The organism is Ruminobacter amylophilus (assembly GCF_900115655.1).
Taxonomy (GTDB): domain Bacteria; phylum Pseudomonadota; class Gammaproteobacteria; order Enterobacterales; family Succinivibrionaceae; genus Ruminobacter; species Ruminobacter amylophilus.
This window is the reverse complement of the sequence record NZ_FOXF01000012.1, coordinates 1-57,671: the sequence shown is the minus strand read 5'-3', so window position 1 is coordinate 57,671 and position 57,671 is coordinate 1. Positions and strand designations below refer to the sequence as shown.

46 protein-coding genes (1 of these 46 running past the window's edge) are annotated in these 57,671 nt (G+C 43.9%); 17 read left to right on the top strand and 29 right to left on the bottom strand.

Annotated features, from left to right (window positions below; all coding sequences use genetic code 11):
• Together BMY80_RS04920 and ppnN are read left to right on the top strand one after the other, a co-directional pair.
• Positions 1–1,128: the 3' portion of a transglutaminase TgpA family protein gene (locus BMY80_RS04920; RefSeq protein WP_093141465.1), read on the top strand. It extends 825 nt beyond the left edge of the window; the window shows 1,128 of its 1,953 coding nt (coding positions 826–1,953); its start codon lies beyond the left edge, outside the window; it ends in the stop codon at positions 1,126–1,128.
• Between the two features lie 262 nt (positions 1,129–1,390).
• Positions 1,391–2,764 carry a nucleotide 5'-monophosphate nucleosidase PpnN gene (ppnN, locus tag BMY80_RS04915; RefSeq protein ID WP_093141463.1) on the top strand — a complete coding sequence of 458 codons (1,374 nt, stop codon included), beginning with the start codon at positions 1,391–1,393 and terminating at the stop codon, positions 2,762–2,764.
• Positions 2,765–2,855: 91 nt separating this feature from the next.
• On the opposite strand, the gene BMY80_RS04910 is transcribed toward ppnN, so the two are convergent.
• From BMY80_RS04910 to tyrS, 3 genes are all read right to left on the bottom strand, one after another.
• The gene (locus tag BMY80_RS04910; RefSeq protein WP_093141460.1) at positions 2,856–5,222 is read right to left on the bottom strand and encodes a heavy metal translocating P-type ATPase; all 2,367 of its coding nucleotides are present in this window, start codon (positions 5,220–5,222) and stop codon (positions 2,856–2,858) included.
• 197 nt (positions 5,223–5,419) lie between these two features.
• The gene (locus BMY80_RS04905; RefSeq protein WP_093141457.1) at positions 5,420–6,121 is read right to left on the bottom strand and encodes an SIMPL domain-containing protein; all 702 of its coding nucleotides are present in this window, start codon (positions 6,119–6,121) and stop codon (positions 5,420–5,422) included.
• A gap of 222 nt (positions 6,122–6,343) precedes the next feature.
• Entirely contained in the window at positions 6,344–7,546 is a 1,203-nt protein-coding gene (tyrS, locus tag BMY80_RS04900) for a tyrosine--tRNA ligase (RefSeq protein ID WP_031578615.1), read from the bottom strand.
• 330 nt (positions 7,547–7,876) lie between these two features.
• On the opposite strand from tyrS, the gene BMY80_RS04895 reads away from it, so the two are divergent.
• Positions 7,877–8,989 (top strand): anhydro-N-acetylmuramic acid kinase, encoded by a 1,113-nt coding sequence (locus BMY80_RS04895; RefSeq protein WP_093141454.1) that lies wholly within the window; start codon positions 7,877–7,879, stop codon positions 8,987–8,989.
• Positions 8,990–9,324: 335 nt separating this feature from the next.
• Positions 9,325–11,061 (top strand): alpha-amylase family glycosyl hydrolase, encoded by a 1,737-nt coding sequence (locus BMY80_RS04890; RefSeq protein ID WP_093141451.1) that lies wholly within the window; start codon positions 9,325–9,327, stop codon positions 11,059–11,061.
• A gap of 434 nt (positions 11,062–11,495) precedes the next feature.
• Here the strand turns inward: BMY80_RS04890 and BMY80_RS04885 are convergent, their stop codons facing one another.
• The 8 genes from BMY80_RS04885 to BMY80_RS04850 all read right to left on the bottom strand — a co-directional run bounded on the left by BMY80_RS04885 (position 11,496) and on the right by BMY80_RS04850 (position 21,980).
• Positions 11,496–12,671 carry a bifunctional chorismate mutase/prephenate dehydratase gene (locus BMY80_RS04885; RefSeq protein WP_031578612.1) on the bottom strand — a complete coding sequence of 392 codons (1,176 nt, stop codon included), beginning with the start codon at positions 12,669–12,671 and terminating at the stop codon, positions 11,496–11,498.
• Between the two features lie 683 nt (positions 12,672–13,354).
• Positions 13,355–13,846 carry a chemotaxis protein CheW gene (locus BMY80_RS04880; protein ID WP_051621757.1) on the bottom strand — a complete coding sequence of 164 codons (492 nt, stop codon included), beginning with the start codon at positions 13,844–13,846 and terminating at the stop codon, positions 13,355–13,357.
• 261 nt (positions 13,847–14,107) lie between these two features.
• Entirely contained in the window at positions 14,108–15,043 is a 936-nt protein-coding gene (locus tag BMY80_RS04875) for a chemotaxis protein CheW (protein ID WP_093141449.1), read from the bottom strand.
• Positions 15,040–15,816, bottom strand: a complete 777-nt coding sequence (locus tag BMY80_RS04870) for a ParA family protein (protein ID WP_031578609.1) — start codon at positions 15,814–15,816, stop codon at positions 15,040–15,042. Before BMY80_RS04870 ends, BMY80_RS04875 begins: the two co-directional genes overlap by 4 nt.
• Before the next feature lie 35 nt (positions 15,817–15,851).
• Positions 15,852–17,600 carry a chemotaxis protein CheB gene (locus BMY80_RS12680; RefSeq protein WP_093141446.1) on the bottom strand — a complete coding sequence of 583 codons (1,749 nt, stop codon included), beginning with the start codon at positions 17,598–17,600 and terminating at the stop codon, positions 15,852–15,854.
• Positions 17,601–17,671: 71 nt separating this feature from the next.
• Positions 17,672–20,179, bottom strand: a complete 2,508-nt coding sequence (locus BMY80_RS04860; protein WP_093141443.1) for a chemotaxis protein CheA — start codon at positions 20,177–20,179, stop codon at positions 17,672–17,674.
• A gap of 38 nt (positions 20,180–20,217) precedes the next feature.
• Complete coding sequence (locus BMY80_RS04855) at positions 20,218–20,604, bottom strand: response regulator (RefSeq protein WP_037318568.1); 387 nt, start codon at positions 20,602–20,604, stop codon at positions 20,218–20,220.
• A 263-nt stretch (positions 20,605–20,867) separates the two neighbouring features.
• Positions 20,868–21,980, bottom strand: a complete 1,113-nt coding sequence (locus BMY80_RS04850; RefSeq protein ID WP_093141441.1) for a MalM family protein — start codon at positions 21,978–21,980, stop codon at positions 20,868–20,870.
• Positions 21,981–22,194: 214 nt separating this feature from the next.
• Here BMY80_RS04850 and BMY80_RS04845 point away from each other — a divergent pair, with 214 nt between their 5' ends.
• On the top strand, positions 22,195–23,532 hold the full coding sequence (locus BMY80_RS04845; RefSeq protein ID WP_093141473.1) for a carbohydrate porin: 1,338 nt from the start codon (positions 22,195–22,197) through the stop codon (positions 23,530–23,532).
• Positions 23,533–23,695: 163 nt separating this feature from the next.
• Here BMY80_RS04845 and BMY80_RS04840 read toward each other — a convergent pair whose 3' ends face one another.
• The 8 genes from BMY80_RS04840 to BMY80_RS04805 form a co-directional block, all read right to left on the bottom strand.
• Positions 23,696–24,589 carry a transposase gene (locus BMY80_RS04840; RefSeq protein WP_177178493.1) on the bottom strand — a complete coding sequence of 298 codons (894 nt, stop codon included), beginning with the start codon at positions 24,587–24,589 and terminating at the stop codon, positions 23,696–23,698.
• An 807-nt stretch (positions 24,590–25,396) separates the two neighbouring features.
• Positions 25,397–26,734, bottom strand: coding sequence for a carbohydrate porin (locus BMY80_RS04835; protein ID WP_093141435.1), 1,338 nt, complete (start codon positions 26,732–26,734; stop codon positions 25,397–25,399).
• A gap of 356 nt (positions 26,735–27,090) precedes the next feature.
• The gene (locus tag BMY80_RS04830; RefSeq protein WP_031578602.1) at positions 27,091–27,411 is read right to left on the bottom strand and encodes a YqcC family protein; all 321 of its coding nucleotides are present in this window, start codon (positions 27,409–27,411) and stop codon (positions 27,091–27,093) included.
• Between the two features lie 287 nt (positions 27,412–27,698).
• Positions 27,699–29,630, bottom strand: coding sequence for an LTA synthase family protein (locus tag BMY80_RS04825; RefSeq protein ID WP_177178492.1), 1,932 nt, complete (start codon positions 29,628–29,630; stop codon positions 27,699–27,701).
• Positions 29,631–30,100: 470 nt separating this feature from the next.
• Positions 30,101–30,319, bottom strand: a complete 219-nt coding sequence (locus BMY80_RS04820; RefSeq protein ID WP_031578600.1) for a DUF3545 family protein — start codon at positions 30,317–30,319, stop codon at positions 30,101–30,103.
• A gap of 349 nt (positions 30,320–30,668) precedes the next feature.
• Entirely contained in the window at positions 30,669–31,106 is a 438-nt protein-coding gene (gene ruvX / locus BMY80_RS04815; protein ID WP_031578599.1) for a Holliday junction resolvase RuvX, read from the bottom strand.
• 68 nt (positions 31,107–31,174) lie between these two features.
• Positions 31,175–32,074 carry a P-loop NTPase family protein gene (locus BMY80_RS04810; protein ID WP_051621748.1) on the bottom strand — a complete coding sequence of 300 codons (900 nt, stop codon included), beginning with the start codon at positions 32,072–32,074 and terminating at the stop codon, positions 31,175–31,177.
• 242 nt (positions 32,075–32,316) lie between these two features.
• A complete protein-coding gene (locus BMY80_RS04805) occupies positions 32,317–32,853 on the bottom strand; it encodes a BUD32 family EKC/KEOPS complex subunit (protein ID WP_031578597.1) in 537 nt (178 codons plus the stop codon).
• A 368-nt stretch (positions 32,854–33,221) separates the two neighbouring features.
• On the opposite strand from BMY80_RS04805, the gene BMY80_RS04800 reads away from it, so the two are divergent.
• From BMY80_RS04800 to BMY80_RS04785, 4 genes are all read left to right on the top strand, one after another.
• Positions 33,222–33,998, top strand: coding sequence for a glycosyltransferase family 2 protein (locus BMY80_RS04800; RefSeq protein ID WP_093141431.1), 777 nt, complete (start codon positions 33,222–33,224; stop codon positions 33,996–33,998).
• An 87-nt stretch (positions 33,999–34,085) separates the two neighbouring features.
• Complete coding sequence (locus tag BMY80_RS04795; protein WP_245730044.1) at positions 34,086–35,213, top strand: glycosyltransferase family 4 protein; 1,128 nt, start codon at positions 34,086–34,088, stop codon at positions 35,211–35,213.
• A complete protein-coding gene (gene lpxL, locus BMY80_RS04790) occupies positions 35,210–36,217 on the top strand; it encodes an LpxL/LpxP family Kdo(2)-lipid IV(A) lauroyl/palmitoleoyl acyltransferase (RefSeq protein ID WP_232218274.1) in 1,008 nt (335 codons plus the stop codon). Before BMY80_RS04795 ends, lpxL begins: the two co-directional genes overlap by 4 nt.
• A 120-nt stretch (positions 36,218–36,337) precedes the next feature.
• The gene (locus BMY80_RS04785; protein ID WP_031578593.1) at positions 36,338–37,507 is read left to right on the top strand and encodes a glycosyltransferase family 9 protein; all 1,170 of its coding nucleotides are present in this window, start codon (positions 36,338–36,340) and stop codon (positions 37,505–37,507) included.
• Between the two features lie 104 nt (positions 37,508–37,611).
• Here the strand turns inward: BMY80_RS04785 and glnE are convergent, their stop codons facing one another.
• Positions 37,612–40,482, bottom strand: a complete 2,871-nt coding sequence (gene glnE / locus BMY80_RS04780; protein ID WP_245730043.1) for a bifunctional [glutamate--ammonia ligase]-adenylyl-L-tyrosine phosphorylase/[glutamate--ammonia-ligase] adenylyltransferase — start codon at positions 40,480–40,482, stop codon at positions 37,612–37,614.
• Positions 40,479–41,633 carry a CYTH domain-containing protein gene (locus BMY80_RS04775; RefSeq protein WP_093141425.1) on the bottom strand — a complete coding sequence of 385 codons (1,155 nt, stop codon included), beginning with the start codon at positions 41,631–41,633 and terminating at the stop codon, positions 40,479–40,481. The genes glnE and BMY80_RS04775 overlap by 4 nt, the downstream gene beginning before the upstream one ends.
• 345 nt (positions 41,634–41,978) lie before the next feature.
• Here BMY80_RS04775 and BMY80_RS04770 point away from each other — a divergent pair, with 345 nt between their 5' ends.
• From BMY80_RS04770 to BMY80_RS04760, 3 genes are all read left to right on the top strand, one after another.
• Positions 41,979–42,656, top strand: a complete 678-nt coding sequence (locus BMY80_RS04770) for a TIGR00153 family protein (RefSeq protein ID WP_093141422.1) — start codon at positions 41,979–41,981, stop codon at positions 42,654–42,656.
• Positions 42,657–42,665: 9 nt separating this feature from the next.
• Positions 42,666–43,937, top strand: coding sequence for an inorganic phosphate transporter (locus BMY80_RS04765; RefSeq protein ID WP_093141420.1), 1,272 nt, complete (start codon positions 42,666–42,668; stop codon positions 43,935–43,937).
• Between the two features lie 232 nt (positions 43,938–44,169).
• Positions 44,170–45,015 carry a TIGR04211 family SH3 domain-containing protein gene (locus tag BMY80_RS04760; protein WP_031578588.1) on the top strand — a complete coding sequence of 282 codons (846 nt, stop codon included), beginning with the start codon at positions 44,170–44,172 and terminating at the stop codon, positions 45,013–45,015.
• Between the two features lie 93 nt (positions 45,016–45,108).
• Here BMY80_RS04760 and BMY80_RS04755 read toward each other — a convergent pair whose 3' ends face one another.
• Together BMY80_RS04755 and BMY80_RS04750 are read right to left on the bottom strand one after the other, a co-directional pair.
• Positions 45,109–45,957: a general secretion pathway protein GspB gene (locus tag BMY80_RS04755; RefSeq protein ID WP_093141417.1), complete on the bottom strand. Its 849-nt coding sequence runs from the start codon at positions 45,955–45,957 to the stop codon at positions 45,109–45,111.
• Between the two features lie 2 nt (positions 45,958–45,959).
• Positions 45,960–47,921, bottom strand: a complete 1,962-nt coding sequence (locus BMY80_RS04750; protein ID WP_093141413.1) for an ExeA family protein — start codon at positions 47,919–47,921, stop codon at positions 45,960–45,962.
• A gap of 277 nt (positions 47,922–48,198) precedes the next feature.
• Between BMY80_RS04750 and BMY80_RS04745 the strand changes: the two genes are divergently transcribed.
• The gene (locus tag BMY80_RS04745; protein ID WP_093141411.1) at positions 48,199–49,446 is read left to right on the top strand and encodes a multifunctional CCA addition/repair protein; all 1,248 of its coding nucleotides are present in this window, start codon (positions 48,199–48,201) and stop codon (positions 49,444–49,446) included.
• Positions 49,447–49,541: 95 nt separating this feature from the next.
• On the opposite strand, the gene BMY80_RS04740 is transcribed toward BMY80_RS04745, so the two are convergent.
• From BMY80_RS04740 to tsaD, 4 genes are all read right to left on the bottom strand, one after another.
• The gene (locus BMY80_RS04740; protein WP_093141408.1) at positions 49,542–50,438 is read right to left on the bottom strand and encodes an undecaprenyl-diphosphate phosphatase; all 897 of its coding nucleotides are present in this window, start codon (positions 50,436–50,438) and stop codon (positions 49,542–49,544) included.
• 155 nt (positions 50,439–50,593) lie between these two features.
• A complete protein-coding gene (gene folK / locus BMY80_RS04735; protein ID WP_093141406.1) occupies positions 50,594–51,100 on the bottom strand; it encodes a 2-amino-4-hydroxy-6-hydroxymethyldihydropteridine diphosphokinase in 507 nt (168 codons plus the stop codon).
• Position 51,101: 1 nt separating this feature from the next.
• Positions 51,102–51,497: a dihydroneopterin aldolase gene (locus BMY80_RS04730; RefSeq protein ID WP_093141403.1), complete on the bottom strand. Its 396-nt coding sequence runs from the start codon at positions 51,495–51,497 to the stop codon at positions 51,102–51,104.
• 121 nt (positions 51,498–51,618) lie between these two features.
• Positions 51,619–52,638 (bottom strand): tRNA (adenosine(37)-N6)-threonylcarbamoyltransferase complex transferase subunit TsaD, encoded by a 1,020-nt coding sequence (tsaD, locus tag BMY80_RS04725; RefSeq protein WP_093141401.1) that lies wholly within the window; start codon positions 52,636–52,638, stop codon positions 51,619–51,621.
• Between the two features lie 268 nt (positions 52,639–52,906).
• On the opposite strand from tsaD, the gene BMY80_RS04720 reads away from it, so the two are divergent.
• The gene (locus BMY80_RS04720) at positions 52,907–53,776 is read left to right on the top strand and encodes a DUF5131 family protein (RefSeq protein ID WP_093141398.1); all 870 of its coding nucleotides are present in this window, start codon (positions 52,907–52,909) and stop codon (positions 53,774–53,776) included.
• Positions 53,777–53,977: 201 nt separating this feature from the next.
• Here the strand turns inward: BMY80_RS04720 and BMY80_RS04715 are convergent, their stop codons facing one another.
• Entirely contained in the window at positions 53,978–54,775 is a 798-nt protein-coding gene (locus BMY80_RS04715; protein WP_093141396.1) for a M48 metallopeptidase family protein, read from the bottom strand.
• Between the two features lie 665 nt (positions 54,776–55,440).
• Between BMY80_RS04715 and rpsU the strand changes: the two genes are divergently transcribed.
• The 3 genes from rpsU (at position 55,441) to BMY80_RS04695 (ending at position 57,139) form a co-directional block, all read left to right on the top strand.
• Positions 55,441–55,656, top strand: coding sequence for a 30S ribosomal protein S21 (gene rpsU, locus BMY80_RS04705; protein ID WP_031578577.1), 216 nt, complete (start codon positions 55,441–55,443; stop codon positions 55,654–55,656).
• Between the two features lie 39 nt (positions 55,657–55,695).
• Positions 55,696–56,142, top strand: coding sequence for a GatB/YqeY domain-containing protein (locus BMY80_RS04700; RefSeq protein ID WP_031578576.1), 447 nt, complete (start codon positions 55,696–55,698; stop codon positions 56,140–56,142).
• 466 nt (positions 56,143–56,608) lie between these two features.
• Complete coding sequence (locus BMY80_RS04695) at positions 56,609–57,139, top strand: V4R domain-containing protein (RefSeq protein WP_093141389.1); 531 nt, start codon at positions 56,609–56,611, stop codon at positions 57,137–57,139.
• 125 nt (positions 57,140–57,264) lie between these two features.
• Here the strand turns inward: BMY80_RS04695 and BMY80_RS04690 are convergent, their stop codons facing one another.
• Positions 57,265–57,498, bottom strand: a complete 234-nt coding sequence (locus BMY80_RS04690) for a hypothetical protein (RefSeq protein ID WP_031578573.1) — start codon at positions 57,496–57,498, stop codon at positions 57,265–57,267.
• Between the last annotated feature and the right edge of the window lie 173 nt (positions 57,499–57,671).

Sequence of the window (57,671 nt, the reverse complement as noted above, 5' to 3'; positions counted from 1 at the left end):
GATTATGACGTTATTCTGGAAAATACCGGAACACCATATATACCCACTCTGAAATATTCAAATACGAATATGAAAAGAGTATTTAATCTATCCACCGACGTATTCTCAGCAAATAATTCAGGAGCCGGCAGACAGTACTTCCATTTCACCTATCTCCCAGACCTGAAAGAAAGGATTGAAAGTATTGATCGTCATCAGCTTGAAGATGTTCTGTCATTCAATACACTCACCAACAGGCAAACTCAGGCTCTGGTAAAGGAACTTACCCAGGGAATGGACAGCGACGAAGAAAAAGCGAAAGCAATCCTTAAGTTCTTCGCCAGTAACAATTTCAGATACACACTGTCCCCCGGCAGTTATCAGACCACGGACTATCTTGATGAGCTGATTTTTTCCAGAAAACTCGGGTACTGCGTACATTACGCCAATGCAATGGCCTTAATGCTGAGAATGGCAGGAATTCCCTCCCGCATAGTGGGAGGTTACATGGGGGGCGAACTCAACAGTAGTGAAAACTATGTCATTCTTCGTGAATATGACGCTCATGCCTGGGTTGAAGCATTCATAAACAACCGCTGGGTAGAGCTTGATCCGACGGCGTTGGTAGCAGATTGGAACAGTAACGGCAACAGTGGAGAATCCGTTATCGGGGCCTCAAACGGCGCCACCGCTGAAAGTGGCATGCTGTCCGGTCTGTACGTTTTTAAGGAGTACGTGGACATGCAGTGGACCATGTTTGTACTTAACTTCGACTCCGAAAGACAGCAGAGTATATTTAAAGGCAGTATCATTGCCGTTCTCGGCCTGGTGGTGCTGTCATTCATTACTTATATTGCCATAATTCTGTTTACATCCAGAGAAAAAAGCGAAAAAACGATATCTCCTGAACTTGCGGTAATGCGAAAGGCCGTAATGATAATTCAGAACAAGGAAAACGTACAAATGGTAGAATGGCATACCTACGGCCGTTTCTGCAGTATGCTGGCAGAGAAAAACAGTCACTATGCAGAACTTTTTGCACAGATGTACCGTCTCTACCACAGTATTCACTATCAGCCTGAAAAACCGGACAAATCATCAAAAATCAAAGAGCTCCGACAGAAACTCAGGGAACTGAAGAAACTGTAGCACCCGAGCTTAAAAGTCTGAGACCGCCAATAGTCAGTCTCAGGCTTTTTTAAATCAGCCTGTGCCTAATTAATAACAATCATGCAGATTTATTAGCATGTCAGTCAAAAATCAGCCATAAAATTCTCAAATCATCTGATAAATTACATAGAATTAGAAGTATATGCCCATATAACCGATGTCCGCTGACGTCATCCGGAAATTTCAGCCGGATTCACGTGACATCATTACTTCGTTTTAACTTATTAAAGGCAGGTAAAATATGATTTCCGTAATTCAGCCTCCTGAAGCGATGGCGCTGTTATCTCAGATAGAAGCGGAAAGTCTTTCCGACACCGCCTACGGTGAACTCTACGATCTGTACCGCAACTGTTCTCTTGCTGTTTTAAACAGCGGGGTTCAGACTGACAATGCCAAGGAACTTCTGGATAAATTTTCAGATTTTGACATAAAGGTGGTCCGCAACGAACGCGGTGTGAAGCTTGAACTTATCAATCCTCCAAAATCAGCCTTTGTTGATGGAGAAATCATTACATCCATCCAGATTAACCTCTATGCCGTACTCAGAGACATCATCAGAATGAGTACCTTGTCCCCACGTCATATTCTGCCTACGGGAATGGATGAAAATTCCCTGAGTCACGGGAAAATGATTACCAATATCATTTTCAGCATTCTCCGCTCGGCACAGATTCTGGTTGCAGGGAAAAACCCGAACACAGTTGTCTGCTGGGGAGGACATTCCATCAGCAAGGCGGAATATGACTACGCATACAGTGTCGGCGTACAGCTTGGTTTACGTAAATTTGACATCTGCACAGGCTGCGGTCCGGGAGTTATGGAAGCCCCGATGGTCGGAGCAAATTTCGGTCAGTCAAAGCAGAATTCCAGCACCTGCCGGTTCGTAGGTCTGACTGAACCTTCAATCATTGCCGCAGAACCGCCTAATGCCATGGTAAGCAATCTGGTTATTCTGCCTGACATTGAAAAGCGACTTGAAGCATTTGTCCGCTTCGGCAATGCCATTATCGTTTTTCCGGGAGGACCGGGGACCGTGGAGGAACTGCTGTATATTCTTTCCATCAAGCTGCTGCCGGCAAACAGACACGAACAGATTCCGCTGATTCTTACCGGTGGCAGGGAAAGTGAAGAATATTTCAATACCATCAACAGATTCATTATGGACACTTTAGGTGAAAAAGCCTCCAGAGCGTACAAAATAATCATTGATGATCCGGAAGAAGTGGCCGTACAGATTAAAAAGTCCATGGAAATGGTAAAGGATCACCGTACCCTTATAGGTGATTCCTACTGCTTCAACTGGACAGTACAGATTCCGGAAGAACTGCAGATTCCTTTTGTACCTACTCACGAAAACATGTACAACCTGAATATCGTCAAAGACATGGAACCATACAAGCTGGCAGCCACCATGCGTCAGGCGTTTTCAGGCATAGTATGCGGTAACGTAAAGGAATTCGGCATCAGGCAGATTAACGAAAAAGGTCCTTACGTCATACGCGGTGATACCGGCATCATGCAGTCCATGGACAGACTTCTTGCCGATTTCGTGGCTCAGGGCAGATTCAAACTGCAGACTCACGAATACAAGCCTTGCTACAAAATTGAAATGTAGCCTGAAAAATCCATAAAAAAGAAGACTCTCTGAAACCAGGCAGAGAGTCTTTTCTTTTCGTCAAATTAAACCTTCCCGGAAACAGGTAAGGTTATGCAGACCTGCGGTTGAAAATCATTCTCATAGAATTAAGTACCGCCAGAATCATAACTCCCACGTCTCCGAAAACCGCGAACCACATTCCCACAATTCCCATTGCCCCCAGAATCATCAGCAGAAACTTCACCGCAAGAGCCAGCACTATATTCTGTCTGACAATAGTACCGGTCTTACGGGCTATTCCGATACCGGTAACAAGTTTACGGGGCTCGTCACTCATAATAACGGCATCAGCAGCCTCTATGGCGGCATCAGATCCCATTGCCCCCATGGCTATGCCCACATCAGCGAGAGCAAGAGCCGGAGCATCATTGATACCGTCGCCCACAAAAACTGCAGTCCTGTTTTTCTCATGAATTTTCTTAAGAGACTTTTCGACAAGAGACACCTTGTCAGCAGGGAAAAGAGACGCATGATACTCACTTATTCCCACATGTCCGGCAACCGAAGCTGCTATGCTGTCGTTATCTCCGGTAAGCATTACGCATGAAATTCCCATCTTACTCAGTTTATCTACGGCCGCGGCACTGTCTTCCCTGATTTCATCCGCTACCACCAGAGTTCCGGCATAAACTCCGTCCGCAGCCACATGAATAACCGTTCCCACTGCTGAAATGTCTGGGACAGAAATATTTTCATCCTTAAGAAGCCTGTCGTTACCGGCAAGTACCGTTTTTCCGTCTGCCACGGCTCTGATTCCCCGGCCGGAAATCTCCTGAAAATCAGAAATATTCAGTAAGGAAAGGCCTCTTTTTTCAGCTGCTTCGGTAACTGACCTGGCAATCGGATGAGCCGAACCATTCTCGGCTGAAGCCACCAGTCTGAGAAGCTCATCATCACTCATGATTCCGCTGCCCGTAATACTGCTCAGTCTGAAGGTTCCTCTGGTAAGTGTTCCTGTTTTATCAAAGAACACCACACCTGCCTTTCCCAGAGCATCCAGATAATTACTGCCCTTCACCATAATACCGCGTCCCGAGGCCGCGCCTATACCGCTGAAATAGGTAAGAGGAATGGATATCACCAGAGCACACGGACATGAAACCACCAGAAATATAAGAGCCCTCTCTATCCACACCGACCACATTTCTCCGAAAAGCAGAGGAGGAATCAGAGCCGTAAGTACCGCAAGGGCTACCACTGAAGGTGTATAATATTTTGCGAACACTGATATGAAATTTTCAGTTCTGGACTTTCTTTCCCCCGCCTTTTCAACCATTCTGATAATTTCCGACGCGGCGGAATCGTCAGCTTTCTTTCGAACCTCCACCTCAATCACACCGTCGCGGGAAATAAAACCTGAATATACCTCACTGCCCTCTGATACTGAACGGGGAACGGATTCCCCCGTAAGATTGGATGTATCCATCCCGGCATGACCGCTTATGACCACTCCGTCACATGGAACCTTCTCTCCCGGTCTTACCACCACCCTGTCTCCGATTCTTACATCAGAAGCTCTGACTTCGACAATTCCATCGTCTGTCTGCAGACTGGCTTTGTCGGGACAGATATCGAGCAGAGCCCTTATGGATGCCCTGGAATGATTAACAGCCCTGTCCTGAAAATATTCTCCAACCTGGTAAAATATCATTACGGCAGCGGCTTCCGGGTATTCACCGATGGCTACCGCACCAAGAGATGCCACGGTCATGAGCATCTGTTCACTGAAAGGACTGGTTTTAATCTTTCTGACCGCATCAAGAAGAACATCGGCGCCGGCAGCAAGGTAAGAAACCAGAAGCAGTATGCAGGCGGTAATTCTCACGCCTGACAACTCTGCAAATCCGTAATAGAGACCAAGCCCCAAAGCAAAAACCGCAAGCCCTATTATCAGTCTGATTTTAAGGGAAACGCCGAAAATTGTGTCCTCTTTTTCGTCCGTACTGATGGATTCATGTCCGTCTGACAACGGAACAACGGTTACATCAGGTTCATACCTGTGAATGATTTCGCTAACCGTACTCTCAATATCGTCCGGTATGCTTTTAGGGGATTTCGGCTTTAAGACCAGAGTTCTGGTAAGAAGATTATATGAGGCATCGGCCAGATACGGCAGACTCTGCAGATCCGCAACAATTAAGGATGAGCAGTGAGGACAGTCCAATTCCCTGGCCAGAAAATAGAGGGAACCGTCATCCGGAGGTATCTGCCGGTAATTACGCAAATTCACATCTTCAAATTCAGAAACCGGTGATGAGCCGTCTGAATCATGACTGCAGGGAGAACAGACACTGATGCCTGCATGACTCTGAGTTTCCTTTCTGCCTATAATCCGTACAATGCCTAGTCCCTGAGAACCGCCGTTAACATTCCCGGAACGGCTGTTATATCCATATTCCTCTTCGTTATTCTTCATAATTTTCAATCAAAAAAAAACATACACTCATGTATATAATTATGCCTTTTTCAGTTTTCCGTTACCAAGTTTTTAAATGGGAATAAATACCATTTTACTCTGGAGCTCTCCTCATCAGCGAATATCAGAGACAACAAACGGCTTTACGCGAACGTAAAACCGTTTAATAAAATCATGATTACGACAGACGGAAGGTACTAATCATTCAGGTAGAACTGAACAGTGGAAACAACTCTGACAAGTTTGTTCGGATCCTTATCATCACCGTTAATGGAGAAAACTCCCTGATTGGCGGTTTTGATTTTACCGAGTGACGAACCTGAATCCCTGGCGAACTTTTCCGCAACCTCTCTGGCATTTCGTGTGGCTTCCTCGACCATCGCAGGTTTTATGTCATTAAGTCCGTTATAGGTATACCTGATATCCCATGACTGGTCAGTCAGAGGAATACCGGCATTCATAAGCTCATAAAAACTGTTTTTAAGTTTTTCTGCGGCTTCCATGTTATCCGTGGATACATAAACACCTGCACTGATGCTGTACACCTGTCTGCCGGTTCCGTTACTGCCTTCACTGAAGGTATACATCGAAGGCATGGAAAAGCCGATGTCATTATCCCTGATACCATATCTTTTGATATGTTCAAGCACCTGGGCCCTGTAGGCATCAATCATCTGCAGACCGTCAGAATGGCTGTATGATTTTACGGAATATCCGATGGGAATATACACGTGATCGGCTTTTACCCTGCGTTCAGCAAGCCCTTTAACCGTAACCAGTCTTTCCGATTCAATCAGATGCTTTGCCGTCATTTCCAGAGTAGGAGCCAGTGTGTACATGCCGGCTATGAAGCAGGCTCCGAGAAGCAGAGAGGAAACAATCAGAGATTTACCATCCATACAATCATTCCTTAAACAGTTAATCCTCAAAAAGAATCATTAACATAAACTTATCACTTTTACGTGACCGTGTAAAAAAAGAATACGTCAGACTTAGTGATTCCTTTAACCTTCACGCAAAATACGGAGGATGACCGATGAATTAAGGCTAAAAAAAATGCAGAACGTCTCCGTTCTGCATTATCTTTTACACTTTCCGTGAAAGTCCGTTTTTATTCCGGATTACGCGAGAGTAACCTTTGCGAACTTTCTCTTGCCGACCTGCCATACGGCTTCACCGGCACTTACAGGAAGCTTGGTATCGGTAACAGCTTCGCCGTCACGCTTTACAGCCCCCTGCCTGATCATGCGGATGGCGTCAGAGGTTGATGCAACGAGGCCTGCTTCCTTGAGCAGATTGCCTACAGGAAGAGTATCGTTACCGTTTAAAGATACGGTTACTTCTGGGATATCGTCAGGAATTGCATTCTTTGAGAATCTGGTTACGAAATCCTGATGAGCGGCTTCTGCAGCTTCGGCTCCGTGATAACGGGTAATGATTTCCTTTGCAAGGGTAATCTTCACGTCTCTAGGATTTACAGTACCTGCAGCAATTCCGGACTTGAACTCTTCAATTTCCTTCAGTGAACGTTCACTGAGAAGTTCATAGTAGTTCCACATCAGGTCATCACTGATGCTCATGATCTTGCCGAACATGTCATTAGGAGCATCATGAACACCGATGTAGTTGCCGGCACTCTTACTCATCTTCTTGACCCCGTCAAGACCTACGAGCAGAGGCATCATGATGGCAACCTGCTGACTTAATCCTTCTTCCTTCTGCAGTTCACGCCCCATTAAAAGGTTGAAGCGCTGGTCGGTACCGCCAAGTTCAACGTCAGCCTTCAAATGAACTGAATCGTATGCCTGAAGCAGAGGATAAATGAATTCGTGAATGGCAATGGACTGACCTGCTGCATATCTCTTCTTGAAATCATCTCGTTCAAGCATTCTGGCAACGGTCTGACGTGATGCAAGCTTGATCATGCCGGAAGCTCCGAGCTTTTCAAGCCATTCAGAGTTGTACACGATTCTGGTCTTGCTTTCATCAAGAATCTTAAAAGCCTGTTCCGCATAGGTCTTGGCATTTTCCAGAATCTTTTCTCTTGAAAGAGGGGGTCTGGTGGCATTCTTGCCTGTAGGGTCACCTACCGCTGCGGTAAAGTCACCGATAATCAGAATGATTTCATGACCAAGCTTCTGAAAAACTCTCAGCTTGTTTAAGATTACGGTGTGACCTAAATGAATGTCCGGAGCTGTAGGATCCATGCCGAGCTTAATTCTCAATGGTCTGCCTTCTTCAAGCTTTGCCTTTAATCCTTCAACCGAAATTACAGAATCGGCACCACGAACAATCTCTGACAACGCCTCATCAACTGAAATCATCACCTATACTCCATCTATAAAGGGCAACAGTTCCGCCGCTGGTTTTAACCATTAAAAACGGCAGAATCCGTTTAACCGATTTAAATAAAAAAATACAAAAAAATTTCCGTCTTGCATTATAGAGGTAAAAGCAAAAATTTACCACAGACTATAAGCAAAATAAGGTATAAAATTATCGATATCTCAGACATCTCATGCTAAAGTATTATAACCAGAGACGGAACCGCTGAATGTTTCTTCCCAAAAAGACAACAGTTATCTTCAATCCCGGTTTTCGACAGACACATAATTTACGGAGGCTCTGACAGACCTCAGCCTCACGGAGTAACAATGGCTTTATACATAGGACTTATGTCAGGAACCAGCGCTGACGCGATTGACGTGGCATTGGTGGATTTTCAGAAAGGCGGCAGAATAAGACTGGTGGCCGCACTTGAAAAGAAATGGTCTGAAGAGGACAGAAAAGCGATAAATGCCCTGTGCACTCCCGGAGAAAATGAAATTCACAGGGCGGGAATGTTCGGATGCCGTTATGCACAGGCTGCTGCGGAAGGAATCAGGGAACTGCTCATCAGGCAGAAGCTGACTCCCGAGGACATCACCGCCATAGCCTCTCACGGTCAGACCGTCCGTCATGAACCTGAAAACGGGTTTTCGGTTCAGCTGGGCAATCACGCCCTGCTGGCGGCACTTACCGGAATTGACGTGACCTGCGACTTCAGATCCATGGATCTTGCTCTCGGCGGTCAGGGGGCTCCGCTGGTGCCTGCTTTTCATCAGGAAATATGTGCCAGTCCGGACACTCCAAGATACATCGTAAACATAGGCGGCATATCCAACGTATCCGTACTGATTCCAGGACGTAATGTATCCGGATTCGACACAGGCCCCGGCAACACCATGATTGATCTGCTTGCGCGAAAATACCTGAATCAGCCGAGCGATTTCAGCGGAGAACATGCTTCCAGCGGTACCGTCAGTGCTGAAGCCCTTGAAGAACTTCTCGATGAACCTTACTTTAAGGCTGAGCCTCCGAAATCCACCGGACGCGAGCTTTTCAACGGTGATTATCTCAATCGAAGCTCAATACTTCAGAACCTGTGTCCTGACGACATGCTGGCAACAGTAACTGAACTCACTGCCGTAACGATTGTTCAGGGCATTGATTTATTCGGAGAAAAAGGTGAAATATATGTCTGCGGCGGCGGTTGTCACAACAGCCATCTCATGGAACGAATAGCATTCCATGCTGGCAGAAGCGGTCATCTTAAAGTCGCCGGCATCAGAGAAATCGGAGTGGATCCTGATTATCTTGAAGCCATGGCATTTGCCTGGCTGGGATACAAATTCATAAACAGGGAAAAAATCGACATGACAGGAATAACAGGTTCCTCCGAACCTGAAATAATGGGAGCTCTGTACCCGGCTCCCAAGTCTTCGTAGGTCATATTTTCCGTACTGCGCCAATCCTTATAAAGGCGGACGCATTCCGCCTTTTCATAACATGTCATTAATCACATAATTATCTAATAATTTGAACTGTAACAACCTAAAATTTTTCATAAACAGTTACAATCTGAACGTTTTTATATGCATAAAAAAAATTACCTGTTCCACAGGTAATTTTTTGTTTATAAATACACTGTCATTTATTCGCATGTATCATTTTCTTCGGTTCATCCATAAGACAATAAAGAACAGAAGGAAACATTCATGCACTATGTGCAAGAACACGTGAAAATGAAAAATATAATAATGGACATAAAAGGAATACGCTAATGATAAAACAATCAATAATCGCTACCGCCGTTCTCGGGGCACTTCTTGTTGCAGGATGTAATTCAACCTCAGGAGCTCCAAAAAAATTCGCATGGCAGCAGGAAGATAATCCTGATACCATAAACTGTACCAGAAGCGGTTCAACACAGCCGGTGGAAATTTCTGCCAAAAATCTGAACCTGACTACCAATGACAATAAGGGCTGCTTCAACGGGGACAGCAGATTCTGCGATCTCAGAATCTATCAGATCATGGTTGAAAGCTTCATGCACGGTAAAAAAGGAGCTCAAGGCGTAGGCGTATCCTATGGTCCAAGCAGTCATCAGGGTAACCTCAAAGGCATTATCGACAACCTCGACTACATCAAGTCAACCGGTGCAAATGCCATCTGGTTAACCCCTATTTTCACCACAACCAAGATGGAGAATCAGCAGACTTCAGACGATTTCCTTGACGGAACCGGCTACTTTACCTCCGATTACTTCTCAATTGATCCTAGATTCGGTACCAAGGCCGATTTAAAGAAACTCGTTAATGCTGCCCATTCCAAGGGAATGTACGTATTCCTCGACGGTGTATTCGGTCATGCAAAAGTTAACGTAAAGACCGAAAGTCCAAACGGCAACAAACTGGTTCTCAGCAGAATGTGCCGCGACATTACAGGACATGATGACAAAATGACATTGAAGGCAGGCACCTGCTTCAAGGTTGATGAATCAATGGATTTTCTTAAGGAAGTAGCCACCTACTGGATCAGGGAAGCAAAGATCGACGGCTGGAGACTTGACCAGGCATATCAGCTCACCCCTGAACAGTGGAAGCAGATTCGCGAAGCCGTTGAAGAAGAATCAGCAAAGAAGAGTAATACCTATGTACTCGGTTCAAAGAGAACCCTGCCTCTCGGCTATACTCTTGCAGAAATCTGGACAGACAATCCAAAGGAAATCGAAAAGAACGTATTCGTAAACGATGGTGTAAGCAGTGCCTTTAACTTCCCGCTCCGCAGTCAGCTTACCAAGGTTCTGGCTACAAGAGAAGATCCGTTCACTTCAGGCAACTGCCGTGTTCCAGCTCAGTCTCTTAACGATGAAATCCTCAGCAAGATGAGAGGATACAACAAGGCGTCAATTTTAAACAACTTCATCACCAACCATGACACCGTCCGTTTCGGTGATCTTCTCCAGAGAGCAAAACTTGAAGAAGACGGAAAGAACGGACAGAGCTACTATGACGCCCATCTGGCTGCCATAAGCTTCCTCTCCGCCATGTCCGGTCCTTTAACCATATACTACGGCGATGAAACCGGTGATGATCTCAAGGGGTTCAGTCAGAAGCCTAAGAACTGTATCGAAAAACATCAGTGCGATGACCACGTTTCAAGAACCGACGGACATGTTAACAAGCTTTCAGCAGACGAAAAGAAGCTCAAGAATTCCGTTGCGGCAGTACTGAAACTCAGAGACTCACACCCAGCCCTGTCTCACGGCAAGAGAGTACATCTGTTCAGTGATCACTCAATCTACGCAGATTTCAAGCAGTACAAGAACGACAAGGTAATCTATGTGATGAATACCGGTACCGGTGAACGTCAGGTTACCATCGATGATAACGTATGGGCCAAGCTTGGTCTCAGCTCTGGCTGTACCATGAAATCCCTGTTCGGCGGTTCAGTTAAAAAGAATGTGATTACCGCTCCGGCTCTTTCAGGTACCTTTGTAAACGTTACCTGCAAGTAATAACTTTTCCGAACGGATACTGTCAAAGGGACTCATCAGAGTCCCTTTTTCATTCAGTAAAACGTATACAACCACTGTTGTTTTCCTTTTCATATGTATTCAGATATCTGAAATGCTCATTATTTCAACAATCAGAACAACTCTGAATAAATAACATACAGCTCATTCATTATTTTGTGACAGCTAATGCAAAAAACATGTAGTCTTATTTGCAATTGGTTATGAAAAGGTTATCATACCTGTGTTTTCTCCATTAAGTTTCCTATGGAGTCATGTGTTTCTTCATTAATTTCAACCATCACATTTTGTAATGTGATGGTTTTTTTTATATTTCAGAAAAATTCAGTCAAATCTCCAGATAACTGAAAAAATGCAGACAAAAAAATTCCGGCAACAGCCGGAATTATTCATGGTTCCTGTATGATCCCGAAAGTTTATCTTCCTGTGGCATCACTTGCGGCATAACAGCCGAGAACTCTTATTGAACCGGTAACCTGTCTCAGTTCAGCCATGAGACCTGTCATCAGAGGTGTATTGACGTTAATCAGGATATCGGCATAGAAGGTTTCATCCCACACGCCTCTGGGTTCATTATCGAGATTGTTCTGAATTCTAGGTCTTGACTGCAGTTTAACCACGTTGATATTGTGACTGCTGAACACGTTGAGAACTCTCACCAGAGAACCCGGAGTATTTTCAGTGGTAAAGGTAATTGAAGTCTTGGCCTCGATATCAGGAGGAACGATAATATTGCTCATGCTGATAACGATAAAACGGGTTATGTTGCGTTTCTGGTTGGCTATATTGCCGTGAATAGCCTTTAATGAATATAAGGCTCCGGCTTCTCTGCATCCTATTGCGGCGCAGTCATCACGATCCAGCTTTCTGACGGTATCCATCGCCTCAGATGAGGAAGAACATGCTTTTAATTCAACATCAGGCAGATTGGCATGCAGCCAGTCGGAACACTGACTGAAAGGCTGCGGATGCGCATACAGGGTCTTTATTTTTGATAAATCGGTATCCTGCTTCACCAGAATAGTGTGTTCAATCGGATAAGTCAGCTCTCCTATGATTTTAACGTTTGATTTCTGCAGCAGGTCATAAACTTCATTGATGCATCCGGAAGAAGTGTTTTCAATAGGCAGAACGCCACAGTCACATTCACCGGTTTCCACGGCACTGATGATATCATCAAAGGTGGTACAGTTCTTCGGCTGAATGTAGTCACAGATGGAATTGAAATACTTGTAGGTTGCGAGATATGAATAAGTACCTACATTACCTAAAAAAGAAACTTTCAGTTTTCTGTTGAGCTGATGATTTATCCCCACAATTCCCTGGATGTATGAAATCTGCTGAGATAATGAATTGGCAAAAACCGTTCTGAAAACACTGTCTACAAAATCCGGAGAAAGATTCAGCTCCATGCCGGCATCCATCAGCTTCTGCATGCTCTGTTCGTTTTCTCTGGTTTCGCGTACCGGAAGCCCCTGACTGTATTTGAGATCTGCCATCTTTATATCAAGTTCTTTGCGTTTAGCCAGCAGACGTAAAATTTCGGAATCTATTTCGTTAATTGAACAGCGTACTTCAGATATAGTATTCATTTATTAAGGAATCCCTTTAATACCTTCACGGATTGAAATCTTATCGTATTATGGAATTATAACAGTGTTTACAGAACACTGCATATTATTTTGCTTCAGCAGAAAACCTTGCGGACCGACTCAACACAACCGTCATGAAAATCAGCCTTCCTTTTCATAATGAATTGTGTTTTGTCTGAAATTTTTCTCTTTATGATTTTTTTTGAAAGCACCCGCCATTACTTGAGTTATCACGAATATTAATAAAATGAGGGATTCCGTAATAATTTATAAAATAAAAGAAGAAGTACTTAAGTATAAAAAACAAATTATTTAAGATATAATATTGATATATTTTTATATATCATTTTTATTTTAGGCAAATAAAAAGCGGATATAATGGTGGTCTTTATATCCGCTGGTAATTTCATAAACTCTCAATTTATATTACCAAATATCATATTATTATGAAGAGATAAACCGTTACCACGTAATTGATAACGATTTCATAGTAATATAGTAACGTAAAATCACGAACTTATCCACATATATTTAAAAAAATGTGAAAAAAGTACAAAAAAAAGACAATATATATAATTTATCATTTTTATGTAATAAATACTATACTGTTTTAACTCCAGACAAATATATTATTTATATCTGTCTGTATTAACCAATATCTATTTATTACACCTTTTCTCTAATCAGCTGATATTGCTGATTTCCTGCCATTCATCATCAGTGAGCAGTTTTTCAAGATCAATGAGAATCATCAGGCAGTCGTTTCTGTAACATACGCCCTTGATGAATTTTGAATTGGCATCGGTACCGACATTCGGAGCCGGATCTATTTCGTGCTGATACAAATCAACGACTTCAGATACCTTATCGACCAGAATGCCTACAACCTGCTTATCTACCTCTATGATAATTATTCTTGTATTATCCGTTACTTCAGCCGGACTGAGACCGAAACGAAGTCTGGTATCGATAATGGTTACCACATTGCCGCGAAGATTTATTATACCCAGGACATAAGCAGGAGCACCGGGAACAGGAGCGATGTCTGTGTAACGTAGAACTTCCTGCACCTGCATTACGTTCACGCCATATACTTCCTTATCCAGCTGAAAAGTAACCCAGCGCAATACTTCATCAACCTTTTTCTTTTCCTGCTGCTTAACTTCGTTCTCCATCATAATGGCTGTCTCCTGTTAAATCATCATGATTTAAACATAACATAAAGAAATCAATTCACCATGCAATTTTTAAAAAGAAAACATCAGTCTATGACTGATTCAACAAAAAAAAGGGAATGCGGGCGGACTTCAGTCTCTGATAAGGTGAATTTTACAAACAAAGCGTACGTCAGCGGTGTTTTATACTCAGCTGACATAATCTGTTCCAAAAGAGATTAACACCTCACGATGTCCGGTTTTTCAGACGAATCGGACGATTTAATGACGTTCAAAGTTTTTCTGTGGCTGATTCATGTATATATCCAGCCCTTTTGACAGCATCTTTTCCAGTTCGGTAACATGGAGAAGAGCGCACATTTCCTTTTTCAGAATTCCGGCAAGCCAAGGTCTGTCGCCGTGCAGCCCCCTCCACTTCACGTCTTCTCTTTTTATCGTTTTGGTACCTACGAGTTCATCGCACTGCAGACACCATTCCTTGCTCTTCAGAAGAATGACGAAATTATATTCGTGAGCCACTATTTCCTTTCCTGGAAGCATCCACTTCGCCGTATCAACTACAGATACGTTCTGTTTCTGAATACAGGTCATTCCGGCATACCATTCAGGCTTGCCGAACAGTTTGTCGATTTTCACGGGCTTGAATATGCCTCCGAGTGAAAAAAGAGGAACGGCAAGCAGAATACCAGCCACCTTGAACAGGAGTGCCGAAAATTCACTGTCGGTTTCAATATTGCACCAGCGTTCGCTCTTCAGCTCCTGTTCCCCGGTCTGCAGAACTGACTCCTGCGTCTCCTCGGTATCAGTAGCCTCCTCATGCACGGGTGCTGTTTCCTGTACGGTATCTGTCTTTACGGCTTGTTCATTCTCCACGGCCGTCTGAATTACATTTTCAGGTTCAGAAACTTCATTCTCAACTGCAGTTTCAGTCTTTTCACTGACTGCTTCAGTAACGGCCTCAGTCACCTTCGCGGCCGGTTCAGAATTTTCGGAAACCGGAGCGGCAAGAACCTCGGATGTGATATTCTCCAGCATTCTGGACAGACTTTCACTGTTGAAGGTTTTTTCCAGCACCTCCTTCTGTGACGAGCTTTCCCTGACCTTCTCAGCTTTTTTAGGCTGGGCCTGTTCTGATGGATCTGTCAGCAGTGAATTAAAATAATTCACCATTGCCTCATGCTGATCTAATCGACTCATTTACCTCTACCGCCTCCGGCAAGCAAATCAGCGATCAGCATCCTGTATGCTTCAACACCTCTCGAATGAGGATAAAGTTTTGATGCCGGCAGATGTCTTTCACTGGCATCACGGAATCTTGTATCAATAGGAATAACTCCACGCCATACTCTCTCGGCATAATTATGTCTGATGGACTCAAGGCTCTGGTTTGAAGCCTTGGTTCGTCTGTCATACATGGTAGGAACGATTACGTAATTCATTTCGTCAGCCTTGGTGCCTCTGAGTATTTCAAAGGTCTTCATCATTCTCTCAAGACCTTTGAGTGCCAAAAATTCTGTCTGGGTAGGCACAAGTATCATTGAACTGGCAGCCAGAGCGTTAACCATCATGACGCCGAGAACCGGAGGACAGTCAATCAGGGCCACGTCAAAATCCTTATCCAGCTGCTGCAGTGATTTTTTAAGAATAAGCCCCACACCGTCCCTGTTCAGTGTTTTATCAAGGGTGGCCAGAGCTATGGAACCGCCGATAATACTTATGTTTTCCACGTCAGTGCTTATTATAGTTTCTTTTATGCCGGCATAGGAATAATCATTATCGGTAAACAGATCAAGCATCGTATGTTCAAGTTCGTCCGAATCATACCCGAAACACGCGGTAAGGGACGCATGAGGGTCGGTATCAAGAAGAAGAACTCTTTTGCCTTCTGATGCCAGAATACCGGCAATGGTTATTGCTGATGTGGTTTTTCCCACACCACCTTTCTGATTTGCAATAGTCCAAACAATCATATCAACTAAAACACTCTCTGCTTATAATCCATAGTCTATCTGCCGCAGACTTCTTCAATTATTTCTCTGGACATATCATCCAGTTCCACAATTCTGTCAGCATACCCGGCCTCTATAACTGATTTAGGCATACCGTATATCACGCATGAATTCTCACTCTGAGCCCATACTGATGCTCCTACGGAACGAAGTATTCCGGAACCTCTGGTTCCGTCAGCTCCCATACCTGTCATGACCACGCTGAGAACCCTGTTGCTGTAGCATTTGGCGACACTGCCGAGAGTTACGTCTATACATGGTCTGTAATACAGTTCTGAAGGACTTTTCTTTATCATCAGGATATGTTTGCCGTTGTTATTCTTTGCCACCAGGGTCTGCATTCCTCCGGGCGCCACAAAAACACAGCCGGCCACAAGCTCCTGATTATCATGTGCTTCACAAACTTTGATTTTACTCATTTTATTAAGTCTTTCAGCAAAGGCCTTGGTAAAGTTCTGAGGCATATGCTGAACAATGAGAATCGGCACCGGAAAATCGGCCGGAAACTTTCCAATCATTTCAAACAGTGCAGCCGGACCTCCGGTTGATGCCCCTATGACGACAATTGAATATTCTTCTGATTTACTGCCGTTTTCCCCGGACTTCTTTCCGTCATCAAATATTCTCTGACTGACAAACGGCTGATCATCATTCACACCGATGATGGAAGATATTTCATCACCGGAACTCTCACCGGAACCACCACTGCTCACGACTGCTTTCTTTGCATCCGAAAAGCTTGGAGCAATCTTTGATGTAAATGAGCTTACATGTGCCTGCCCCTTGGTCTTACCGTCTTCATTAAAGGATCTCTGGAAATTATGAAAGTCACTCTGACTCTTCTTAAAACTTTCCTGCTGACGAATATCCTTGTCGATAACCTGAGAAGAAACATCACGCCATTTCATATCGGAAACAGCTCTGTTCTCGCGCTGCCCGACATCTCCAGCAACATTTTTGGTTTCCTTGTCATAAAGATCCCTGTCAGCTGACACTTTTTTTCTTAGGCTGATATTTTCAGACAGGTCATTGATGTTACGCGTAATCTGTTTGGTCAGAGTTTTAAAGTCGTTTGAATAAGGTTTTCGGGTCACTACCGTCCTGCCGTCGTCACGAACGGAGCCGGTAACCGAATGTGCTTTTTCCGTATCTCCGTAAACGGAGTTTCTTGTACCGGCCACGGTTGTTCTTGAACGAGGCACGGAGTCGTTATGCTTTGACACGTCTGCACGGTATTTACCTGAAGCTGACGGAGAATCTGACAGCAGCCCGGCGTCACTGCCGAATTTCACGGACTTTGATGATGAAGCTATACCGTGAGAAACAGACTTTATCATCGCCAGATGCTGAGCTCTGCTAAGAGCAAGTATCTTATTGGTTACAATTTCAAGAACATCAGTCTTGCGATCGGCAAGATCATTGAAATTTTTAGGCAGAAAATCAAGGGCTCCGTATTCCAGGGCACTGATTGTCGCCTTTGTTCCGGAAGCAGTCAGAGATGAAAACATAAGCACCGGAACCGGATCCTTTTTCATTATTGTTTTTAAGGCATCCAGTCCGTTGACTTCAGGCATTTCCACATCCAGAGTTACCACGTCCGGGCGGAGTTTTTCCACAAGCTCAATGGCCTCTCGACCATTGGAGGCAAAACCGACTACCTCTATCCCCTTTTTACCGTCGATAGCTTCCGAAAGTCGCTTTCTGAAAAAGAATGAATCATCTACTATTAAAACTTTTACACTCATACCTCAACGCATAAATCACAACAGAATGAATTATACGTCCTCTCAATATTTATTAAATTATTCTACTTATACTATGCCAGTTTTGCCCGGTACATGTTGTTCACGAACTTGCCGGCGTATGAACGCAGCAGTCCCGGAATATCTATAATCAGAGAAATGCCGCCCTGCGAAGTAATGGCAGAGCCTGCAATCCCCGGAACGCCTCTCAGCAGGACATCCAGAGGCTTGATTACCACTTCTTCCTGTCCAATCAGGTCATCAACCACGAATGCCACAAGATTATCAGCACCTCCGGCACTGTGAACCATGATTACCGGAGCTTCTGAAGGATGAGTTACCTTAGACTTGTCTCTTATCAGCCAGTCCTGCAGATAGAAAAGCGGATAGGCTTTTTCTCTGATTACAATAGTCTTCTGTCCGTCAAGGTTATTCACATCATCAAGCTTCAGATAAAAAATTTCATTGATGGAACTCAGAGGCAGGGCAAAATTCTGATTTCCAACCATGACCATCATGGTTGGCAGAATAGCCAGAGTCAGAGGAACCTTGATCTCAATGGTAGTACCGCTACCCTTTCGTGAATATATGGTAAAGGAACCGTTAAGTTTGGCAATATTGGTCTTTACCACATCCATGCCCACACCGCGACCGGATATGTCGGAAACGGAGGATTTTGTGGAGAATCCCGGAGCAAAAATCAGATTGTACGACTCTTCCGCCGTCATGGTTTTAGCTCTTTCAGGATCAAGAATTCCCTGTTTTATTGCCGTCTTCTTGATAACCTCAGGATCCATGCCGTAACCGTCGTCGATGACTTTAAGCAGTACATGATCACCCTGCTGGGAAGCACTTAACGTAATCCTGCCGAGTCTTGGCTTACCTGCCTTGACGCGAACGTCCGGAGGCTCAATACCGTGGTCACAGGAATTTCTTACGAGGTGTATCATCAGATCGGCAAGAGAATCAACAAGATTCTTATCCAGATCGGTCTCCTCACCTTCGGTAACCAGTTCGATTTCCTTATTCAGGTTTCTGGCAAGATCTCTTACAACCCTCGGGAATCTGCTGAACACACGCTTAATCGGCTGCATGCGTGTTTTCATAACAAGTCCCTGAATATCACCTGTTATCAGATTCAGATTGGCAATGGCCTTCTGAACTTCCTCATAATGAGCAAGAAGATTATCGTGAGCTCCGCCGAGACTAAGCAGACGGTTTCTCACAAGCACGAGTTCACCGACCATATTCATGATGTCATCCATGATCTTTACGTCAACTCGAACAGTTGTGTCCGCTACAGCTCCGCTGCCGCCAACCGCATGAGGTTCATGATTCTTGTCTTCTGCTGTCTTGCTCTGTTCCGTCTTAACTGCTGATGAAGTGGATTTCACCGGTGTTCCTGACGAACCCTTTTTCTCTTCTGGTTTTAAAACCGGAGTCGAAGCAGCTTTGATTTCAGCCTTTGACTTCTGTTCTGAAGCAGGTGCGGCAGGTTTCACGGCCGGAGCTGAAACTGAAGATGTTTTTTCGGTTCCCTGTCCAGCTGATGGATCTCCGTTCTTTCCGTATAGAGAATCCAGCAGATTTTCAAAATCGTCATCTGAAAAATCCGTGGATGCCCCGCTGTCCGCTGATTCTTTTTTTGAAACCGGAGCAGACTCGTTTTTACTGTCTCCGTTCTGAGCCTTTGGCGCTTCTTTTGCGGAAACCGTCATAGGCTCCCTGTCCAGATTTCTGAGTTCAGGAATTGATATCGGTTTGGCTTCGGCCGATGCCAGCATGGCCTCAAAGTCGTCATCCACCGGATCCTTGACTTCATGACCGTTTCCGGAAGCTTTGACAGCATCCTGAGCATCATTACCCAGCGGAGCCTCTCCTCCGTTAAGAGAATCCAGAAGAGCCTCAAAATCATCATCGGTGAATTCGTGAGATGAACTGTCGGCAGCCTGTACGGTGGTTTCAGTCGGTTTATTTTCTGTTTTTGTGGTGTCTGATGAACCGGATGACGGAACCTCTGTGTCGCCGCCCTGGAGAGAATTGAGCAGATTTTCGAAATCGTCATCAGAAAACTCATGATCCTTTGCAGAAGGATTTTCAGCCAGTATTATTTCAGGCTGTGCCGGCTCTGAGGTTGCCTCAGGTGTTTTGTTTTCAGATGATGCCTGAGATGAAGCAGTCTCTGCGTTTCCGCCTTCTACTATTCCATGAAGTCTGTCTATGATGTCAGGATAAGGAATTACAGGCATATTGCCTTCCTTAAGCTGGGTAAACATATTGCATATGCAGTCATAAGCCTGCAGTACGACATCCATCAGAGCAGGAGATACTTTACAGGTGTCCTTGCGCAGAGCATCAAACACGCTTTCAGCTCCGTGACATACGTTAACCAGATCAGTCAGTCCCAAAAAACCGGCGCCACCCTTGACCGTATGAAATCCTCTGAAAATGGAATTCAATAAATCCTTATCCTCGGGAGTCTTTTCAAGATCAACAAGCTGAGTAGCTAAATTGTCAATGATTTCTCCGGCTTCTACTAGAAAATCCTCAAGGATTTCCTGATCAACTCCATCTAAAGCCATACCCACACCTTTATGAAGTTACCTAAACTCAAATGTAACTATTTACCGATTCTTTCAAAAATTCTCTGCATCTTTGCCTGCAATGCTTCGGCGGTAAACGGTTTAACTATAAAACCGTTCAATCCCGCTTTGGCAGCCTTTACGAGTTCTTCCTGTTCGACTTTGGCCGTAACCATCATAACCGGTATTCTGCTAAGTTTCGGATTCTGTCTGATAGCCACCAGTAAATCATATCCCTGCATGTCCTGCATGTACCAGTCGGTTATTACGAAATCAAAATCACCGTTCTCCAGCAGAGGCAGCGCTGTACTGCCGTCATCGGCTTCGGCCACGTTTTCAAACCCCAGTTCATTTAGAATCTTTCTTTCAATTTTTCTCATCGTGGAAAAGTCATCCACAATGAGAATTTTCATGGATTTATCCATAAATGCATCTCTAAAAAAACAAAACACTCTAGATTATTATGACAACAGCAGAATATTTTTCAGCGATCTATACAGCAAATAATACAAGCTGTACGGGGATGATTAATAAAATGTGATACATACTGATATAAAACAAAAACACTTTATAACGAAGCTTAAACACCTTGAGATACAGCTATTGTTCAGTACCTGACACACACAAAAAAAACAGGTTCCCGCTTTTCCGTCGGGAACCTGTTTAACCTAAAAATCAGAAAACCTGATTATTTTTTAGCTTTTATCGCATCAATAAAGGTCTGTTTTGCAGATGAAGAACCGGCTCTCTGTGCTTCGGCGACAAGAGACATGGCCTTTTCGTAATCGCCGGACTGTACTGCTTTCTTTATCATACCGTTATACAGATCTTCCGTTTCCTTCATCATGACAACCTGAGTGCCGCCACTTGAATTTGCACCGGTGTTTTCGAGAGACTTTCCGGCACTCTCAAGATTTGTTCCTGCTATGTCATTTGAATAAACAAGATTATGTCCCTTGCTGTCAGTGGATATAACGGCTGTAGTCCCCTCTCTCTGAGATGAAACGGAATACACTTCACCTGAAGCAAGAACCACGTTTTCCTGACGATTGTTTTCATCAGAATCCTTACCGCCGATTAACGGACCATCCAGATAACTTATCAGCTCATCCATTGCTGACTGGTCTTCCTGACGGAATTTGAATGTGATGTTCACGGTTCCGATTGGTGAATGAGGAATCTTAACATCATCAAACTTAGGTGGAGTCAGATTTCTGGCAATGGCACGCTTAACTTCAGGATGCATCATTGAAGTGGTTTCGGCAAGTTCATTCCTGGTGGTGTATATGACCATATAGGCAAACTCGCGACCAGGCTTGGCACTTGCATTGTTAACAACTATCTTGGTGGATAAAAATCCGTCTGTAATGGCGCTGTCCCTGTATTTAAACGCATTAGGCTTAATGGTGCTCACCAGCTGCTTGTTCGCATTATAAAAATCAATCTTCGGCTTGAAGGTTGTATTTATTATTTCAGACTCGAAGTTAATTGACAGATGAGTTGCATTTATAGGGAGCTGAAAAATTCTGAAAAAACTCTTACCGGTTGGAAAATCAAAAGCCTGAGCATTCTCAAGATCAAATTTGTAATTTTCGGAAGATGTCTTGGTAACGTTAATTATCTGACCGTTAAAAATATCTTTTTCACAGCACACTTTGGCTTCAGCAAGCTCTTTGTTGGCATCTTCCAGAGACAGAAAAGATGGAGCAGGCTTGAAAAAAACATCAGAAAGATTTGAACACCCCACTACAGATAAAAATACAGTTGCAGCAAGACCAACTGAAAAAATAGACTTTAACATGCGTCCTCCAAACAAGAATGGCAATATTTTAACTCATAAGACAGTTTTTTTCATAAATAGTTTAACTGCATATTTGTTTTAACAGCTAAACAGGTATTATTTTTGACAAAACCGCAAACATCAACGACAACACAGATACCAAAAAACCTCAGACACATTGATACTCAAGGGGTTGTAAAGATTTTCATGATAAGAAGGATTTATCATGAAGGTTATGAAGATTAATTGGCTTCCTTTAGCAGCTGCAGTTGCTTTTGCTGCTGGCTCAGTATCAGCTTCAGCTGTTGATTTCCACGGTTACTTCCGTTCTGGAATGCAGGCTAGTGCTCGTGGCGGTGATGTTTTCTGTGGTGGTGACGGTACCGCAGGTCACAAGGTTGGTCGTTTAGGTGATGAATGCGACACTTATGCTGAAATGGCTTTAGGTCAGGAAGTTTATAACAAGAACAGCAGAAAGTTCAATGTTAACACTCGTCTTGCTTATGGTACTGTACAGTCAGACGATGGTCATGACTCTCAGTGGAATGACTGGCAGTCATACGGAAACAAAGGTGATGGCTCAGCAGATGGCTGGGGTGGCGGACGTACAGCAATTCGTGAATTCTGGGGTAATTATGTAACTGATGATTACACCCTTTGGGCTGGTAAGAGATTCTATCAGCGTAAAGATATTCATATTTGGGATATCTACACTTTATCAACAGCAGGTTATGGTGCCGGTATTGAAGGCATTGATGTAGGTAATGGTAACCTTAATTTTGCAGTAATGAAGAACACCTCTGATAATAAAGGCACTTCCTACAGAAATAACTACAATCTTGATTTACGTTGGAATGCTATCAGTTTAGGTTCATTCGGTTCTTTAGATGCTGTAGCCATCTACGGTATCCCTATGGTATCTGATTATCAGGCTGACAACTATGGATTCAGCAAGAACTCTGGTGTTCTCTTAACCTTAGATCATACTCTCAATGTTGACACTCTGATGAACCACTTCATTGTTCAGTGGGGAAATAATGGATTCTCTGACGTTGGAGCATTTGGTAGCAATGGTACCAATATTTACACTTCAGGTAAGGATATTAATGGTGTAAGACTTGTAGACTGGGGTACTTACGATATTAATGACTTTACTCTTGCTTACGGCTTATTCTGGGGCTACATTGCTCAGGGTAATAAAGCTGAAGGTTCATGGAGCAGATCAAACAGCGGTTGGGAATACAGCTTAACCGTGCGTCCAGAATACAAGTGGACTGAATACACCCGTACTACTTTAGAATTGGGCTATTCACAGAAGAAGAATGGTACAAATAAACTGGATGATAAAGGTAAGCCAGCATGGGACAGGTACGATAACGGTAACCCAGACATTTACAAGGTTACTCTTGCTCAGCAGTTTACTCCAGGTAAGGGCTTCTGGTCTCGTCCTGCTATCCGCTTCTATGCATCATATCAGGGTGGCGATCAGTTCAAACATAAGGTTGGTGATGCTAAGCTTGACAACCATAACTTCCAGTTCAGCTTCGGTACTCAGGTTGAAGCCTGGTGGTAATCAGTTTGCATAAATCAATAAGATTTATTGTGTGAAATAAAAGAGAGAGACATACTATTTGTCTCTCTCTTTTTATTGGCAAGCATTCATATATGCAGATATTTCTAAAACAAACAGTATTAAAAAATGGCTCTTCTGGGGTAATGGTGGGTAAAAAATGCCATTAACCCCAGTGTTTATGCTGATCATGCACCTCGAGGTTTTCTGTTAGGAAGTGCCCCCTCAAATCAGAGCATACCAGACAGACCATATCGAGCATGTTTTGAATATTTCGAAAACCGTATGCCTTGCGGACGATCAGCTTGATTTTGTTATTAGTTGCCTCAATTCGTGCGTTGCTCATGCCGAGCCGTATTGCATTCAGTATGTGATCCCTCCTGTGACGCTTGAGCTTGAGGTATTGTTCCTTGAAAGCATCAATCCTACTGTGGCTTGCCCACCAGAGCCATCGTTTGAGGGCATCCCCTGCTTCGTCCCCATCCTTGATCTTCAGGAGAAGGCGAAGCATTTCCTTCATCCGGTAAGCTCGGTACAGGCGGTTATTGTCTTCAGCGATCATGGCTACTCGATTCTGCTGGTTCTCCGTCAGGTTTTCCGGAGCCTTGCCAAGAGCGTATGCAGAGTTTTTAATCTCGTCTGCTTTGGCTTTGGCAGCGTTCAGAATCGCTGTATTCGGATCTCCATCCTTGGTGCGTCCATTCTTGAGCGGATGCTCTTTGGATAACCTGGTAAACTCGGCACAGGCTTCACGCCATACTTCGCGGCGAACCTCGTTGAGAGCATCCATAGCCCACTGTACGACGTGGAACGGGGCAACACATCGTTCACAGTCTGGTGTGAACTCATTTACGCATTCCGTGATCCACTTTGCTCCATCTCCGGTAACGACCTTGATGGAGGAAAGCAGCTCCGGAGTCAGCTGCTTGTAGAACTGTGTCAGCACGCCTTTGCCGTGCTCCTGTGATGCCCAGACGACAGTGTTAGTATCACGGTTGACGATGACCGTAATGTATTTATGCCCCTTCTTGTAGCTGGTTTCGTCAATGCCGATGTTCACGAGGTTATCAAGTCTTCTGGAGCATTCAGGTTCGATGTCGTTCTGAGTTCTGTTAACGCAGCGCCCGACCGTCAGATTAAAGTCACGGGTGAATCCGCTTCCCGGATATGCTCAGGGAACATAGGCTGTTACGACACCATGCTGAGGACACTCTATGCGATGTGTCCAGCCTTCAACCTCTACAAGGGTAGCTCCGAAGTCAAGACTTCTCCAGGTGCGAGGGTGTTCGATCCTCTGATCATAACGAGGACATCGCCTGTGACAGAAAGGACAGTCATCCTGATGCCATTTATCAGTCCGTGCATGAATCCTGAGGTGACTTACACCATCCTGCTCAAGGTAAAAGTTTGCATCTTCTATAACTGAGGCCTGACAGTGAGAAGTTTTTTACATAGTGTATTAGCAGAAAACATCTGTGGGTACCTCCGGTACTTTGTATGTTTAGTTTGGTCGCTAATACAATACAAAAACACAGATGGTTTTTCAATTATAAAAGTACATCAGAGGGCTGGTATATTACCCACCATTATGCCAGAAGCCTCTAAAAAATCAGCAAATCAAATAATAGTACTCAGAAATAGTAATGAATTTATACCTTTAATCAAAGCTTAACAATTTCTGATTAAACGTATAAACACAGGAAATACAAAAAAGAAAATTATTTCAGAAAGAAGCACTGTAATAAGCTTACAGAATACATATTAAGTTCAAATTTAAACAAATCATAAAGAAATAAAAAAAGGGAAGTTTTTCAACTTCCCTTTCTGTTTATAGTTCTAATTTAGTACTTAGACAGTTACTAAACTATTACCACCAAGCTTCAACCTGAGTACCGAAGGTGAACTGGTAACCGTGGTTGCCGTGGTTCTTGTTCTTGTACTGTACTGCCCAACCGTCAGCGAACTGGTCGCCACCGATGTAAGAAGCGTAGAAGCGGATTGCTGGACGTGACCAGAAGCCCTTACCTGGGGTGAACTGCTGAGCAAGGGTAACCTTGTAAACGTCTGGGTTACCATACTTTTCATCAACTACCCAACCGGTCTTCTTCATTTCTGAGTAACCTAATTCTAAAGTAGTACGGGTGTATTCAGTCCACTTGTATTCTGGACGTAATACGATGCTGTATTCCCAGCCTGAACGAGTGTAAGTCCAGGTTTCACCAGTGTGCTTGTTACCACTGTGTAAGTGAGCCCATAAGAAGCTATAGCCTAAATCGAAGTTAGAACCCCAATCTAAAGTACCCCAGTCGATTAAACGAACACCGTTAGCATCAACGTCTGGAGTGTAGTTATCACCAGCGTGGTTCTTGTAAGCACCTACGTAAGCGAAACCGTTTGAACCCCACTGAGCAACAGCGTGGTTGTTAACAATGATATCTGAACCGAAGTTAGAACCTAAATCTAAGGTGATTAAAGCACCTGAGTTACCCTGATTTCCGCGAGAATCACCTTCGTTAACGTCCCTCTGCTGCTTAGAGATCACAGGGATTGCATAAATTACGGAAGCGTCTAATGCACCAACTGAACCGAGGTTGATACCATCCCAACGAGCATCTAACTTGTAAACGTTACGGTTGTAATCTGCAGAAGCGCCATCGTTAGCCCACTTGATTACAGCGAAGTTTAAGTTACCGTTACCAGCATTGATACCTTCGATACCAGCACCGTAACCAGAGTTGTTCAAATAGTAGAAGTCCATGATATGGATATCTTTACGTCTGTAGAATCTCTTACCAGACCAAATTGAGTAACCGCCATCGGTATCGTACTTAGCATATACTTCACGGAATGAAATACGCTGACCACCCCATGGACCGTCACCGCCAACACCCTGCCAAGAGTTACCCTGGAGGTCTCTGTTACCTTCAGTGGTACCGTAAGCTAATAAGGTGTGAATTGAGAACTTGCTACCAGCCTTGTCATATACGTTCTGGCCAAGAGCAATTTCACCGTAGGTATCGCATTCATCACCTAAACGACCAACCTTGTGACCGTCAGCACCAGTACCTAAGCAGTAAACTTCACCGCGGTCTGCGTTAACCTGAGCACCAGCGCGGAAGTAACCGTTAAAATCAACAGCTGAAGCAGATACTGAACCAGCAGCAAAAGCAACTGCAGCTGCTAAAGGAAGCCAATTAATCTTCATAATAAATCCTTCTTAACATTATTAAACTTAATTCTTCAACTCACATACGGCTAAACCACCTAACCCGTAAGTTGATTGGATACATTATACTTTTCAAAAAGACAAAATAAAACTGATTTAGATCACAAAACATTAATTTCTTATTAACTCATTGAACTTTTTAAAAAACTCTCATACATAATAAACTTCTGTTATCTGATATTTATTCAGTACAAAATTCTGTTTTTGGTTTAAAAAACAAAATTTTACAGAATTTTATACATATATCTATAAATGTTTATTTATCATTTTTTACACAAAAATAACTATTAAAAAAGTTCCAATAAATATTCGGTTTTGTGACTTATGGTGCATTATCAAGATTCAAAAACCTTGTCAAAATTGTAAATTGCCTGCAGCAATTCACGATATTCGGTTATTTTATTTCTGTAGACTTCAGTGGCATACGGAAAAATTTTCACATTCTCCGGCAAAGGCGCTCTGTTTTCTATAACCGCATCAAAAGTTTCCACAAGAACAAACCTGAGCCATTCATGAAATTCCATGGTATTCATATTAAAAGGAATATCCGTGGTAAAAGCCTCATCTTCCGGTCTTTCCACATCCCATAATCCGAGTTTTTCGAGTTCAAGTCTGATCTCTCTAAGTTTTTCAGATACCTGTTGATATTTATCCATATTTGCAAACCTGTAAGTTAAAGTCGTGAACCGTTAAAATGCTGATAACGGGAGTATCCGCCACTTCGCATTAAAAATCACCAGCCGTTGCAGTGAATGTCTGCATGCACTTTTAAACAGTGTCTTATTCAGTTTATTGGTTGTTTTAATCACTGTTTTACGATTGTACTCTATTTGAGAATAAACTTTTCAATTATATCCTCATCACATATAAAACAATTCGGGGATTGAAAGCGGAACCTGTCTGCCTTCAATCCCCGAAAACTCAGTTTTTTGTTATTCTGTCTTTACTTCATTAGAAAAAACCCCCTCCTGTATGCAATTTCCCCGAGAAGTGCATAGGCAAGTGCCGTCTTTTCAAGTTTTTCATTTACCATACCGTCGGAAACACTGCGATTTTCAAAATCATATTTGCAGAAAGAAACCTTCTCATCAGGCAGGACCATAACCAGCGTTCCGTCATCCTTTAAATAAGCAAAATTATTATAGAACTGTAAAATCGCCCTTCCGTCGAAACCAGATGGAAGATTTGTCAGATCATAACCGACGGTAGGCACTGTAGCTGAAATTCCCGCAAGAGAAAGGAGAGTCTTCGGCACATCAATCTGACTTACCACATGAAACTCGCTCTTATGTTCTATTCCACCGCCGAAAAACACTGCCGGAATATGGAAATGCTTCACTGGAATAAGCTCATTCCCCCATGCTCTTGAATCATGATCCGCAATAACAAGAAAAACGGTATCCTTAAAATAAGGACGGCTCTTCACTTCCTCGTAAAACTTTCCGAGAGCATAATCCGCATATCTCACTGCCGTTTCTCTGTTTCTCACTTTTCCTGCAAATGATTCAACGATGTCAAAAGGGTCGTGATTGGAGGAAGTAAACACCAGAGAATAAAACGGCTGTCCCTTACTGTTCATTTCATCAAAGTGCTCAAGAGCCTTATTAAACAGATCTTCGTCAGAAGCTCCCCAGGAGCCTACATACATCGGATTGGAAAAATCATTAAGATCTATCACCTGAGTGTAATCATTTCCAAGGAAGAATGCTCGCATATTATCAAAATGAGATTCTCCACCGTAGATAAAAGAACTGTGATAACCGTTTTTCTTCAGAACCGAAGCCACGTTGAAGAAATTTTTCTGAGCCTTTTCTCTTTTTACGGTTGAAGTATTCACTGTCGGAGTAAACCCTGCGGTAACTGCTTCAATTCCTCGAACAGAACGGGTTCCGGTTGAATACATATTGATAAATCCCCAGCCCTCACTGTAAATCTTATCAAGATTCGGAGTCAGATTACTTCCGTTGAGATAACCTACATACTCAGCCCCGAGACTTTCCTCAAGAATAATGACAATATTCTTTCTTGCCCCTTTCTCTGAAGCGACAAGGCTGTTAAGCGTCGGCTGTTTATCAGTGGCTACAGAGTAATCAAAACCGGTATCATCTCTGATAATGCTGATGATTTCATCTTCCTGAAGCATTTTGTAGGAAACAGATTTCTCTGCAAGCATGGATTTTACGGACGAAGCCAGAGAATAACCTGAATTGGCAACCAGAGCGTTTACAATCTGATTTGTGGAAAAACTTGCCTTGGCAAGGTTGAACGGTCTGTGATCAAATGATGAACGTGCTGCGACAAAGGTAAGACCGCCGACAAGAATAAATACCGCAAACACTGTGGATTTTACGGGAACTTTTACATATTCAATCTTTTTAAGACAGCGCAGCAGAAAGATGAACACGAATATCATCAGCAGATTCACGACAACGACAGCTGCCAAATGCCCCTTCAGCAGAAGACCGGTAACTTCCGAAGGATACAGAAGATATTCCAGAAAAATCCGGTTCGGTCTGCAAGCATACTCTTCCATAAAAGGAAGAGTACAGAGTTCCATAAAAATCACCAGTATCCCAAGCAGAAGAAGATAAAGCCTTTCCGCAATGAGAACAGGAATACCGACTGATTTGGGAGAAACACAGCGAATGAAAGCAAGAAGAACAGGCAGAGCCAGAATATACCCGAGCCCTGATATATCGACACGCATCCCGTTGAAAAACAGTCTTGGAACCTCAGCCATGTCTATGACATCATGATAAACAGCCACACCGAGAATTCTTATAAAAGCATAAAAAGCAAGGAGAGAAACAGCATATACCGCAAGATGCCCGTACGGCTTCAGATATGAAGCAACGTTACTAAAAGTCCGTTTCAATATTGACGACGTTTTCCTGTTATATAAGTTCTTATTGTCCAGCATATTTATTTATCAGTTCCCCGGGCTACCTTATCAAGGGAGCATTAATTATTATTTGTATAACCGCTTTGTCACGGATGCGGATAACAGCGGTTTAAATACAGAGTAAACAAGAAAAGTAGCGGTTGCAACATATTTATTGTACAAAAACAGCAAATCTGTTAAATATTTGTTTGCGTTACTAAAGTTTAACCGTTTCTGTTCTGACAGACACACAGTGTTCCTGAGCTCATCCACCGTGTTTCATCAGTTCAGACCGCTGCCGGCAAATCCATGTGTATTTTGACCTGTGATACCTCAATTTAGTTCATGAAATTCTGTTTTCGACAACATCCCGTCCGGAACAAAAAAAAGCCCCGAAAAAAAATCCGGGGCATCAGGTATTATTAAAATCCAATAATTCAGGAAAAAGTTCCGAAACAGGTGTTCTAGAACTGCATGAATTCATCAGATGAGTAAGGATCGAATTCAGGGTTGATTTCTCTTAAATCACGAAGAAGTCTTAACTTACGGGTGATACGTTCAATGTCACGCCAGCGGCTCTTCTTTTCCTTGCCTGCCTTACCCTTGGATGCCGGAGCGTTACTATCAACAGACTCAACTGAATTCATATCAGCGGTTACTACTTCACTAGGAATATTACTCATAATAGAACTCCTTTATGTTCCGGATTAGATTTAAGGATATAATGCCCCAGAGAAACTTTTTTAGCAATTATGTTGTTATGGATATGAAAACCTTTTCACACTTTTCAGTCAAATACGCTAAAAGCAGTATTTAAAATGTCTACAGCCGTCACAAATTGTATAAATCGACATTTCGTTATAAACTGTATAATTCTTTGATCGCGATTACAGTTTTAACCTATATACCTAGGGCTTTTACACCAAAAAGCAGCGTTCAGTAAAAACAAACATTCAAAATATTAATGTTTATTTTTATTATTGGTTAAAATTTCACCGTTTATGAAACAGACTTTCATTTTTGACAGGAATTCTAAGAAAAACATTCTTCAAAATAACCTTCGAGGATCACCACGGCTGACATTGAATCAACTTTTCCCTTGGACAGGCCTCGGTATCCATGCTGACCGAATATGTGTTCCCTCGCTGTTTTGGTAGAAAGACGTTCGTCCTTGAAAACAACCTGAAGATTGTATCTGGCGGCTGTTCTGTTACCGAATTTCTTGGCTTTGTATGTCACATCCTGATAGGTTCCGTCCATGTTAAGAGGGAGCCCTACTACAATTATATCAGGTTTCCACTCGGCAAAAAGACGATCAAGTTCTTCGGCATTAGGAATTCCGTCAACCGCCTTCAGTGCCGGCAGCATGCTGGCGGTTCCGGTCAGTTCGGTTCCTACGGCCACGCCGATACTTATCGTACCAAAATCAAATGCCAGTACCGTTCTTTCTCCTTTTGCTTTTTTCGCCATCTGAAAATCCTTAAATTATTCCCGGTTGTCCGTATGTCATGAAGAGTTTTTCGGCTTACGCCCGCGTTTTACTTTCTGCCCTTAGGAATAAAGGTAAAGCTTTTGGTAGCATCATTGAACCCGTTGATATTGGATGAACGTCTGTTCGGCCCGACCATTTTAAGGGGGATTACAGGGGAGTAGTTCTTGATTGACTCATAGCAGAATTTACCGACAAGATCATACAGCTTCTCAGGAGAAGCATTGGAAATCATAATGGTATTGAGCTTGTTGTTTTTTCTCCATCTGAGAAGTTCACCCAGTCTTATTCCCTGTGTTTCCGTAAGTTTTCTTTCAGCCACGGCCACTTCATCAATGATCAGAAGTCTGTTGGTCTGAAGCTGCTGACAGAATTCACTGTATTCCCTGTTGGAATCAAACCCGCTCAGAAGCTGCAGTTTATTGTTTATGGTATCCCACTGCATGAACATGAAATCAATCAGGTAGGTTCGCATGATTCTGTGGGCAATACTGCCGGCAAGCATTGACTTGCCCACACCGTAATCTCCGTAAATCCAGACAAGTGAACCTCCGGTATATACAACTCCGCTGTTCTGATCCTTGAATCCTTTTTCCTGGATTTCAAAGGTATCACACCATCTCTTGCAGTACTCGACGTTGGATCTGTACTCGGGACTGAAAGTCAAATCCATGTTTTCAAATTCCCAGGTAGAGCTGATTTCACAGTTTTTGGTCAGATAATCAATACGGTTTTTACGTTCCCTGTCCTGAAGCTCCTTGAGTTCCTTCATGGCATTATCGGCATACATCTTCTGAATGTCTTCATAGGAATTGATCTTTGAGCCGGTGGCACTTTCTATTTCCGCGGTAATCGCATGAAGCTTATCCTGATCTATTTTCTTTCCGCTCAGGGTATCGGACACCATTTCAAATATTTGGTCTATAAGTTGATCTTTTGCGCCAGCCATAACGTCATTCCTTCGACAGGGCAAACGGGAGAGAATCATCCGCTGTCCGTCAGTTTAAAACACATTTTCCACTAACAGTATACCACACGGGACAAAATAGTTATTTAACCGATTAATGTCTATTTTGACATAAACACAAAACCTGAAGACTGCAGACAAAAATCCTCCCGTAAATACTTAACAACCTACGGAAGGATACTGCAGTAAACCAGTTTACCTAAAACAGTCCTACGGAAAGAAAATTACTGTCTGTGATCATTCCAGTACTGCATGAATTCCGGGGTTTTTGACCAGTATTTGATTCCCCAGTTTTCAAAATTCCATTCATCCATGTAATTGTTGCATTCAAAATCGATGTAATAGATCTGGCCGTTACACACAACGAAATTTGTAGGAAAGTAATCGATATTGGTGTTGGCAGGATACAGAAGGCTGCACATTTCTCTTACCTGACTGATGTAATCTTCTGTCATCATATCCCGGCATACGAGATCATAGATGGTATCACCATCTATATATTCCTTGAGAATCCTTTCGTTTTTCACATCAACGTCAATCATCTTCGGAATTCGGATACCGATATCAGAAAGTCTTTTGTAATCATTGATTTCGGACTGGATTTTGTCCCCAAACTGATAATATGAACACGGTTCATGATGGATCTGCTTGAGAACATACTCCTTGCCGTCCTTTATGGCCAGATAAGAATAACCGCCTTTTCCCTTTCCAAGCAGTCTGACGATTTCATAACCGACATTGTTTACACTGATAATATCCATAACATTCTCCTCTGCATGAAACAGCTACTGAGCATTTTCCCAAAATCAGCAGTTCATGTCCATGCGCTGAACATGTCGCAGAAGTAATCGAAACAGTATTCCACGTAACGGTATTCCGACCTCATGAAACAAATTCTTCCGACCTGCTTAAGAAAATCAGCTAACAGAGCAGTACGCAAATTCCGTTAAATTGATATAATGAATCAATTGTCGGATACGGCTGACCTTTCCGACACGGTATTTATGCTGATGCACGGAAACTTAACTGAATACGATCATTAATACACACGGTGTCTGAAAAAGCACCGAAAGGCTCGGTTACGGATTCCGTCCGCATACCCAATCATCAATTAATTAAGAAGGACTATATGGCATCATTATCAGCTCTTGTAATCGCCAGAAACGAAAGTGCGAACATTGCCGAATGCATCAAATCAATGCAGGACATCGCTGACGAAATCATCGTACTGGACGGAGGCAGTACCGATGACACCGTAAAAATTGCGGAAGGTCTCGGGGCAAGAGTGGTACATCACCCTGAATGGGAAGGCTACGGCAAACAGAGACAGAAACTGCAGAACTACGCCACCTGTGACTGGTGTCTGTGGCTTGATGCCGATGAACGTCTTACGGACGAACTTCGTCATGAAATCAGGGAATTCATTAAAAAAGCCAGACAGAACGAAGTACTTAATATTTCCAGAGCAAATCACGTGTTCGGCGTAAGAATTCATCACTGCGGTTATTTCCCGGATCGTGTGTACCGCGTTCATTACCGTACCTATACAAAATACAATGACAGTCTGGTTCACGAAAAGCTGGATCTTCCTTCCGATGCCGTAACGGTGAATTCCAAAAACAGCATGATTCACTACACTTATGCCACCTATCAGAACCTGCTTTTCAAGCAGACAAAATATGCGGATGAATGGGCTAAAAACAGATACCAGAAAAAACATAAGGGATGCTGTTTTATCACACCTTTCGTCAAAGCCGCGTTTGCTTTTTTCAGAATGTATTTTCTGCAGCTGGGATTCCTTGACGGCAGAATGGGTTTTTTAATTTCAGCCTGTGCCAGCAGCTACACTTTCAATAAATATCTGTGTCTGTACCAGATTGCTCTGGAACACAGCAGAAAAAAATAAGTCTAACTGACAGAAAGACATGACTCAGCACGTCATGTCATGACACAAATTCAAACAAAAAATCCCCTTATGCCACGGCGGATAAAAATGATGACAAACTTTAACAGCAATACCAACAACATACAGACCAAACCAGAATTCAAATCAATCTGCCATGTTAACCTGGCAGCAGGGTTCCGTGGAGGAGAACGGCAGACTGTTATTCTTATCCGGACACTGCAGAAGGAATATCCGGAATTAACACAGTTTCTGGTCTGTCGGAAAAACGGCGAACTGCCGGAATACGTGAAGGATATTCCCAATCTGACGGTTATCCAGGTACGGAATGAACTGTTCGGACACGTAGTTCTCAATACAAGAGCTGAAATAATCCATGCCCATGAAGCCAAAGCCGTTCATTTTGCTGCAATACACCACGCCCTGTACAAAACTCCGTACATTATCACCAGACGTGTTCCTCAGCTGATAAAAAACAGTACCTTCAACAGATACGGATATGATCATGCGTCTTTCATATCCTCCGTATCCAACGCCATACGTTCCAGTGTAATAAAAAGCTTTGGCAGCGACCTTAATTTAAGTGGTAAACTGACGGTTATCCATGATGCGTTCACACCCGACCGGGGCAATCAGGAGGAAACTGACAGAATCAGAAAAAATCTTGGGCAAGGGCCTGTTTTCGGTCACATAGGAGCTTATGTGGACAGGCATAAGGGACAGAAGGTTTTTATTGAAGCCATCAGAAAACTTGTAAAAGATCTTCCGAATGCAGTATTTATATTTCTGGGAAGCGGACGTGACGAAACAGAACTGAAGGAACTGACAAAGGATCTTCCTCAGGTAAAATGGCTGGGCTTCAAAAACAACGTGGCAGATTACATAAATGCCATGGATTATTTCGTTTTTCCGTCAAGAAACGAAGGACTAGGATCCATTCTGCTGGACGTAATGTATAATCACGTTCCGGTTGTAGCCTCAGCAACTGACGGCATAACTGAAGTCATCATGCATGAACAGAACGGTCTGCTTTTTGAAAACGGCAACAGCGAGGATCTTTATCAGAAAATTACGGAACTGGTAAAGGATGACGATTTAAAAAACCGTATGAAAAAGAATGCCGACGAAATCATCAGTAAATACGCTCCGGAATTATATGCCCGGAAGCATGCCGCTCTCTACACAGACATTATCATGAAGGTTAATCAGGAAAAATGACAGACAACCAGAAAGACTCTCACAAGTCAACAGTTGAAAGATCAAAGGATGTATATCATTCCAAAGCCCAGAGCAACCCCAGAATAACTCTGGCCATGATGCACCCGCGCTACTGGCCTCAGTGGTTTGCTTCATGGATATTGAGACTTATCATTCTGTTGCCGTATCCGGTTTTCATGACCATTGGAAGACTTTTAGGATACATTGCCATGGCCATTCTGCCGAGACGCAGGCACATAAGCGAACAGAATTTCAAACTGGCTTTTCCCGACATGCCCGACGAGGAAATACACCGTCTGACCAAAGAACACTTTGCCAACTGCGGCATGGGCATTTTTGAAACCGGCATGGCATGGTACTGGCCTGAATGGCGTCTTAAAAGACTGGTGCACATAGATCCGGAAGAACTCAGAAAAGCCAGGGAGCTTGCCGAATCAGGAAAGGGAATCGTGGTACTCACCTGTCATTTCGTGACTCTTGAGCTTATGGCCAGAATCTACGGAACCAACATCAAGAAAGGTGTCGGAGTATACCGTCCCAATGACAATCCTGTTATCGAATACATGCAGGTAAAGGGGCGCACCAGATCAAATCTGTATCTTGTGGATCGCAAGGAACCGAGACCTATAGTGAAGGCTCTCATGAAAGGACTTCCTATATGGTACGCTCCCGATCAGGATTACGGTAAAAGACTTCCTCACGTCTTTGCTCCGTTCTTTGCGGTAAAGGATGCGGCAACAGTTACCGGTACGGCCGGATTTGCCAAAATCAGAAATACCGTGGTACAGCCTTCCTACAGTATCAGACTTCCAAAGTTTAAAGGTTACAGACTTGTGGTAAAGGACATCATCCGTGATTTTCCTACGGGTGATGACTATCAGGATGCCACCACCTGCAATCACGCGGTTGAGAGCATGATTATGGAGGCTCTGCCTCAGTATATGTGGCTGCACCGTCGTTTCAAAACCACTCCCGACGGTTCCGACAGATACCATAACCTGTAGTTTTATCTGCAGTTTAAGCACCGGCACCGGAAAAATATTTTCATTTTTCCGTGTCGGGATTCAATCAGACATAGAGTCAGCCGATATCGACCGGCCACAGATAAAAGGAATCAATAAGACATGTCTTTTCATAATCTAAAAAAAGCACTCATACACTCCAAAGATTCTTTAAGACACCTTATCAGCCGCTTGAGATATGACTTTGAGACATCAGAAGAGAAGCTGAACATAAAGGAGCTTAAACAGGCCGTCATCCACAGAGCCGACGGAAAACTCGGCGACGCAATCTGTTTCATGCCCTTCATCAGGGAACTCAAAAGATTTGCCCCGGACTGCCGAATCATCATTCTTTCCAATAAGAGTACCGCTGAAATCTATCAGTCTGCAGATTTCATTGATGAGGTTATTCTGTTTCCCAAAAAGCCGAAAAACAATGAAACCGATGCCTTTGCAGACAGGCTTAAGGGAACGGATCTGTACATTCATCTTTTTGATACTCTTAAGGGACGGCACTTACGACTCATCAGCCGCATGCATCCGAAATGGGTGGCAACGCTCGACAGATCGCTTAAGTGTGACAATCTGAAAATACATCAGTACACCGCCTGTATCGACGATTCCGGAAATTCAGATGAAAAATACTCAGACTGTCTCCACATGACCGATCTGCTGTTTAAAATTCTGGAAAACGGCGGCATTTCACCGGAGCTTATCAATCGCGGCTACTGCCGACTTTTTGCCGACAGGATTCCTGGACGGGGAGAAAAGTACGCGTTTCTGAAATCTCCGGCCGCCCCGGATAAAATAAATGACGTTACTGAAGAAAAGACTGTAATCTTCAATCCTTTCGGAGCCTCCTCATCAAGAAGATTCAGCGAAAGAATCATTACTGAAATAATAGACATGCTGCTGAAGCTGACCTCAGCCCATATTGTTCTCTGGACAGGTCCCGGTGACAGGGAATACGGAGAAAAAATCATTGGAAACATCTTTGCCGGGAACAGTCGTGTTTCCACCACCGGAGTTCTTTCTTCCGCATCGGAAATCATTATCGCCATGGCCTCATGTGACGCAATGATAGGAGTTGACACCGGAAGTGCACATGCCGCGGCATGCTTTGACATTCCGGAACTCACCTTCTACAGCAGCAACATGGTAAATTACAGCCGCTGGTACGCCAGGGCACCTGGAGCCGTTAACGTCATCCTTGATACCGGACATTTCGGGAATGCCGATGAAAACGCCGTATCCCAGGCTGTAAAAAGCTTTGTTCAGAAAATAAAACTTTAGACGGTTCAAATTCCTAAAACATGCCGAACAGAATAAACGGCCGGTTTCCTTACGGAAGCCAGCCGTTTAAACACACAGTTTTAAAGGTTATACAGTCCGGAGTTTCAGACTTCTTCCTTAAGCATAATCTTACGCCATAGTCTCTTCACGCCTTCACGCTGCTCGTCAAGCTTGTGTCCGTCATACACTCTGCTGATTCCCAGAAGTGAATGATGATGATACATGGCTCTGATGTCCAGGTAGGCATTGATAAGACATTTAGCCTCGTCTTCAGTTATAAATCCCAGTCTGGCGCATTCCTCAAAAATACGGACATTGTCAGACCACAGAACCAGATCCGGATTAGTCGGAGCATTGGCAAGAGTCAGATACTGCGCCATAAACTCGATATCAGTCATTCCGCCCTCGCCCTGCTTGGTATCGAAGGCTTCCTTAGGTCCCCTGATCAGACTGGCTCTCATCTTGCAGCGCATGCTGACTACTTCCTCTCGAAGCTTTTCCACATCACGAGGCTTGCGTAAAACACTGTTACGAATGTCATTGAACTTTTTCACAAGTCTGTCCGGTCCGAGTACCGCTCTGGCTCTGACCAGCGCCTGCAGCTCCCAGGTCCAAGCCTTGTTGTTAAGATAGGACTCATAACCGGAAATGGAGCAAATAAGCGGTCCTGCCTCTCCTTCCGGTCTCAGTCTGGCATCAACCTCATACAGCACTCCCGATGAAAGTCTGGTGCTGAACAGATGCATGAGACGCTGGGCAAAACGACCGTAAAACATACGGTCTGAGATAGGATGTTCCGGATGATCGGTTTCCTTTTCCAGATCACTGTCGCACAGGAATACCAGATCAAGATCCGAACCGTAGCTCAGCTCTATGCCCCCCATCTTGCCGTAGGCAACCACACAGATCCCCTTGTCTCCGTGCTTATGGGCATTATAAGGAAGACCGTATTTTGCCACCAGCTGATTCCAGGTAAGATTAACCACCTCGTTCAGAATGGCCTGAGCAAGATAAGTAAGATAATCACTCACCTTCATAAGCGGCAGCGCACCGACAAGATCCGCCGCACAGATACGCAGCAGCTGAATCTGCTTAAACTGTCTGAGACTCTCCATCTGATGTTCAAGATCAGAACTTTCCACGCGCATCAGAAATTCGTGCAGGTCATGTGAATAATCATCAGGGCTGGTCGGCTTGTACAGGCTGTTAGGCATCAGCAGTTCATCAAGAAGCACCGGATGTTCGGTAAGCTGTGCGGTAATCAGTTCACTGCCGGAGCACAGCTTCAGCAGCTGATCGCAGGCCTGAGGATTTTCCTGAAGGAGCTGCAGATACGTGGTACGCAGACTGATGGTCAGAATCAGCTTTGACACACGCTTGAATGTGGTTGCCGCTCCGTGCTTCATATTGGCAAAGCTGTTGAAAAGATAAGGCACCAGTCTGTTCAGAATCGCTCTGCCCTTCGGCCCCATCGGCTTGCTGGAGCATTCATCCTTAAAAAGCTTTATCTCGTCGGCCAGCAGATCAGGCTGACTGAGATCCTTGAACTGATTCATGACGATTTCTCTGATTTCGTCACGATTCAGATTAAGCAGCCACAGATCAGAAAATACCGGATCCTCTTCCACCGTTTCTGATTCAGGATCACTGATAAGCAGAGCGAACTCTTCATGAACCGTGGACATGATTCCGTCAATGTGTTCGCAGAAGGCCGCGAAGTTTTCAAACCCCATGGCCGCTGCCAGACGCTCCTGATTAAGTTCGCCCGAAGGAAGAGTCTGAGTCTGTTCATCATTGATTTCCTGCAGCACGTTTTCAGTCTGACGCAGAAACACGTAACACGGCATCAGACAGTTGTATACGTCTTCCGTGATACAGCTGTTATGCTTGAGATTTTCCAGCACGCGCATAAGATTTCGTTCCTGAAGGGAAACCATGCGGCCGCCTCTCATAAGCTGAAAAACCTGAGCAATGAATTCTATTTCCCTGATACCTCCGGCACCGAGCTTGAAATTGTCTCTCAGCTGGCGACGGCGGACTTCGGCTTCAATCATGGCCTTCATCTTGCGCAGGGACTCAATGGCTCCGAAATCAAGATACCTTCTGTAGACAAAAGGTCTGAGCATATTGTCAAGTTCAACGGATTCAGGAGTTTTCTCTCCGAGAACACGTCCCTTGACCATGGCATAGCGTTCCCATGATCTGCCGTGTTTGAGATAGTAATCCTCCAGTGCGGCAAAAGAGCTTACGAGAGGACCGCTGTCACCGAACGGACGCAGACGCATGTCCACTCTGTAGACGATGCCGTCTGCAGTCTGCTGATCCAGTATCTGAATGAGCTGCTGACCGAGTCTGGTGAAAAACACCTGATTGTCCAGAGATCGTCTTGCCCCCTGAGTCTCTCCGCGATGCGGATAGCAGAAAATAAGATCAATGTCTGAGGAGAAATTAAGCTCACGTCCGCCAAGCTTTCCCATGCCGATAACCAGCATTTTCTGCTGTTCACCGTCTGCTGAATACGGAGTGCCGAAAGCCTGACAGCATCTTTTATAAAGGTAGTCCAGAGTTTTTACGATTATCTTTTCGGCCAGTTCACTAAGGTGCCTGAACTCCTCCTGAAGATCGGAAAGATGATTCAGCTGTCTGTGGGCGATTACCGCCAGCTTTTCATTTCTGAAGAGACGCAGCTTCTTTTTCAGGGTATTGTCATCATAGACGGATGACAGCATTTCATCCAGCTCCTGACCGTAACGCTCAACCCTGTCGTTCATGCCGAATTCACCTGAATCTATAAGTCTGCACAGAACATCAGGTCTCTGTGAAAAGAAACGTCCGGCAAAATCACTCAGACAGAAGGTCTGATACAGTTCATCCTTTATGGTCTCGATTCTGGCAAACTGTTCATCGGAAGCTTTTTCCCTGAGCACCGAAAAATATCTGTCAGCCTCTTTTTTCATCATTTCACTGTATTTCATACTGACTCCTCCTCAAGCCCCGCAAAATTGATTTCAAGCAGCACTCTGATGAAATCCGCGCCGGTAAGAAGTCTGTCGAGAGCCCATGCTCTCTTTACAAAGATTCTTTCGGAGCTTTCATTCGACGGCTCACAGACATCAAGTTCCGGATTATGCCTTATGAATCCGGCAAGAAGCGACTGCATCGGTGCGTACCTGCCGGAATAAACGAAATCCGCGTCATTGCCGGTGTCGATGACTTTTCTTAAGGCAAGCATAATTATCCCCATGGTCTTTTCAGCGCATTCAGATGTTCTTCCGGCATCTCCGAGATAGAGAATGCTTGCCGAACGGCTCAGGACACTCATAAGCCCTGCCAGGTTCTTTTCAGTCTGTTCTGAAGATGAGTGACCGGCTCCCCCGGAAATACCGGTGTCATCCACGGCAGGCGGATCCAGACGGGAGATTCCGGCATAGATGGCGGCCCTGTGCATCTTGCTGAGGCTTTCTGGTCTGAAAACCGCCAGTCCGGCTCCGTAAACGGATTCAATAAGACCCTCGGCAAATTCCCTTAATGCGCGTGCACTGCCCTTTTTCAGTTCGAGCTCGACTTCCTGTCCCGACACACGTCCTTCGTCAGCGGTTTTATAGCTGACCCGGTCGTAGCTTATCTCTATCTCCGTTCTCCTGTATGAAACAAGCCATATATGACGTCTGCAGTTCTGAGCCATGTTTTCAAAAACAGCCTTCTGCAGTGCTTCGACGTCGAGCCCGGTAAAAATATGTTCCGGGAAAATTTTCAGGTCGGGAACCTCCGGTTTTTCAACAAGAGGAATGTTATACTCGGGATGAACGTGAATGCCGCCCTGACTCATGCGGCGGGTTTTGATCGTTGCCTCGATGTCACTGCCGGTTTTACGGACTCTGAGTGCTATTCCCACTTTGTATAGGGCCAGATCCGCAGTGTCATAGTAACTGTTTTCCAGATCGAGATCGCAGGAGCTTATAACCGTAGCTTCGGAATCATTCAGAAGTCTGTTCATACCCGCAATAAATGACTGACCGTCCACGCCGCTTTCAGCATACGGAGTCTGAATTTTTTCCTTCGGACCGTTACCGTCCGCTGCCATATACGGCTGAACCATAAGCTTTATTTCAATTTCATTACTCAAAACCGTCTTCCTCTTATGTGTCAATCTGTATGAACCTGAGATGAACAGACCTTTACGTATAATCAAGCCGTTGTCCCGGCTCCTCAATAAGCTAAAGATTTTAGCACAGTTGGGCTTTTTCCTTTACGAAATCACATCACAAAATCCGGGAACATTCCTGAAAAAACTCCCGTTTTCCACCACGTATGAATACCTGACATCCTTAAGCCCCAGGATGATTTTTTAAGTTTTTCTCTTCTTCCCGTCACGCCGGACGTACAGGATGGTAATAAATGATTTATTGATTATTTAGGCTCTTCAAAGTAAAATATGTATCACATTTCAATTAAATTAAGAGTAATCTTTATGCAAGTAAATTTTCTGAATCTTTTTGCTAAATCTCCTCTTAAACCTCTTTACGAACACATCAACAACATCTATGAATGCTGTTCCCACCTTCCTCCTTTTTTCGATGGTGTTTTCAATGATGACTGGGACAAGGCTTCCAGTGAGCAGCGGATGATCTGTCAGTTCGAAAGAGCAGCAGATGTAATCAAAAAGGACATTCGCATCAATCTTCCAAATTCACTTTTCATGCCTGTGGACAGAACCTATCTGCTCGAACTGGTAACTCAGGAAGATAAAATCGCCAATATTGCCCGAGACATCTCCGGTCTTATGCTGGGAAGACAGCTCACCATCCCTGCAGACATCAAGAAAGACTTCCTCACTTATCTGAACCGCAGCATCGAAGCTGTGGAGCTCACAAAAAAAGTTATCAATGAACTTGAAGATCTGCTTGAAAGCGGCTTCAGAGGCAAAGAGCTTTCACTTGTTCAGAGCATGGTTAAGGAAATAGACCTTATCGAGGACGACACCGATCACATGCAGATTAACCTCAGAAGACAGGTATTTATCAGGGAAAAGGATCTGAATCCTATCGATGCCATGTTTATCTACAAGATTCTTGAAAAAATCGGGGACCTTGCCGATCAGGCTTTAAGAGTGGGCTCCAGACTCGAACTGATGATCACCAAATCATAAGGATACATGATGGATTTTCTTCTGGCACACAGCTCCGTTATCATTTTCTTTGCGGGAGCTGTGGCATTCTTAATGGCCTGGGGTATCGGGGCTAATGACGTTTCCAATGCGATGGGAACGTCCGTAGGTACCAAAACACTTACCGTAAGAAACGCTATCATCATAGCGATTATTTTTGAATTTCTCGGTTCATACTTTGCAGGCGGAGAGGTTGTATCAACCATAAAGGACAGGGTTATAGACAGCTCTGCGAATATAGCGGCAGTGGATATGATTCTGGGGATGGTAAGCTCCATGCTGGCAGCAGGCATCTGGCTTGTTCTGGCTTCCTACTTCAGCTGGCCGGTATCAACAACACACTCAATCATCGGAGCCATTGTCGGTTTCGGCATAGTAAGCTCAGGACTTTCTGCAATTCACTGGGACATGTTCACCGGCATTGTGGGTTCCTGGATTATCACTCCGGTCATAGCCGGTATTCTGGCCTTCGTTCTGTTCCTGCACATTCAGAGATTCATTTTCTGGCGCTATCATCCTTTAAAGCATGCCAAGCGCTTTGCTCCGTATTACGTGTTTCTCACCATTCTTCTTATCAGTGTGGTTACCATTGAGAAAGGCTTAAAACACGTAAATCTCAATCTGACCACCGAAGAAAGCTGGGGCTTCGGTCTCATCATCGCTCTTGTAAGTGCGGTGATATCAGCCGTCATTCTCAGATACAAGAAGTTTGATAAGACCCTGGATGTCAAAGAGCATTACGCCAATGTGGAAAAGGTGTTTTCAATTCTCATGCTGATGACAGCATGCGCAATGGCCTTTGCACACGGTTCAAATGACGTGGCCAATGCCATCGGACCTCTGGCATCCGTTGCCACCATTCTTACCAACAACGGAGACATGTCCGCCAGTGCGGAAATGCCATGGTGGATACTTCCTTTAGGTGCCGTCGGCATGGTTGTCGGTCTCGGTACCTTCGGTTACAAGGTTATGAGCACCGTCGGTTCCGGCATTACGGCCCTGACCCCGAGCCGCGGCTTTGCCGCACAGCTTGCCACTGCAAGCACCGTGGTTATCGCTTCAGGAACCGGTCTGCCTATTTCCACCACTCAGACTCTCGTTGGAGCCATCATGGGGGTTGGTCTCGCCCGAGGTATAGCCGCCATCAACCTGACCATCGTACGTAACATCATAGTTTCCTGGGTGGTTACCCTTCCTGCCGGAGCGTTTTTCTCCATACTCTTCTACTATATCTTCAAGCTGATTCTGTTTTATGCAGGCTGATTGAGGACGTAATCAGAATAGAAGGCAGAAATCCCGCAGGTTGAAGTGACCCGCGGGATTTCTTTATGTTCCTCAGAACAATGAAAACACAGCAGTTTTTTCAGGATTTACCGGTATTTTAAAAACACGTCTCCCCGGTGATAAATACACCATGTGTAGATTTTTTTCACATTTAGGGTAAAATAACAGGTACTTTAATTTTTTATGAAAAGACTATAAGCAAGGATAAAACATGCGTAAGTTTACTAAAGCATTTATCGGCAGCACCCTGTTGTCTTTATCTGTTGTATCAAATGCAGTTGCTCTTGAATTAACCGAAGTAAGTGCGGAACGTATTGAAAAACCGGAAGTAAAACAGGCTGAAAAGCAGACCGCCGCTCCGGTAAAAGCTGTAAAGACCGAAGCTCCTGAAGTTCGCAGGGAATCAGTTCCTCAGGCTGAATCAGCACAGGTATCAGGTAATGAAGAAAAGGCCAAACCTGCCGCGGCACCTGAAGCTGCTGCTGAGAAGACTCCTTCACGCAAGGTTTCTTACGTTGCTTATGTTTCTGACGAAAGCAGTGTCTGGGCAACCCGAGGTCCGGGCAAGCAGTATAAGCTTAGCGGTCAGATTAAAATCGGGGAAAGAGTTGAAGTTCTTTCAGAAAAGAATGATTACGTGGAAGTACGCACTCCGAAAGACACCATTGTATGGATTCCGAAGAGAGAAATTCAGCGTGAGGAAAGCAACCGTTACAAGGTATCCAAGCTGGAAGAGGAAAACAGCAGCTTAAAGTACAAGCTTGATAACATTGACAGTGAATCAATGAGAGAACTCAAGAAAGCCACTGAAGAACTCACCAGACTCAAAAAGGCCTATACCGAGCTGAAGCAGGTTCACGAGGAAATGGAAGTGAAGATGAAGGAAACAGCCGAAGAAAACGAAGAGCTTTCATCCAAACTGGAAACAAAGGATCAGGATATGCAGCTCAGATGGTGGAAACAGGGCGGACTCATTGCTCTTATCGGTGCCATCGTAGGTGTTATTCTTGTTTATCTCCCAAGACCTCGCCGTCGTAAAGATGACTATTATTACTAACAGGTTTCGCAGTTAACCCGGAGATGAAATCCAAACATCTTCCGGTTAATCCATTAAATAGAAAATGCACCTTCCGGTGCATTTTCTGTCAGATTACTGTCTGTAATCTTCCATTGCCCTGATGGAAAAGCTCTTGCCGTTCACCCTCATAATCACGTGATTTTCGGCTATTTTAAGAATCTCAAGATTCTTGTAGGTTCCACCTTCCTTAATAACGCTGCCGTTTAGGGTGATACTGCGTTTTGATGCATCGGTGGAATAGTTATGTGATGAATAGACAAACGGAGGAATGGCGTTTCTCAGATTCGATGACAGCATGCTGATATCCGTGGCATCACGGGTGGCTGAATCATTTACGGAACTGTAGGAGGAGGTATCCGGTATGCTGAAGTTGAGATCTCCGGTATTGGTTGAGTTGACGGCCTCGTCAAAAACCGCCTTCAGATCCTTTTTGACCACTCTGCGTTTTGCATCAGCGGAAGTACCGTTCTGACCGCTTTCTCCTCTCAGAGCCGCATTGATTTTTTCCGCATCGCTCTCAATACTCCTTTCACGCTGTTCTCTTGAGGTCTGCTGCTCATCACGTGAAAATACATATTCTGTCGGAGATGATTTGCCTGAAAGATGCTTAACGGTGAATTCATGAGGTTTTGATGGTTCAACATAAGGATAATTTGAACTGTCGTCAGGGGTAAAATCATGACGCATACCGGCAAGTTCTTTTTCAAGATTGCCTAAAAGAGCTTCCCTGCGTACCGCAAACTCATCGTCAATCCTTTTCTGTTCAAACAGATAATAACCTGTAAATGAGGCAATGCCGACAGCCGTCAGCAGTGAGTAAAACAGGATACGCCCCTTTCTGATTCTGGCCGTTTCATAAGCATGGGCAGCGGCAATCTCAGGATTGTCCATGATTTTATCAGCATCAAAAAACAATGACATCTTTATTTCTCTGCCTCCTGTTCAGCCCCGCTTTCAAGTAAATCACCTACGGTTATGGCTTCCGCTCCGGTATCGGAAGCATCTGTTTTTTCCCTGTCTCCGGGATCTTTCGTAATTTTGACGGTCGAAGAGCCGTCGGAGACGCTCTGTTCACTCATCACCGCATCATGAAACAATTTATCCTCGTCGTCAGTGTCCGTTACTTCAGGTGAAGTGTTTTCAGACTGTCCGGAACCACCGTTGTAGCTGTCAACCATGGATCTGATGTTGGCCTCATATTCGGCAGAAGCAATATATTCCTCATATAGCGGATGGTCGGTTTCCGTATAAGGAAGCAGAGCCCACAGGGTATCGATTCCGGCATAACCGTCAGCCTTGATTCCGAGAGACTGCTGTACCTTCTTCACTCGATTCGCCATGGTTTTGTCGTATCCGTTAAAGGCATAGGTGTCGGTATCCTCATAACGGTTCAGCATTTCATAAAGCTTCATCTGCGCTTCACTTCCGCTTTTACGGCTGACTGTTTCCTCTCCGGCAGGAAGAGGCCATATCAGCCTGAAATCACCTTCCATGGACTCGTTGACGAAATCTCTTTTCACTATCCACTCGCGGTTGTTGATAAGCAGAGAGGCGTAATTGTCGTTGAGTTTCAGCAGCACGGCATGAAATGGTCTGAGTTTACCGTCCAGCAGGGATATCACCGCCGGTACGTTGTATTTCTCAAGTTCCGTGAGACTGCCGTTTCCGGCAAAGCATCTGAATCCCGCATTTCTGATATAGGCACAGTCACTGTCAAAATTGCCGGAGGCATCGGCAAAACCCCATTCACGAAGGAGTTTTTTCCATGAATCCTCTTCAAAGGAGCTGTTCAGCACATCGGTACCGTAACGGGTCTGCTCTCTGATGATGCTTTCCTGCTCTGCCCTTCTGCCGTTGATGTCCCTTATGGCTTCCCTGTACCTGATGATTTCATCGTCAGCCTTGAGACGTCTTATGAGTTCAGTCTTAAGTTCGGCACCGTTGTGATGACACAGCAGATATCCGGCTCCGAGCCCGGCGGCGGCAGCCAGAATGACTCCGGCCGACAGACGGAACCAGTAATTCAGCAGCTGACCTGAAGCAAGATACTCCTTCACCGTACTGATAAAGCTTTTGGTTCCCATAACCTCATGAATGGCCTGAAGCATGTGCTTTCGCTCAATAAAATGAGAATTGTCCACATAGGCGGCAAGAAGAGCCCTGTCACAGCATACGTTTATAATACGCGGAATACCTCCGGAAATTCTGTAAAGCTCCCTGATGGCACCCTGAGTAAAAATCACCTGCAGACATCCTGCTGACTGCATACGGAATCTCACATAGGAATCAACCTCGTAAAGAGACAGCGGCAGAAGATGAAATCTTGCGGTTATACGCTGGGCAATCTGGCGCATGTGCACCTGCCTGAACTTGTCCTGAAGTTCCGGCTGTCCCACCAGAATCACCTGAAGCAGCTTGGTATTATCCGTCTCGACGTTGGTAAGCAGTCTAACCTGCTCTATCAGTTCATCGCTCAGATGCTGAGCCTCATCGATCATCAGAAGAGCCCTGCGTCCCTTTCTGTAGTTTTCAGTCAGAAAATCGCTGATGTTCTGAAGCAGCACTCTCTTTGATGAACCTTCGGCAAAAGGAATTCCGAATTCATGACATATGGTTTCCAGCAGTTCTATCAGAGACAGCGCGGGATTAAAAATTACCGCCAGTTCAAGCTCGTTTTCTTCCTGAATCTGCTGCATCATGGTTCGCAGAATAACGGTCTTTCCGGTACCGACCTCTCCGGTAAAAAGAATAAAGCCGCCACTCTCCTGAGTGCCGTGCTTAAGCATGGATAAGGCTTCACGATGGTGCCTGCTGAGATAGAAAAATTTTGGATTCGGTGAAATGCTGAAAGGTGCTTCACTCAAACCAAAAAACTTCTTGTACATAAATAACAGATCCCGTTACGAAAATTCTGAAACAACTCTTACAATAATATCATTTTAGACATGGTTAAACAAAAATAACCTCTGAATCACGTCAATTATAAGAAATAGACAGCATCATGGTCTGATAATTTCACGGATTGATCAGTCACCGGCAGATTTTTTCTCAGGAAACACTTGCCAAATTCCTGACATGACATATCATTTAATCATCAGTTGCTGAACCATGACAATCAGTGAATTCAGCCATACTAAAACAGAAATTATCAGGAGACAGAACATGAAGATATATCTTGTCGGCGGAGCGGTAAGAGACCGTCTGCTGGGAATCCCCCAGAAGGACAGGGATTACTGCGTAACCGGAGCCACTCCTGAAGAAATGACGGCAAAAGGTTTTATCTGCGTGGGCAGGGACTTTCCGGTATTTCTGCATCCGAAAACCTCAGAAGAATATGCTCTTGCCCGAACCGAACGCAAGGAAGGCCACGGTTATACCGGATTCATCTGCAGTTTCAGTCCTGACGTCACCATAGAGGAAGACCTTCTGCGCAGGGATCTCACAATCAATGCCATAGCCGAAGACGATGAGGGCCGGCTTATCGATCCTTATAACGGACAGAAAGATCTGGAAAACCGCGTGCTGAGACATGTAAGCGATTCTTTTTCCGAAGATCCCCTGAGGGTTCTGCGTCTTGCAAGATTCTATTCCTGTTTTCATCATTTGGGTTTTTCGGTAGCTCCTGAAACAAAGGAACTCTGCCGCAGTCTTTCCCGGAGCGGAGAACTTAAATATCTCACGGCTGAAAGAGTATGGCAGGAAGTACATAAAGCACTTTCCGGGAGGACTCCTTCAGTATTTTTTGAATTCCTTGATGAAACAGGCGGACTGGAAATTCTTTTTCCGGAACTTTACGCTCTTAAGCGGGTAATGGAGAATCCTGAATATCATCCGGAAAAGGATGCTTTCAGTCATACCATGCTGACACTGAAAAGTATTTCCGGTCTCACAGCAAATCCCGTCACCAGATTTGCCATGCTTACCCATGATCTCGGGAAAATGATCGAATATGCTTCTGATAATCCGCAGGAACAGAAACACCGGATTGTCGGAGTCCCTCTGGTGGAAAAAATGTGTCAGCGTCTGAAGGTTCCTAAAAATTACCAGAAGCTTGCCGTGAACATATGCCGTTATCACTCTTATATGGCAATCTGCAGAAAGAATCCGGAATATCTGAACAGGCTGTTCATTGATACCGGAGCTTACAAGGACTCTGTTCAGGCAGGTATTGTAGGTCAGTGTCTGAGAGCTGATTTTCACGGACGTTCAGGATTTGAAAAGGAACCGTTTACCGCGGATTATTTTCTGAATTTCATTCTGGCCAGAGCTTCCAGAGTAAAAACGGCTGAGGTCATGGCTGACGGCTTTCAGGGAGCCGACATCACAAAGGAACTTAACAGAAGACGCATGGTTCTGATAGCCGAAGCTCAGGCGCAGCTATCTGAAATGTATCCTGACACCATCTGTTAATAAAGACAGGAAAAATCATTCCCTTGTTCATAACAAACGATAATGCCGGACAGTATGACCTGTCCGGCATTATCATCCGTAACCGTCAGTAGTTATTATGACTGAGGCCAGAATACCCAGAAAAGGACAATTCCCAGAATTACGCGGTAGATTACGTATGGAAGAAGACCAACCCTGTTTATAAAATCAAGGAACAGCTTGATTACCAGATAAGCAACCACAAATGAAATAACGGTTCCCAGACCAATTGACCAGAGATCCACGTTTTCATGATTGGCAATGATATCCTTTGTTTTTATCAGAGCAGAAAGGATAATTACCGGAATTGACATCAGAAAACTGAATTCCGCAGCAGCCTTAGGGCTTAATTTCAGAAAATATCCCGCTGTCATGGTGATACCGGATCTGGACGTCCCGGGAATCAGGGCTATAGCCTGTGAGCATCCGATTAAAACTGCTCTGAACAGATTAATCTCCCTCGAAGCCGCAGCTCCGGTGATTTCAGATGAAAGAGCGGAAGTACAGTTGTCCTTCTCCTGACGTGATACTTCAGGAAGCGGATTTTTTTTCCAGAATCTGTCACTGTACACCTGGGCCGCCCACAGCAGCAGTCCGAATACGATGGTACTGCCGGCTATAACCAGAGGACTTCTCAGATAGGTTTCAACCAGATTCTTGCAGGCAAGACCGACAAGTCCGACAGGAACGGTGGCAGCCATCACATAGAAAAGAAGTTCGGCCGCCCTGGTGAACGGACCTTTTCTGAAAGCGAACTTCATGCTGTCTTCAGTCATCAGCCACAGGCTTTTTCTGAAATATATGACAACGGCAAGAAGAGAACCGACATGAACGGCTATATCAAAGGCAATTCCCTGATCAGGCCAGTCACTGATGAACTGTGAAGGAAGAATAAGATGGGCGGAACTTGATACCGGAAGAAATTCAGTCAGGCCCTGAATAAGAGCCAATATTATTGTCTGCAGTGGGGTCACTTCATTAGTCCTAAGATTATTTTGTATTTACCTTTTTACCGCGGGCTAAAATATTCTTATGCTTCAAACCTCTGCGGCATATGTGTCTATAAAGTCTTTGTCATCCGCACAGATGTTTTCCGAAGCGGAAAAAAACACCGGAACGGCAGTTAAATTCAATGGCCTATCAGGCTGAGATTCAGATCTTTTACCGGCCTCAGATTGTCGGATGACATGCCGGCGGCAAGCTCTGTAACACTTCTGTTTCCTCCGGGTGGCACGAGATGCGGCACGAGAGAAGCCAGCGGAACGGTTACAAAAGAATATTTGAATATATCTGATCTCGGTAATTCAGGATATTCGCTGATTACATCACCGTAAAGAAGAATATCTATATCCAGACATCTGATTGACAGTCTGTTTCCGTACTGATCATACCAGTCTCCCCTGCCCATTTCCTTTTCGGTATTCTTGGTAAAAGCCAGGAGCGCATCAAGAGAAAGGCCGGTGTTACCGACAATCACTGCATTGTAATAATCAGGTCCTTTGGCATGAAGCGGAACAGTTTCGTAAACATCTGAGCAGGATATGTCTGTCAGCACTTTCTGAAGTTTCAGCATGGCATGAGTCATGGAAACCTGACGATACAGATTTGAACCTAAAGCAAGAGCTACTCTTGTCATTTTAAATATCCCGTTTAAACATTCTGGTCATTCTGATGCCGACACTGTCAACATTCTTTAAAATATCCGGTTTTAAGACTTCCAGAGTTATACCGTGCAGACTTTCTGCAAATCTCTCCTTAAGAGCATTAATCAAACGGTTTCCCAGAAATTCAACTGTTTCAGCTCTGCAGGACACGGATTCGCTGACAATAATATCAGCCGCTTCAGCATAGTTGACGGTATGAGCTATATCATCACTTTCAGAGATACGGTCAAAACAGGTATAGAGTTCGGCATTAACGATGACTCTCTGCTCTTTTACCCGTTCCTCGGGAAGCAGTCCTATGATACAGGAAAATACGAGACCGTTGATAATTACGGTGTCATGTTCTTTTAGATTTGTTATGCTCTGCATCTTTTGTTTTACCTGATTGTCTGTTGATTACCTGATTATGAATTTTTAAACCTTTACCTTGTCTGCAATAACACCTGCCGTACGATAATCCTGTACCGGTTCATGCATGTATGCCGGGAAATTACAGATAACTGTCGTTCAGGGTATCAAGAGGCCAGCGTGGGGTAACCTTGATTTCAAGTCCGGATCTGGCTCCCTGTTTAAAACGGAACATACCGGCATAGGCAATCATGGCGCCGTTGTCGGTACAGAAGGAAATACGAGGATAAAAAACCTCTCCCTTTAAATTCTGCATCATCTTTTCCATTTCGGAACGAAGCGTTCTGTTTGCACTTACACCTCCGGCAATAACCAGTCTCCTGTAGCCTGTCTGCTTCAGAGCCTTTTTCACCTTTATCTTGAGAATATCAACAACGGCATCCTCAAAGGCTCTTGCTATATCCGCCCTGTCCTGTTCACAGGTATTGTGTTCGGCAATGGTATTGGCGGCAAAGGTCTTCAGACCTGAGAATGAAAAATCAAGGTTCGGACTGTTGTACATAGGTCTAGGGAATACAAATCTGTCCTTTACGCCTTTCTGAGCCAGAGCTGAGAGCAGCGGACCGCCGGGATAGGCTATTCCAAGAAGTTTGGCAGTCTTGTCAAATGCTTCGCCGGCCGCATCATCAACGGACTGACCGATAATTCTGTACTGTCCAGGAGCCGCAACATCGATAATCATGGTATGGCCGCCTGAAACCAGAAGAGCAAGGAACGGAAACTCCGGCTTATTTTCCTCAAGCATAGGAGCAAGCATGTGACCTTCCATATGATTAACCGGAACTGCAGGTTTGTTCCATGCATAGGCAATGGTTCTGGCAACCGTGGCGCCAACCATGAGAGCCCCTATAAGTCCCGGACCGGCGGTATAGGCTACGGCATCAATATCGTCTTTGGTACAGTCCGCTTCCTTAAGTGCGGCCTTTACCAGTCTGACAGCCATTCTGATATGGTCTCTGCTTGCAAGTTCAGGAACTACACCGCCGTATTCCGCGTGAAGCTTTATCTGGCTGTATAACTGATTGCAGAGTAACCCCTTTTCATCATCGTAAATAGCTACTCCCGTTTCATCACAGGAGCTTTCAATACCTAAAACCTTCATTTGACCAAAGTCTCCGCTTGTAATTGGAATTTGTGAGTGAATTATACAGGATTAACGTTGTCAGCGCGATATGATTAAAGAATTAAAAAGATTTATTCACCAAATTCCGTAATTACCGGATAACGATAATTTTACTGTTATGGTTAAGAGTTTAACGACATAGTATAATTTACTGACAGGTTTTCATTTTTAAGCAGCTTCTATTCAATTCTGCTCTAACTTACTCATGTCAGCATAACCTGTAAACTGACTTTTCAGAGAAACACGCATGCATGATATTTGGAATCCGTGGCACGGCTGTCGCAAATGCAGCGAAGGCTGCCTTAACTGCTATATGTTCTTTCTGGACAGAATGAGAAACCAGAACGGAGCTGATATTTACTGCACCGGTGCAGGTTTCAGGTATCCGCTGTCCAAAGATCGCAACGGCAGATTCAAGGTTCAGAGCGGAGAAATGCTCAGAGTATGCATGACCTCCGACTTCTTTCTGGAGGAAGCGGATCAGTGGAGGCCGGAGGCCTGGAAAATCATCCGCCAGAGACCGGACGTAAAATTCTATCTTCTGACCAAACGCCCTCAGCGTGTGGCTGACTGTCTGCCTCCTGACTGGGGGGACGGCTGGGAAAACGTGTTTTTCAACGTCAGCTGTGAAAATCAGAAAAGAACTGACGAACGCATCCCTTTCCTTCTCGATCTTCCATTCAGACACAAGGGAATCATGTGTGCACCTTTCATCGGTCCGGTAACCATTGAAAAATATCTGCAGTACAACCAGATTGAACAGGTTCTGTGTGACGGCGAGAATTACGCCAACAGTCGTCCCTGCCATTATGAATGGGTGAAAAATCTCAGTGATGAATGCCGCAGACACAATGTTACCTTCATATTCTGCGGTACAGGCAGATTCTTTGTTAAGGACGGCAGAACCTACACCATTGAAGGGAATATACTCCAGACTGAACAGGCTTATCTGTCAGGATTGAGTTTTCAGGGGAAAGAAATGGAATTCAGGCTGTTCGACAATCTTGGATGTCCAATCCCCGAGGAAGAACTGTATAAACCACAATACAGGGAAAGATGCGGTAAATGCAGCATGAGAATGGCATGCAACGGATGCAGCAACTGCGGTAAATGCTGATGCCTGAATTTTTTTATCAGCAGGTGATTTTTCTGAAAAATCCGTTTCTTTCCATCCTGACATTCCAGATGATAACAGTTAACTTTAATCTTTTTACGAGCGTTCCTCCGGCTGAATCCGTTTACAGCAATCATTATAATTATGCGCAACAACATAACCTGACGAAGTACCGGGGGATTCATTTAAAATTCCGTACAATTATCATTCTGCTCTTCTTTTCCATTTTTCATTACATTCAGGTGACATACATAAAACATCATCTTTTGTTGAAGCGAGAATTTTTGAACCGAAACCATAGGTTATAAAATTTCTCTTCCGAAGCTCATCCATTATGACAAAAAGGTGAGCATACCCTGCCCGCATGAGTATTCTTGATTCCTTATAGTCCGGACAGAACCTTGCAACAAGCGCCCAGAACCTTGATGAATGATTCATTTCAAACAGATGACAGAGCTCATGAATCACCAGATATCTGCGACAGGACTGAGGAAGAAGAGCGCTCAGGCAGTTAAAACTTAACGCTCCATCAGAAGAACAGCTACCCCATCGTGATTTCATCAGCTTGACTGAAACGGAATTAAGTTCTTTTTTCAATCCCATAACCCTATGGTAATAGACGCATAAATCCACCATTTCCTCAATGGTCTCACACGCAAGTTTACGGAGCCATGCGTCAGAGGGACAATGCTCCATGATAAAATCATTTATCAGCTGTTCCGTTTTATTGCGTTTTTCTGAAGCAAGCCTGAATTTTCGGCGTGATTTTTCATAAACATCGGTAAAAAATTCGGAATACCTGTCAACCAGTGCCTGAGGTTTTTTAAGGTAGAAACTCATGGACACCGGCAGAATTACCGTCGGACTCATGCTTTCGTCAAATCTTAGACCGAAAGACAGCTTCCTGCGGGGATTAACCACAAATCTGCCGTTCGTATGAACGGAATCTCCTTTTGACTCCCTGATTACCAGAGTAACCTCGCATGACTTCAACAGTTTCATAAAATTTTTACCGCAATGAACTACACGTTTGCCTGAATACAGATAAAAACACCGTGATTATAACCCAGCATACGAATAAACGTAATTCAGACCTTAAAATAAGGTTACAGGCATCTGAGAAGATAAAACAGAACCGAGCTTGTGTCATCTGAATGACACCTTATAAGGAAATACACAGCATATGACAGTCCGAAGACATTTTATCCACAGATATACACACAAGAGAAAATAAAGAGGAAACATTCCCCCTGTCAGGTAAAAAATACAGTCAGATTATTTATCCACGGGCACCGGAATAGACAGATGATACAGACAAAAGAAAAAAGGGTTGGCCGGAACAGCTGTTTTCAGACGTTTATTCACAGCTATATTTCTGAACAGAGTTCTTAATAACTTTTCCGCAAAACAGATGATAAAAAACGATAAAAAACGTTCTCCGTGCCCCACCATGAATAAAAGTACAGAAAATAAGCAAAATTTTACCGTTTTTCCTTCGCCAAAGAACAAAAATCTGTTTACTTTATCCCCCGAAAGTATTAAAATTCGCACAATTGTTTGACCTGTTTCTGTACGCAAGTGCAAAGGCGGGCAGGCGTTATCAGATGAGTCTTTCTTATATCACGTGGGAAGCTCATTATTTTTTTTATTATCGAGGTGAGAGGCACATGCCAATTATTAAAGTACGTGAAAATGAACCATTTGACGTAGCATTACGTCGTTTCAAGCGTTCTTGCGAAAAGGCAGGAATTTTAGCAGACGTTCGCAGCCGCGAATTTTACGAAAAGCCAACTACTGTTCGTAAGCGCGCTAAGGCTTCTGCAGTTAAGCGTCAGGCTAAGAAGCTTGCACGTGAAAATGCACGTCACAACCGTTTATACTAATTTTTTGTTTTAACCATAACTTTTTAGGTCGAAGAGATTATGTCCTTACGTGAAGATTTAAATGTTCGTATTAAGGAATCAATGCTGGCAAAGAACAAGGAACGCACCAGTGCGTTGCGTTTATTGCTCTCTGAGATAAAAAAAGTAGAAGTTGACCAGCGAATCACACTTGATGACAGTCAGATTATTGCCATCGTTACCAAGATGGTTAAGCAGCGTGAGGAATCAGCTGCTCAGTATGAAGCTGCCGGACGTGAAGAACTGGCTCAGGGTGAAAAATTTGAAATAAGTGTATTACAGGAATTTTTACCTGCACAGATGTCTGAAGCTGAAGTGGATGAACTTATTGCCAAGGCTTTAAGTGAAACCGGCGCATCAGGCATGAAGGACATGTCTAAGGTAATGAGCTTTGTTAAGCCTCTTGCTACCGGCAGAACAGATATGGGAAGCCTCAGCAAAAAAATCAAAGACGCCTTAAACAAGTAAATTCCGGGTTGCACAAATGGTGGAAAAGGGACTAATTTATTAGTCCTTTTTTTTATTTCCAAAAATTTCTTATAATCAGTTCAAAATACAGAGACCGACAATACCCATCAGAGGTCGTCGTTCCTGCCTGCACTTATGCTGTATAAATAAGATTCAACTGAAATCAGATTTTATAGCAAAAACAGACATCATAACACCAAATGTTCGTTAACATAGTTCGATATAAATCAGGATAAATATCACAATTATTAAACTGACAGTCTGATATAGATAGATATATGTCGAAAAAATCAGCAAAATCAGATAACGAACTCACCAATAATATTTAAAATAACTTATAGATGGTTACATCAAGGCTGCCTGAAACAACCATACAATAAATCATAAAACATATCATGAACATTTAAAATCAGCCAACTAGTATAACGGGCAGTCGATAAGCAATAATTAAGATAAGGATAAATCAATGGTTAATATATTTGGTTCGCTATCAGAAAAGAAATACTCCTGGGATAAGCTTGGCAATATTGAAGAAGGAAGGCCCGACCTTGGTGATTCACTGCCTGTCGAAGTATACAGACAGCTTGAGTTCTCATTAATGGAGGTACTTCAAAAGAGATACGGCGCTGAAACAGCAAATGAAATCTTTAAAGAAGCCGGCGCAATAGCTGGAGTGGAGTTCACGAAGCATCACCTTAATACCAATGCAAGCTTCAAGGATTTCATGACAGACCTGTATAAGATTCTGTATAAAATGAAAATAGGCATTCTCAACGTTGAACACGTAGACAGTGAATTCAATGAGATAATACTCACTCTGGCAGATGATCTGGACTGCAGCGGTCTGCCTCCTACCAACGAAATGATATGCGACTATGATGAAGGATTTCTTGAAGGAATTCTGGAACAGTACACCGGTGATAAATACGAGGTGACGGAAATAAACTGCTGGGCCAACGGAGACCGCATATGCAGATTCCGCTGCAAGAAACTTTAACAGAACACGAATTAAACTCAAAATCAAAATCCTGACTGCAGAATTAGGTTATATTCACAGTCAGGATTTTTTATACTTGTATTCCCCAAACTCAGGGAAACGAATTCCAAAGCCTCTCCGTTCGCTTAGAACAGATTGTGAAGTAATTGAGACAGGGTTTTCCAGAAACCGCCCAGGAACAGAGCCAGCACGATTGAAATCCAGTAGAATCTGTATTTATTTGCAAAATAGCATATTACAGGAGCAAGAATCAGAAGCAGGCTTGCGCCGAGAAACTTGCCTGACATAATTACACCGACAACAAAAAGAATACAGGTAATGATAAAACCAATCCATCCAAGAATTGCGTAAGCTTTCATTTTAATCCTCAATAATATATTAATGAATATAAAGTCAGAGAAGATTCTATGCTTAAACAGTTCTCCGGTAAACAATAGACTGTCAGAATATTGAATCAGGCGGTAAAAAACATAAACGAAAAAAGGGAGCTATCAGCTCCCTTCTTCAATAAATACCTGGCGATGATCTACTC

Bases quoted from the DNA above. Each gene is read 5' to 3' on its own strand.
- BMY80_RS04905 (WP_093141457.1), bottom strand. From the start codon at position 6,121: ATGGATGGTAAATCTCTGATTGTTTCCTCTCTGCTTCTCGGAGCCTGC.
- tyrS (WP_031578615.1), bottom strand. From the start codon at position 7,546: ATGATTTCAGTTGATGAGGCGTTGTCAGAGATTGTTCGTGGTGCCGAT.
- tsaD (WP_093141401.1), bottom strand. From the start codon at position 52,638: ATGAAGGTTTTAGGTATTGAAAGCTCCTGTGATGAAACGGGAGTAGCT.
- BMY80_RS04690 (WP_031578573.1), bottom strand. From the start codon at position 57,498: ATGAAAGCTTACGCAATTCTTGGATGGATTGGTTTTATCATTACCTGT.
- BMY80_RS04805 (WP_031578597.1), bottom strand. From the start codon at position 32,853: ATGGATATTATCAGTGTAAACAATGTCGGTTATGAAATCGTCAGACTG.
- BMY80_RS04810 (WP_051621748.1), bottom strand. From the start codon at position 32,074: ATGGCTGGCGCAAAAGATCAACTTATAGACCAAATATTTGAAATGGTG.
- BMY80_RS04835 (WP_093141435.1), bottom strand. From the start codon at position 26,734: ATGAAGATTAATTGGCTTCCTTTAGCAGCTGCAGTTGCTTTTGCTGCT.
- BMY80_RS04795 (WP_245730044.1), top strand. From the start codon at position 34,086: ATGATGACAAACTTTAACAGCAATACCAACAACATACAGACCAAACCA.
- lpxL (WP_232218274.1), top strand. From the start codon at position 35,210: ATGACAGACAACCAGAAAGACTCTCACAAGTCAACAGTTGAAAGATCA.
- BMY80_RS04720 (WP_093141398.1), top strand. From the start codon at position 52,907: ATGCATGATATTTGGAATCCGTGGCACGGCTGTCGCAAATGCAGCGAA.
- BMY80_RS04820 (WP_031578600.1), bottom strand. From the start codon at position 30,319: ATGAGTAATATTCCTAGTGAAGTAGTAACCGCTGATATGAATTCAGTT.
- BMY80_RS04880 (WP_051621757.1), bottom strand. From the start codon at position 13,846: ATGGAGAACGAAGTTAAGCAGCAGGAAAAGAAAAAGGTTGATGAAGTA.
- BMY80_RS04870 (WP_031578609.1), bottom strand. From the start codon at position 15,816: ATGATTGTTTGGACTATTGCAAATCAGAAAGGTGGTGTGGGAAAAACC.
- BMY80_RS04800 (WP_093141431.1), top strand. From the start codon at position 33,222: ATGGCATCATTATCAGCTCTTGTAATCGCCAGAAACGAAAGTGCGAAC.
- BMY80_RS04890 (WP_093141451.1), top strand. From the start codon at position 9,325: ATGATAAAACAATCAATAATCGCTACCGCCGTTCTCGGGGCACTTCTT.
- BMY80_RS12680 (WP_093141446.1), bottom strand. From the start codon at position 17,600: ATGAGTGTAAAAGTTTTAATAGTAGATGATTCATTCTTTTTCAGAAAG.
- BMY80_RS04895 (WP_093141454.1), top strand. From the start codon at position 7,877: ATGGCTTTATACATAGGACTTATGTCAGGAACCAGCGCTGACGCGATT.
- ruvX (WP_031578599.1), bottom strand. From the start codon at position 31,106: ATGGCGAAAAAAGCAAAAGGAGAAAGAACGGTACTGGCATTTGATTTT.
- BMY80_RS04860 (WP_093141443.1), bottom strand. From the start codon at position 20,179: ATGGCTTTAGATGGAGTTGATCAGGAAATCCTTGAGGATTTTCTAGTA.
- BMY80_RS04845 (WP_093141473.1), top strand. From the start codon at position 22,195: ATGAAGATTAATTGGCTTCCTTTAGCAGCTGCAGTTGCTTTTGCTGCT.
- BMY80_RS04715 (WP_093141396.1), bottom strand. From the start codon at position 54,775: ATGAAACTGTTGAAGTCATGCGAGGTTACTCTGGTAATCAGGGAGTCA.
- BMY80_RS04830 (WP_031578602.1), bottom strand. From the start codon at position 27,411: ATGGATAAATATCAACAGGTATCTGAAAAACTTAGAGAGATCAGACTT.
- BMY80_RS04695 (WP_093141389.1), top strand. From the start codon at position 56,609: ATGGTTAATATATTTGGTTCGCTATCAGAAAAGAAATACTCCTGGGAT.
- folK (WP_093141406.1), bottom strand. From the start codon at position 51,100: ATGACAAGAGTAGCTCTTGCTTTAGGTTCAAATCTGTATCGTCAGGTT.
- BMY80_RS04730 (WP_093141403.1), bottom strand. From the start codon at position 51,497: ATGCAGAGCATAACAAATCTAAAAGAACATGACACCGTAATTATCAAC.
- rpsU (WP_031578577.1), top strand. From the start codon at position 55,441: ATGCCAATTATTAAAGTACGTGAAAATGAACCATTTGACGTAGCATTA.
- BMY80_RS04785 (WP_031578593.1), top strand. From the start codon at position 36,338: ATGTCTTTTCATAATCTAAAAAAAGCACTCATACACTCCAAAGATTCT.
- BMY80_RS04875 (WP_093141449.1), bottom strand. From the start codon at position 15,043: ATGAGTCGATTAGATCAGCATGAGGCAATGGTGAATTATTTTAATTCA.
- glnE (WP_245730043.1), bottom strand. From the start codon at position 40,482: ATGAAATACAGTGAAATGATGAAAAAAGAGGCTGACAGATATTTTTCG.
- BMY80_RS04770 (WP_093141422.1), top strand. From the start codon at position 41,979: ATGCAAGTAAATTTTCTGAATCTTTTTGCTAAATCTCCTCTTAAACCT.
- BMY80_RS04700 (WP_031578576.1), top strand. From the start codon at position 55,696: ATGTCCTTACGTGAAGATTTAAATGTTCGTATTAAGGAATCAATGCTG.
- ppnN (WP_093141463.1), top strand. From the start codon at position 1,391: ATGATTTCCGTAATTCAGCCTCCTGAAGCGATGGCGCTGTTATCTCAG.
- BMY80_RS04765 (WP_093141420.1), top strand. From the start codon at position 42,666: ATGGATTTTCTTCTGGCACACAGCTCCGTTATCATTTTCTTTGCGGGA.
- BMY80_RS04745 (WP_093141411.1), top strand. From the start codon at position 48,199: ATGAAGATATATCTTGTCGGCGGAGCGGTAAGAGACCGTCTGCTGGGA.
- BMY80_RS04755 (WP_093141417.1), bottom strand. From the start codon at position 45,957: ATGTCATTGTTTTTTGATGCTGATAAAATCATGGACAATCCTGAGATT.
- BMY80_RS04750 (WP_093141413.1), bottom strand. From the start codon at position 47,921: ATGTACAAGAAGTTTTTTGGTTTGAGTGAAGCACCTTTCAGCATTTCA.
- BMY80_RS04850 (WP_093141441.1), bottom strand. From the start codon at position 21,980: ATGTTAAAGTCTATTTTTTCAGTTGGTCTTGCTGCAACTGTATTTTTA.
- BMY80_RS04760 (WP_031578588.1), top strand. From the start codon at position 44,170: ATGCGTAAGTTTACTAAAGCATTTATCGGCAGCACCCTGTTGTCTTTA.
- BMY80_RS04885 (WP_031578612.1), bottom strand. From the start codon at position 12,671: ATGAATACTATATCTGAAGTACGCTGTTCAATTAACGAAATAGATTCC.
- BMY80_RS04910 (WP_093141460.1), bottom strand. From the start codon at position 5,222: ATGAAGAATAACGAAGAGGAATATGGATATAACAGCCGTTCCGGGAAT.
- BMY80_RS04855 (WP_037318568.1), bottom strand. From the start codon at position 20,604: ATGGATAAATCCATGAAAATTCTCATTGTGGATGACTTTTCCACGATG.